48 protein-coding genes, 1 tRNA gene and 1 pseudogene are annotated in these 57,671 nt (G+C 55.1%); 23 read left to right on the top strand and 27 right to left on the bottom strand.

Annotated features, from left to right (window positions below):
* Positions 1-133: 133 nt before the first annotated feature.
* From Q0955_RS19885 to Q0955_RS19875, 3 genes are read right to left on the bottom strand one after another with little or no spacing between them, the layout of a single operon-like run.
* On the bottom strand, positions 134-1,378 hold the full coding sequence (locus Q0955_RS19885) for a sigma-54 dependent transcriptional regulator (RefSeq protein WP_299428343.1): 1,245 nt from the start codon (positions 1,376-1,378) through the stop codon (positions 134-136).
* A complete protein-coding gene (locus tag Q0955_RS19880) occupies positions 1,350-3,473 on the bottom strand; it encodes an ATP-binding protein (RefSeq protein ID WP_299428340.1) in 2,124 nt (707 codons plus the stop codon). The genes Q0955_RS19885 and Q0955_RS19880 overlap by 29 nt, the downstream gene beginning before the upstream one ends.
* Positions 3,380-4,660: an ABC transporter substrate-binding protein gene (locus Q0955_RS19875; protein ID WP_299428337.1), complete on the bottom strand. Its 1,281-nt coding sequence runs from the start codon at positions 4,658-4,660 to the stop codon at positions 3,380-3,382. The genes Q0955_RS19880 and Q0955_RS19875 overlap by 94 nt, the downstream gene beginning before the upstream one ends.
* A gap of 214 nt (positions 4,661-4,874) precedes the next feature.
* Between Q0955_RS19875 and Q0955_RS19870 the strand changes: the two genes are divergently transcribed.
* Positions 4,875-5,381 (top strand): winged helix DNA-binding protein, encoded by a 507-nt coding sequence (locus Q0955_RS19870; protein WP_299428334.1) that lies wholly within the window; start codon positions 4,875-4,877, stop codon positions 5,379-5,381.
* Here Q0955_RS19870 and Q0955_RS19865 read toward each other — a convergent pair.
* From Q0955_RS19865 to Q0955_RS19855, 3 genes are all read right to left on the bottom strand, one after another.
* A complete protein-coding gene (locus Q0955_RS19865) occupies positions 5,378-6,679 on the bottom strand; it encodes a TRAP transporter large permease subunit (protein WP_299428331.1) in 1,302 nt (433 codons plus the stop codon). The two genes, Q0955_RS19870 and Q0955_RS19865, sit on opposite strands and share 4 nt — an antisense overlap.
* 3 nt (positions 6,680-6,682) lie before the next feature.
* Positions 6,683-7,207, bottom strand: a complete 525-nt coding sequence (locus Q0955_RS19860; protein ID WP_299428328.1) for a TRAP transporter small permease — start codon at positions 7,205-7,207, stop codon at positions 6,683-6,685.
* 77 nt (positions 7,208-7,284) lie between these two features.
* Positions 7,285-8,244, bottom strand: a complete 960-nt coding sequence (locus Q0955_RS19855; protein WP_299428325.1) for a TRAP transporter substrate-binding protein — start codon at positions 8,242-8,244, stop codon at positions 7,285-7,287.
* A gap of 106 nt (positions 8,245-8,350) precedes the next feature.
* Here Q0955_RS19855 and Q0955_RS19850 point away from each other — a divergent pair, with 106 nt between their 5' ends.
* The gene (locus Q0955_RS19850; RefSeq protein ID WP_299428322.1) at positions 8,351-11,944 is read left to right on the top strand and encodes a hydantoinase B/oxoprolinase family protein; all 3,594 of its coding nucleotides are present in this window, start codon (positions 8,351-8,353) and stop codon (positions 11,942-11,944) included.
* 93 nt (positions 11,945-12,037) lie between these two features.
* Positions 12,038-12,676: a hypothetical protein gene (locus Q0955_RS19845; RefSeq protein ID WP_299428319.1), complete on the top strand. Its 639-nt coding sequence runs from the start codon at positions 12,038-12,040 to the stop codon at positions 12,674-12,676.
* 10 nt (positions 12,677-12,686) lie between these two features.
* On the opposite strand, the gene Q0955_RS19840 is transcribed toward Q0955_RS19845, so the two are convergent.
* Positions 12,687-14,264 (bottom strand): DUF5928 domain-containing protein, encoded by a 1,578-nt coding sequence (locus Q0955_RS19840; protein ID WP_299428316.1) that lies wholly within the window; start codon positions 14,262-14,264, stop codon positions 12,687-12,689.
* Positions 14,265-14,412: 148 nt separating this feature from the next.
* On the opposite strand from Q0955_RS19840, the gene Q0955_RS19835 reads away from it, so the two are divergent.
* The 4 genes from Q0955_RS19835 (at position 14,413) to hisG (ending at position 18,679) form a co-directional block, all read left to right on the top strand.
* Positions 14,413-15,231 (top strand): sulfotransferase family protein, encoded by an 819-nt coding sequence (locus tag Q0955_RS19835; RefSeq protein WP_299428313.1) that lies wholly within the window; start codon positions 14,413-14,415, stop codon positions 15,229-15,231.
* 165 nt (positions 15,232-15,396) lie between these two features.
* On the top strand, positions 15,397-16,899 hold the full coding sequence (gene hisS, locus Q0955_RS19830; protein WP_299428310.1) for a histidine--tRNA ligase: 1,503 nt from the start codon (positions 15,397-15,399) through the stop codon (positions 16,897-16,899).
* Complete coding sequence (locus tag Q0955_RS19825; protein WP_299428308.1) at positions 16,899-17,984, top strand: ATP phosphoribosyltransferase regulatory subunit; 1,086 nt, start codon at positions 16,899-16,901, stop codon at positions 17,982-17,984. The genes hisS and Q0955_RS19825 overlap by 1 nt, the downstream gene beginning before the upstream one ends.
* The gene (hisG, locus tag Q0955_RS19820; protein WP_299428305.1) at positions 17,981-18,679 is read left to right on the top strand and encodes an ATP phosphoribosyltransferase; all 699 of its coding nucleotides are present in this window, start codon (positions 17,981-17,983) and stop codon (positions 18,677-18,679) included. Before Q0955_RS19825 ends, hisG begins: the two co-directional genes overlap by 4 nt.
* Positions 18,680-18,736: 57 nt before the next feature.
* On the opposite strand, the gene Q0955_RS19815 is transcribed toward hisG, so the two are convergent.
* On the bottom strand, positions 18,737-19,192 hold the full coding sequence (locus tag Q0955_RS19815) for a cupin domain-containing protein (RefSeq protein WP_299428302.1): 456 nt from the start codon (positions 19,190-19,192) through the stop codon (positions 18,737-18,739).
* Positions 19,193-19,393: 201 nt separating this feature from the next.
* Between Q0955_RS19815 and Q0955_RS19810 the strand changes: the two genes are divergently transcribed.
* The gene (locus Q0955_RS19810; RefSeq protein ID WP_299428299.1) at positions 19,394-21,733 is read left to right on the top strand and encodes a Tex family protein; all 2,340 of its coding nucleotides are present in this window, start codon (positions 19,394-19,396) and stop codon (positions 21,731-21,733) included.
* A gap of 49 nt (positions 21,734-21,782) precedes the next feature.
* On the opposite strand, the gene aroQ is transcribed toward Q0955_RS19810, so the two are convergent.
* Positions 21,783-22,220: a type II 3-dehydroquinate dehydratase gene (gene aroQ, locus Q0955_RS19805; protein ID WP_299428296.1), complete on the bottom strand. Its 438-nt coding sequence runs from the start codon at positions 22,218-22,220 to the stop codon at positions 21,783-21,785.
* Between the two features lie 61 nt (positions 22,221-22,281).
* Positions 22,282-22,722 (bottom strand): Lrp/AsnC family transcriptional regulator, encoded by a 441-nt coding sequence (locus tag Q0955_RS19800; RefSeq protein ID WP_299428281.1) that lies wholly within the window; start codon positions 22,720-22,722, stop codon positions 22,282-22,284.
* A gap of 131 nt (positions 22,723-22,853) precedes the next feature.
* On the opposite strand from Q0955_RS19800, the gene Q0955_RS19795 reads away from it, so the two are divergent.
* The 3 genes from Q0955_RS19795 (at position 22,854) to Q0955_RS19785 (ending at position 28,726) form a co-directional block, all read left to right on the top strand.
* A complete protein-coding gene (locus Q0955_RS19795; protein ID WP_299428278.1) occupies positions 22,854-26,267 on the top strand; it encodes an indolepyruvate ferredoxin oxidoreductase family protein in 3,414 nt (1,137 codons plus the stop codon).
* Positions 26,268-27,450: 1,183 nt separating this feature from the next.
* Positions 27,451-27,912 carry a hypothetical protein gene (locus Q0955_RS19790; protein ID WP_299428275.1) on the top strand — a complete coding sequence of 154 codons (462 nt, stop codon included), beginning with the start codon at positions 27,451-27,453 and terminating at the stop codon, positions 27,910-27,912.
* A gap of 202 nt (positions 27,913-28,114) precedes the next feature.
* Positions 28,115-28,726: a site-specific integrase gene (locus Q0955_RS19785; RefSeq protein WP_299428272.1), complete on the top strand. Its 612-nt coding sequence runs from the start codon at positions 28,115-28,117 to the stop codon at positions 28,724-28,726.
* A 47-nt stretch (positions 28,727-28,773) separates the two neighbouring features.
* On the opposite strand, the gene Q0955_RS19780 is transcribed toward Q0955_RS19785, so the two are convergent.
* The 8 genes from Q0955_RS19780 to Q0955_RS19745 all read right to left on the bottom strand — a co-directional run bounded on the left by Q0955_RS19780 (position 28,774) and on the right by Q0955_RS19745 (position 39,277).
* Entirely contained in the window at positions 28,774-29,079 is a 306-nt protein-coding gene (locus Q0955_RS19780) for a hypothetical protein (RefSeq protein ID WP_299428269.1), read from the bottom strand.
* Positions 29,080-29,093: 14 nt separating this feature from the next.
* Entirely contained in the window at positions 29,094-29,300 is a 207-nt protein-coding gene (locus Q0955_RS19775) for a hypothetical protein (protein WP_299428266.1), read from the bottom strand.
* A 1,084-nt stretch (positions 29,301-30,384) separates the two neighbouring features.
* Positions 30,385-32,184: a P-loop NTPase fold protein gene (locus Q0955_RS19770; protein ID WP_299428263.1), complete on the bottom strand. Its 1,800-nt coding sequence runs from the start codon at positions 32,182-32,184 to the stop codon at positions 30,385-30,387.
* Positions 32,185-32,374: 190 nt separating this feature from the next.
* Positions 32,375-32,590, bottom strand: a complete 216-nt coding sequence (locus Q0955_RS19765; protein ID WP_299428260.1) for a hypothetical protein — start codon at positions 32,588-32,590, stop codon at positions 32,375-32,377.
* Between the two features lie 722 nt (positions 32,591-33,312).
* Entirely contained in the window at positions 33,313-35,604 is a 2,292-nt protein-coding gene (locus Q0955_RS19760; RefSeq protein ID WP_299428258.1) for a BspA family leucine-rich repeat surface protein, read from the bottom strand.
* A gap of 455 nt (positions 35,605-36,059) precedes the next feature.
* Complete coding sequence (locus Q0955_RS19755; RefSeq protein WP_299428255.1) at positions 36,060-37,286, bottom strand: phage integrase SAM-like domain-containing protein; 1,227 nt, start codon at positions 37,284-37,286, stop codon at positions 36,060-36,062.
* A gap of 97 nt (positions 37,287-37,383) precedes the next feature.
* Positions 37,384-37,460: transfer RNA gene (locus Q0955_RS19750), tRNA-Met, on the bottom strand.
* A gap of 218 nt (positions 37,461-37,678) precedes the next feature.
* Positions 37,679-39,277, bottom strand: coding sequence for a phosphoenolpyruvate carboxykinase (locus Q0955_RS19745; protein WP_299428252.1), 1,599 nt, complete (start codon positions 39,275-39,277; stop codon positions 37,679-37,681).
* Positions 39,278-39,650: 373 nt separating this feature from the next.
* Between Q0955_RS19745 and Q0955_RS19740 the strand changes: the two genes are divergently transcribed.
* Genes Q0955_RS19740 through Q0955_RS19710 form a run of 7 tightly spaced genes read left to right on the top strand, consistent with a single transcriptional unit; the run spans position 39,651 to position 45,056 of the window.
* On the top strand, positions 39,651-40,352 hold the full coding sequence (locus Q0955_RS19740; protein ID WP_299428249.1) for a response regulator transcription factor: 702 nt from the start codon (positions 39,651-39,653) through the stop codon (positions 40,350-40,352).
* Positions 40,353-40,385: 33 nt separating this feature from the next.
* Positions 40,386-42,071 carry a sensor N-terminal transmembrane domain-containing protein gene (locus Q0955_RS19735; RefSeq protein WP_299428415.1) on the top strand — a complete coding sequence of 562 codons (1,686 nt, stop codon included), beginning with the start codon at positions 40,386-40,388 and terminating at the stop codon, positions 42,069-42,071.
* Positions 42,072-42,074: 3 nt separating this feature from the next.
* Entirely contained in the window at positions 42,075-42,539 is a 465-nt protein-coding gene (locus Q0955_RS19730) for an HPr kinase/phosphatase C-terminal domain-containing protein (RefSeq protein WP_299428247.1), read from the top strand.
* The gene (gene rapZ, locus Q0955_RS19725; protein WP_299428244.1) at positions 42,540-43,469 is read left to right on the top strand and encodes an RNase adapter RapZ; all 930 of its coding nucleotides are present in this window, start codon (positions 42,540-42,542) and stop codon (positions 43,467-43,469) included.
* Positions 43,466-43,858, top strand: a complete 393-nt coding sequence (locus tag Q0955_RS19720) for a PTS fructose transporter subunit IIA (RefSeq protein ID WP_299428241.1) — start codon at positions 43,466-43,468, stop codon at positions 43,856-43,858. The genes rapZ and Q0955_RS19720 overlap by 4 nt, the downstream gene beginning before the upstream one ends.
* A 4-nt stretch (positions 43,859-43,862) precedes the next feature.
* Positions 43,863-44,141, top strand: coding sequence for an HPr family phosphocarrier protein (locus Q0955_RS19715; protein WP_299428238.1), 279 nt, complete (start codon positions 43,863-43,865; stop codon positions 44,139-44,141).
* Positions 44,142-44,168: 27 nt separating this feature from the next.
* Positions 44,169-45,056 carry a lysophospholipid acyltransferase family protein gene (locus Q0955_RS19710; protein WP_299428235.1) on the top strand — a complete coding sequence of 296 codons (888 nt, stop codon included), beginning with the start codon at positions 44,169-44,171 and terminating at the stop codon, positions 45,054-45,056.
* A 50-nt stretch (positions 45,057-45,106) separates the two neighbouring features.
* Here Q0955_RS19710 and Q0955_RS19705 read toward each other — a convergent pair whose 3' ends face one another.
* Positions 45,107-45,982, bottom strand: coding sequence for a 3-hydroxybutyryl-CoA dehydrogenase (locus Q0955_RS19705; protein ID WP_299428232.1), 876 nt, complete (start codon positions 45,980-45,982; stop codon positions 45,107-45,109).
* A 161-nt stretch (positions 45,983-46,143) separates the two neighbouring features.
* Between Q0955_RS19705 and Q0955_RS19700 the strand changes: the two genes are divergently transcribed.
* On the top strand, positions 46,144-46,971 hold the full coding sequence (locus tag Q0955_RS19700; protein ID WP_299428229.1) for a DUF6473 family protein: 828 nt from the start codon (positions 46,144-46,146) through the stop codon (positions 46,969-46,971).
* 72 nt (positions 46,972-47,043) lie between these two features.
* Here Q0955_RS19700 and Q0955_RS19695 read toward each other — a convergent pair whose 3' ends face one another.
* The 6 genes from Q0955_RS19695 to Q0955_RS19670 all read right to left on the bottom strand — a co-directional run bounded on the left by Q0955_RS19695 (position 47,044) and on the right by Q0955_RS19670 (position 51,330).
* Entirely contained in the window at positions 47,044-47,973 is a 930-nt protein-coding gene (locus Q0955_RS19695; protein WP_299428226.1) for an FAD-binding protein, read from the bottom strand.
* Positions 47,973-48,731: an electron transfer flavoprotein subunit beta/FixA family protein gene (locus Q0955_RS19690; protein WP_299428223.1), complete on the bottom strand. Its 759-nt coding sequence runs from the start codon at positions 48,729-48,731 to the stop codon at positions 47,973-47,975. Before Q0955_RS19690 ends, Q0955_RS19695 begins: the two co-directional genes overlap by 1 nt.
* A gap of 246 nt (positions 48,732-48,977) precedes the next feature.
* On the bottom strand, positions 48,978-49,550 hold the full coding sequence (locus Q0955_RS19685; protein ID WP_299428220.1) for a cob(I)yrinic acid a,c-diamide adenosyltransferase: 573 nt from the start codon (positions 49,548-49,550) through the stop codon (positions 48,978-48,980).
* Positions 49,551-49,554: 4 nt separating this feature from the next.
* Positions 49,555-49,758 (bottom strand): twin transmembrane helix small protein, encoded by a 204-nt coding sequence (locus tag Q0955_RS19680; protein ID WP_299428217.1) that lies wholly within the window; start codon positions 49,756-49,758, stop codon positions 49,555-49,557.
* A 79-nt stretch (positions 49,759-49,837) separates the two neighbouring features.
* Positions 49,838-50,671: an SDR family NAD(P)-dependent oxidoreductase gene (locus Q0955_RS19675; RefSeq protein ID WP_299428214.1), complete on the bottom strand. Its 834-nt coding sequence runs from the start codon at positions 50,669-50,671 to the stop codon at positions 49,838-49,840.
* A 41-nt stretch (positions 50,672-50,712) separates the two neighbouring features.
* Positions 50,713-51,330: an SH3 domain-containing protein gene (locus Q0955_RS19670; RefSeq protein WP_299428211.1), complete on the bottom strand. Its 618-nt coding sequence runs from the start codon at positions 51,328-51,330 to the stop codon at positions 50,713-50,715.
* A 160-nt stretch (positions 51,331-51,490) separates the two neighbouring features.
* Between Q0955_RS19670 and parC the strand changes: the two genes are divergently transcribed.
* Together parC and Q0955_RS19660 are read left to right on the top strand one after the other, a co-directional pair.
* The gene (gene parC / locus Q0955_RS19665) at positions 51,491-53,836 is read left to right on the top strand and encodes a DNA topoisomerase IV subunit A (RefSeq protein ID WP_299428208.1); all 2,346 of its coding nucleotides are present in this window, start codon (positions 51,491-51,493) and stop codon (positions 53,834-53,836) included.
* 315 nt (positions 53,837-54,151) lie between these two features.
* A complete protein-coding gene (locus Q0955_RS19660; protein ID WP_299428205.1) occupies positions 54,152-54,451 on the top strand; it encodes a hypothetical protein in 300 nt (99 codons plus the stop codon).
* Positions 54,452-54,472: 21 nt separating this feature from the next.
* On the opposite strand, the gene Q0955_RS19655 is transcribed toward Q0955_RS19660, so the two are convergent.
* Both Q0955_RS19655 and Q0955_RS19650 read right to left on the bottom strand, forming a co-directional pair.
* On the bottom strand, positions 54,473-55,291 hold the full coding sequence (locus Q0955_RS19655; RefSeq protein WP_299428202.1) for a DUF2189 domain-containing protein: 819 nt from the start codon (positions 55,289-55,291) through the stop codon (positions 54,473-54,475).
* Positions 55,292-55,355: 64 nt separating this feature from the next.
* Complete coding sequence (locus Q0955_RS19650; protein ID WP_299428200.1) at positions 55,356-56,738, bottom strand: cytochrome P450; 1,383 nt, start codon at positions 56,736-56,738, stop codon at positions 55,356-55,358.
* Positions 56,739-56,864: 126 nt separating this feature from the next.
* On the opposite strand from Q0955_RS19650, the gene Q0955_RS19645 reads away from it, so the two are divergent.
* Both Q0955_RS19645 and Q0955_RS19640 read left to right on the top strand, forming a co-directional pair.
* A complete protein-coding gene (locus tag Q0955_RS19645; protein WP_299428198.1) occupies positions 56,865-57,500 on the top strand; it encodes a hypothetical protein in 636 nt (211 codons plus the stop codon).
* Between the two features lie 94 nt (positions 57,501-57,594).
* Positions 57,595-57,671 (top strand): annotated as a pseudogene (locus tag Q0955_RS19640) (elongation factor Tu); the annotation flags it as partial.

Here is a 57,671-nt window from a genome sequence, read left to right as displayed (position 1 = left end):
ACAAGTATAGCCCAACAATGGCCAAACCCTAGCGAGCCAATCTCAAAAGGCTCAACGGATGATTTCGAAACCGTTTTGATTGTGGGTTTGGGTCAAATTTGACACGTGAAATTGTGTCAAATTCGACCGATTTTCAATCAATGCCGCAGTGCTTCAGGCGCAGGTACAGCCGTTTGCGCGGGATACCGAGCAACTCTGCCGCCGCCGCCTTGCGTCCACCGCTTTGAATCAGCGCGTTGCTGAGCAGGTCGCGCTCGTGCCGCAGCATGGCCTCGTCATAGGTTTCCGTGACCGCCGCCGAGGCCCGTTCGTCCAGACGCACGGTCAGACCCACCACCAGCTTTTCAGCCACATTGCGCAATTCCCGCACATTGCCGGGCCAGGTGTATTTGCCAAGTGCATCCAGATCCGGCACCGGCAGCGCCTTTTGGGATTTACCATGGCGGGCGGCGGCGCGCTGAATGAAATGGTCAAGCAGGACAAACACATCCCGCCCCCGCTCTTTGAGCGGCGGCATCTCAATCTGGGCCACATTGATCCGGTACAGAAGGTCGCTGCGCAGTTTACTCGCTGCCAGAAGGTCCTCTGGTTTCTGACTGACAGAGGCCACCACGCGCGGCGCATCGGCGCTGTCAAAAATCCGCAGCAGCTGCGCCTGCAATTGATCGGACAGGGCTTCGATGTCTTGCAAATGCAAGGTGCCGCCCGATGCCCGCGCCACCGCGCCGCCGTCCTCAAACAACGTGCGCTCAATGGTGTCTTGCGACACGGCGGAACAGTTCACCACGACAAAGTTGCCACCGGCATTTGGGGACAGATCATGGATTGCCCGCGCGGCGGCGGTCTTGCCGGTGCCGTCCTGCCCCCACAACAACACATCCACCTGCAATGGCGCCACCGCTTGCAGGTCGCGTCGCACAAACCGCATGACTTTAGAACGCCCAACAAGCCGTTCTTCCAACGGCAATGTCTCGCGTGTCTTGTGTTGCAGGTTGGTCAGCTCCACCTGCAGGCTGCGCATTTTCAAGGCCCGCAATACCACCTGATGCAGGTGATCCGGGTGCACCGGTTTTTCGAGGAACTCAAAGGCCCCGTTGCGCATGGCCTGTACCGCAACCGGCACATCTCCGTGGCCGGTGAACAGGATCACCGGCACATCCGGCGCAAGCCGTTTGACCTCTTCCTGGAAGGCCAACCCGTCCATGCCGGGCATGCGAATATCGCTGAGCACCACACCGGGCCACTCGGGATCAAGCGCCTCCAACGCATCCGCTGCGCGAGCGAACCCTTTGGCCGGCAGCTTGTGTTTTTCAAAGGTGTCCAGAACCGCGTCGCGCAGATCGTCGTCGTCATCCACTAAGATTATTTGCGCCTGCATCTGTTCCCCCTTTGCGTAGAACAAGCGTTGCCGTTGCGCCCGGCCCATCCGTGTTGGGGCTCAGTTGCAAGTCGCCGTTCAGGTCTTTCATGATGTTGTAGGAAATCGACAAGCCCAGTCCCAGCCCCTTTCCAACCTCCTTAGTGGTCACAAATGGGTCGAGAGCCTCTGTCGCGGGGATCAGGTCAAACCCCGCACCATTGTCGCGCACCGAGAGATGCACCAAATTGTCGATCAATTGGGCACTGATGGTGATCTGGCCCGGTCGATCTGCTTGCTGGGTGGCGTCCAGCGCGTTGGACAGGATGTTGACCAGCACCTGTTCGATCAGGATTTTATCCCCGATCACAGTCAACTGGGGCAGGTCGTCCGCCACCGTGATCTCGGTGGCCTCCTGCGCAACGCGTGCTTTCAAGAGTGCCAGAGAGTCGCTCACCAGTTCATCCAGAGGGAGTCTGTCCTCGCTGAATTCCGAGCGCCGCGCAAAGTTGCGCAGATAGGCGATCGTGCGGGTCATGCGCTCAATTAGACCGTCCAGACGGGACAATTGCCGCGCAGTCATCTCCGCATCGCCTTCCGCCACATAGCCGTCCAGCAATTGCAACCGGTGCTGCATCGCGGCCAAAGGCTGATTCAACTCATGTGCAATGCCAGCCGACATCTGGCCCAACGCGGCCATTTTCCCGGCTTGAATCAGCTCCATCTGCGTTTGTTTGAGGGTCTCCACTGCGCGACGGCGCTCCTGCACCTCGCTTTCAAGCGAAGCCAGAGCGGCGTCACGTGTTTCAATGGAGCGTTCAAACTCGGAAATGGCCACCGAGAGCTGCACGATCTCGTCGTCTTCTTTGTTTGGTGGCAGTTTTAGGTTCTGACCTTGTGCAATGTCACTGAGGTTTTTGGTCATTTGCCGCAGCGGGCGCACAATGCCACTGCGCACATAGCCAAACAAAACCGCCACCCCAACAAAGGCCGCCAACAGGGTCAAACCTACCAGCCAACGGATAGCGACAGCAGACGCCCGTCGGGCTTTATCGGTGTCTTCCAGAATGCGTGCCCGTTGCTCTGCGCCTGCCGTGGACAGGGTGGTTTGCAGTTTGCTCAGATCGGCCTGTAACGTGGAGAGGCTGGTCAGAATTTGCGCCTGCCCGTCCAACCAGGTGCGGCGCAGGCTGAACACCCCAGTCTTGCTGGTGGCCACCGGCACCAACGCATCGACCGATTGGCGCAATGTGGCCAGTTCCGGTTTGTGGGGCAATTGTTGTTGCAACAGCGACATGCGCACCAGCGCGTCATCTGTCAAACCACGCAGTTGCTGTAGCCGGGGTATGCTTTCCGCAACCGCTGCCTGAAACACTAGGGTGGCGACATTGGCGGTGCCGTCTCCCAAACGCCGGACTGTGTCCCTTTGGCGGGCTTCCCCTTCGATCAAAATCGCCTGACGCGCGCGGAAATTGGCGTCGGCGCTGTTGACGATGCTGCTCATGGCCAGCGCGATGTTGAAGGAAAAGTCACTCAGAAGCGGGTCCACCTCATCCTGTACATCTGCATTGAGCCACCGCAACGCATTAAGCTGTGTGCCCATCTGGCGCTCCGCTTGCGAAATGGCCGTTTGCAGCGCCTGAATGTGGCCCAACTCGTCCGTGACATGGGCCACCACCTCAGCAGCAGCATTGGTTTCGTTGGTCTTGGTGATGGCATCCAGGCTGCCCAACAGCGCATTTTTGATGTCCAAAAAGTCGCCACTGGTGTTTGCATTTGTGCTCTGCCCCACAATCTGTGTGGCCATGGTGGAGAGCTGTGCCGAATGTTCGGCCAAGGCGCTCACCGCCGCCAGCGCCGGGATTTGTTCTGAGGCGATGGCGGCATAGTCGCGCTGGGCTTTTAGGAAAAACCCAATTGAGACCGCCAGCACCAACCACACAATCAGGATGATGCCGGAAATGCTGAGCAACAATCGGTTCCAGACGGACGCGCGTGGGCGTTTGGGAAATGCCGCCCGCATCAGTCGCGCACCACGTCTTGTGCTGCCCGCTTCTCCAAGGCGCGCAACAAGCTGTCCGCTTCCTGCAGACTGCGCCGTGACGCCGCGCGCCATGCTTGCACGCTGTCTTTCTGTTGGTCCGACAGGGTGGCAAAAGCATTGCCACTGGTGGTCTGCCCTTCGTTGCCAACATCGGCCTCACCAATCGGAATGGATGTCAAAAGGCGTCGGATTCTGTGCATCTCCACAGTGGGCGCTTCGCGTAGACCTTCCAGGGCGCGCAGCCTGCGCCAAGCCTCGCGGCGCGTCTCAAACACCTCAAACACAAAGGCGTCAAACAACGCATTGACCGCCCAGTACCGTTCACTGGCCAGAGCCGCATCATATTCCAACCAATTCAACGTCAGCGCGTCCTCCAAGACTTGATGATACGGAGCGGTGGCTTCTGCCCGAATGCTGGCGGAATGCGGCGTGCGCGCAATGCCCGGCGCAGTCAGCAGCCTTTGGCCGGCGTCGGAAATCACAAAGTCAACAAAGTGGCGCGCCGCGGCTGGTGCGTTCCCGCCCGCCAGAATGCCTATCCGAGCGGGGGTGACCATCACCGGTGTGCCATAGACAAATGCCAGGTTGTCCTCTGTCCGCGCATGGGCCAGGAAATCGATCGTCAGGCCAACGTCAAACCGTCCATTGGCGACGCCGTCCAACACGGTGAAACTGCGCGCCGTGATGGTGCTCAAATTCCCTGCCAGTTCCAGCAGGTAGGCCCACCCCTCCTGCCAGCCGCGCACCTGTAACGTGCGTTCCAGCATCATATGGGTCGAGCCGGAGCGCGAAGGCCGTGCCATCGCAATGGTGCCGGTTCTGTCGGATGACAAAAGTGCGTCCCAGCCTGCGGTTTTGGCCGCTGGGCCTGCACGTTTTTGGGTCCAGCCCAAGGCGGAGTAGGCAAAGGAATATACCTCCGGCGCTCCGGATGTTTCTGACACCGCCAAATGTCCATTTTGGAGCAACAGTTCAAACGCTTCCGGAGACGAGGACCAAAACACATCAAACTGCCGTTCATTGCCGCGCAGCAACTCATCCACAGAAGCATTGGTGTTTTTATTGAGCATGGCGACTTCGATATCCGGAAAACGCGCCCCGAACTCTGTCACAAACGGTTGGTAGAAACTGGGCGGCATGGAAGTCAGCACACGCAGTTGTTCGGCCTGTAAGGATGTGGCGAGTATGCCGAGGGAACAGGCCGCAAATGTCATAGAGCCCTTGAGCCACGTCACCGCTTCCCGCATTGATTTTGCCACTGCATGTCCCCCCAAACAGACGCGATCTTCCCGTTTAACCGATAGGCACGCATCGTGACTCGGCAGCATAGCGAGCAAGTCCAAGCTGGCAACCGATGACGTGACACATGTATTTTTCCGAAAAACGCGCAGGATTTACTGGGTTTGCATGTCCTTAATCATGGGGGTACGCTGAAAACACGCTGGCAATTTACCGATATGATGGGGTCATACCATGGAAAAACGACGCATTGTCTCTTCGCGCCACCTTGCCGAAGGCGACGGCTGGGAAGCCTCGGAAGTCGAATACGGCATGATCATTGCATACAACGCGTTTTCGCGTTGGATGACCCGTTGCATGGCCGCCGCTGGCAACGCCGATATGACGCCGCTTGAGATTTTGGTACTGCACAATCTCAATCACAGAGATCGGGATAAGCGCCTGACAGACATTGGGTTTTTGCTCAATATCGAGGACAGCCATACGGTCAACTACGCGCTCAAAAAGCTGTTGAAGATGGGGCTGATTGAATCCGAAAAGCGCGGCAAAGAGGTGTTTTATCGTCCCTCCGAAGCTGGCATCGCGCTGTGCGAAGACTATCGCACCGTGCGCGATCGCTGCTTTGTTGAAGGACTGTCGCGTCTGGATATGACCGGAGACGACATGCGTGACATCGCCTCCAGTCTGCGTCTTCTGTCCGGCCAGTATGATCAGGCCAGCCGGGCCGCCGCCTCGCTTTAGCGGCTCATCAGTTCGGGCAGGTAGGTCACGATCTGCGGGAACACCGCGATCAGACCCACGCCCACCAGCAACAACAAGAAGAAGGGGAAGGCCGCTTTGGCCACCTCCAAAATGTTGATGCCGGTCATGCCTTGGATGACAAACAGGTTGAAGCCCACAGGCGGGGTGATCTGGCTCATCTCCACCACGATCACCAGATAGATACCAAACCACAGTGGGTCGATGCCCACGGCGGCAATCATCGGCATGATGATCGAGGTGGTCAGCACCACCACAGAAATGCCATCCAGGAAGCAGCCTAGGATGATGAAGAAGATGGTCAGCGCAAACAGCAGCATGGGGGCCGACAGGTTCATCTCGGCGATCCAGGTCGCGAGGTTGCGCGGCAGACCAGTGAAGCCCATCGCCACAGACAGGTAAGCCGCACCCAGCAGGATAAAGGCGATCATGCAGGAGGTGCGCGTGGCAGAAAGCAGCGCATCCATAAATAGCTTCCAGCTAAACCCGCCAGAGAGCCATGCCAACAGCGTCGCAAGAACCACGCCCAAGGCGGCAGCGTCTGTAGGGGACGCCAGTCCGGTGTAGATCGAGCCAATCACGCCTACGATCAGTAGGGCCACGGGGATCAGGTTGCGGGAGGCTTTGATGCGCTCTGCAAAGCTGAACTGTTTGGCTTCTTGCGGGATCAATTCCGGGTTCAACCATGCGCGCACCGCCACGTAGCCGGCAAACAGGGTGATCAGCATGACACCTGGCAACACACCTGCAATGAATAGCCGCGCAATGGATTGCTCAGTCGCCACGCCATAAACAATCAGGATGATTGATGGTGGGATCAACAAGCCCAGCGTAGCCGAGCCCGCCAATGTGCCGAGGATCAGGCTTTGCGGATAGCCCCGCTCGGTCAGCTCCGGCACAGACATCCGGCCAATCGTGGCGGCGGTGGCGGCAGAGGAGCCGGACACGGCAGCAAAGATGGCGCAGCCAAAGACGTTCACATGCAAAAGCCGTCCCGGCGCGCGGCCAAGCCATGGCGCGAGGCCAGAGAACATGTCGTTGCTCAGGCGCGAGCGTAAGAGGATTTCCCCCATTAAGATAAACAAAGGCAGGGCGGTCAACGCCCAGCTGTGGGAGTGGCCCCAGAATGTGGTGGCCAATACCAGTCCAGCTGGCGCGTTGGAGAAGGCCAACAGCGCTACAAGCGCCACAACACCAAGTGACAAAGCCACCCAAAGACCTGCCGCCAAGCAAAGAAGCAGCAGGCCCAGCAGGACCAAAGCAATTAACGGATCAGCCATGACTTACACCTCGTCTGGAGTGCTGAGGACGGGGGAGCCGGTTGTCACCAGCTCCACAAGCGTGTGCAGCAGCGCGACAAGCAACAAACCCATGCCGAAGGTCATGGCGGATTGCGGCAGCCAAAGTGGCACTGGGATGATGCCATTGGACACATCGCCGTAGTGTAGGCTTTCCAGTACCAGTGCGCCGCTGAAGTAGAGCGCGTAGCCAACAAAGACGCTGGCAACGGTGAGGGCGAGGAATTCAGCGATAAGCACAACGCGGGGAGACAGGCGCTGCACCACGAGGTTCACACGGATGTGCCCGCCGGAGCGCAATGTGTAAGCCATGGCCAGGAAAGTGGCTCCTGCCAGCATGAAACCGGCGAAATCTGCGTATGATGGGATGGTCGAGGGCAGTACGCCGGGCATCAAACGGCCCACGCCATTGAGCACGATCTGCGCGCTGATCAACAGGCAAATTGCCAGGATCAGAAAGGCGCTGAACATCCCTGCGGCCTTATAAGTTGCGTTTAGAAAACGGTGCATACAAACCTCTCCCCATCGGTTTGGTGATACAAAAAGACCGGCGGCACGGGGTGTCGCCGGTCTTTCGTGAGTGGTGGTTATTGCTGATACGTGGTCAGGATCGACAGGGCCGCGTCAGAGGCATTGCCTTTCCAGTTGTCCAGCATTTTGGTGCCGATGCCCTGCAGGCCTTCGACCAGTGCCGCGCTTGGCTCGTAAACGGTAATGCCGTTTGCCGCGAGCTCCGCGGTTTTTGCCTCAGCTTCCGCTGCAGACATCTCCCAACCGCGGGTTTCCGCGGTGGCTGCGGCTGCCAGAACGGCCGCTTTGGTGTCGTCGCTCAGCTTGTCAAACACGCGCTGGTTCACGACAACGATGTTCTTTGGCACCCAGGCGTTGATCGGGCTGTAGTGGGTTACAAAGTCCCAAGCGGTGGAGTTCACGCCGGTGGAGGGCGAGGTGATCATCGCCTGCACCTGACCGGTGGAGAAGGCCTGAGGAATGTTGGAGGCCTCAACCTGCACCGGCGCAGCACCTGCCAGTGTGGCAAATTCTTCCAGCGCGGCGTTATAAGCACGGAAACGCAGGCCGTTCAGATCATCCACAGTGGCAATCTCGCCGTTGGTATACAGGCCTTGGGCTGGCCATGGCACGGAGAATAGTGGGATCAGACCTTGTTCGGCCAACAACTCAGTCACAACCGGCTTTTGCGCATCCCACAGTTTCTTGGCTTCGTCGTAAGACGTCGCCACCAGCGGTTGGCTGTCGATGCCATAGGCCAGATCTTCATTGGACAGGCGGGACAGGAAGAATTCACCAGCAGGCACCTGACGCGAGCGCACGGCGTTTTTGATCTCCGCGTGTGGGATCAAAGAGCCTGCAGTGTGCAGGGTGATGTCCAGATCGCCATTGGTGGCTTCACGCACATCATCGGCAAACTGCGCGATGTTCTGGGTGTGGAAGGTGCTGTCGCCATAAGGCGTTGGCATGTCCCAGGCGTCTGCATAAGCAGGGGCGGCGCAGGTCAGCGCCGCCGTGAAGGCGATTACATGTTTCATAGGTTGCTCCCTGTTCGTTTTTACGATTCTGATAATTACATTACGTTGACAAATTGTCAGCGTTATAAACATAAAGCAACAATAAAGTTGATTCGAGGAGAACGGCATGTCCACGCAACCAGCAGAGAAGTGGCAGTTTTGGGTCGACCGTGGCGGCACGTTCACGGACATTGTGGCCAAGGCCCCGGACGGCGCGCTGCACAGCCATAAGCTCTTGTCAGAAAACCCGGAAATCTATCGGGACGCGGCGGTGCATGGCATCCGCACTTTGCTGAAACTGGACGCCGACACAGCGATTCCCGAGGGCAAGATCGCTGCCGTGAAAATGGGCACAACGGTGGCCACCAACGCGCTTTTGGAACGCAAAGGCGAGCCTGTGGTGCTGTTGATCACCAAAGGTCTGCGCGATTTGCTGCGGATTGGCTATCAGAATCGCCCGAAACTTTTTGACCTCGACATCCAATTGCCGGAACTCCTCTATGATGAGGTCATCGAAATCGACGAGCGTCTGGATGCGGACGGAAACATCATCACCGAACTGGATGAAAGCGCCGCCCGTGTCGCGCTGGCCGAGGCGCACGCCAAAGGCTTCCGCTCTGTTGCTATCGCGCTGATGCACGCCTACCGCTTCCCGGATCACGAGCAGCGTCTAGGCAAACTGGCCGAGGAGATCGGCTTCTCGCAAATTTCACTCAGCCATGAGGCCAGCCCGCTGATCAAACTGGTTGGGCGCGGCGACACCGCTGTGGTGGACGCTTACCTCTCGCCAATCCTGCGTCGCTATGTCGATCAAGTCGCCGATGCGCTGGGCACGGATCAGGGGGGCTGTGACCGCCTGATGTTCATGCAATCCAACGGTGGCCTGACTGATGCCAGCCTGTTTCAGGGCCGCGACGCGATCCTGTCCGGTCCCGCTGGCGGTGTGGTGGGCATGGTGCGTTCTGCCGCTGAACTCGGCTTTGACAAGCTCATCGGCTTTGACATGGGCGGCACCTCGACCGACGTCTGCCACTACGCCGGTGAGTACGAACGCTCCTTTGAAACTGAGGTCGCAGGTGTGCGCATGCGCGCCCCGATGATGTCGATCCACACCGTGGCGGCGGGCGGCGGCTCGATCCTGTCGTATCGCGATGGCCGCATGCAGGTTGGCCCGGAAAGCGCGGGTGCCAACCCGGGACCATGCGCCTATCGCCGCGGCGGGCCGCTCACGGTCACTGATTGCAACGTACTGCTGGGCAAGCTGCACCCCGACCATTTCCCTCATGTCTTTGGCCCCAATGGCGACCTGCCGCTGGATGCGGACGCCGTGCGCGCAAAATTCGAAACGCTGAAAGCAGACATTGGCACCGACAAATCGGTGGAAGACTTAGCCGAGGGATTCCTGCGCATTGCGGTGGAAAATATGGCCAACGCAATCAAGAAAATCTCTGTGCAACGCGGCTATGACGTGACCAAATACACCATGAACTGCTTTGGCGGTGCGGGTGGTCAACACGCTTGTCTGGTGGCCGACGCGCTGGGCATGGAAAGCATCTTTATCCACCCGTTTGCTGGCGTGCTCTCTGCCTTTGGCATGGGGTTGGCCGACGTCCGCGCCATGCGGGAGGCCCAACTTGGGTGTGCGCTGGAAGACAGCAACGCCGCATCGCAGCTGGCCGAAATCGCCGCAGCCGCCCGTGCCGAGGTCGCCAGCCAAGGCGTCGCCGAGGTTGACATCATCGTAGAGCAACGCGCCCATATCCGTCCGCAAGGTGCCCAGCAAAGTCTGCCGGTGGAGTTTGGCAACGCTGACAAAATGCGTGTGGACTTTGTCACGGCCCACAAACAACGCTTTGGTTTTGCGCCTGACACCGATGATTTGATCATCGACGTCTTGGAGGCAGAGGCCGTTGGCCAGACGGGCGAGCCGGTCACTATGCCCAACCCAACCGGTGCCGCACGGACCGACGCAACCGTGCCGTTCCACCTGAACGGCGCGTGGCAGGACATTCCTCTGGTTGATCGTACAACGCTCGCCATTGGTGACAGTGTCACCGGTCCAGCCATCCTGACCGAACCCACCGGCACCAATATGATCGAAGACGGCTGGCAGGCCACCTGTGCTGCGGGCGGCAATCTGGTACTCAAACGCATTGTGCCGCTGGCCCGCAAAGAGGCGATTGGCACCTCTGTTGATCCGGTCATGCTGGAGGTCTTCAACAACCTCTTTATGTCGATTGCCGAACAGATGGGCGCCACGCTGGCCAACACCGCCTATTCGGTGAACATTAAAGAACGCTATGATTTCTCCTGCGCGATGTTTGACCAAAACGGAGATCTGGTGGCCAACGCCCCGCACGTGCCGGTGCATCTGGGCTCCATGTCAGAAAGCGTGCGCACCGTATTGCACACCAACGCGGGCAAAATCCGCCCCGGCGATGTGTTTATGATGAACAACCCGTTCAACGGCGGCACTCACTTGCCGGACGTAACCGTGATCACGCCGGTGTTTGACAAAGCGGGCGAGGAGATACTCTACACCGTGGCGTCACGTGGCCACCACGCCGACATTGGCGGCAAGACCCCGGGCTCCGCGCCGCCCGACAGCCGCACCATCGACGAAGAAGGCATCGTGATCGACAACTTTCTGTTGGTGGATCGTGGCACCCTGCGAGAAGAGGCCGCGCGTGAGCTGCTTGCGTCCGGCCCATATCCATGCCGCAACGTGGATCAAAACATGGCCGATCTCGCGGCACAGATTGCCGCCAATGAGACCGGCGCAACCGAGCTGCGCAAGATCACAACGCAGTTTGGCCACGGCACGGTGCAGGCCTATATGGGCCACGTGCAAGACAACGCCGAAGAAAGCGTGCGCCGCGTGCTCGACGTGCTGCACGATTGTAACTTCTCCTATCCGCTGGACGATGGCGCCAAAATCGAGGTGGCCATCTCCGTCGACAAGGCCGCGCGCAGCGCCACCATCGACTTCACCGGCACCTCGGATCAAAGCCCGCTGAACTACAACGCGCCTATGGCGATCTGTCGCGCGGTGGTGCTCTACGTCTTCCGCACCATGGTGGGCAGCGACATTCCAATGAACGAAGGCTGTCTGAAGCCGCTGAGCTTGATTGTACCCGAAGGCAGCATGATCAATCCGAAGTATCCGGCGGCGGTGATCTCTGGCAACACCGAGGTCAGCCAGGCGATCTGTGACACGCTTTATGGTGCGCTGGGCGTGATTGCCGGAAGCCAAGGCACAATGAACAACTTTGTTTATGGCAACGACACCCATCAGAACTATGAAACCATCTGCGGCGGCACCGGCGCCGGGAACGGCTTTGACGGGTCCAGCGCGGTGCACAGTCACATGACCAACACCCGCATGACCGATCCCGAGGTTCTGGAAACCCGCTTCCCGGTACGCGTGGATGAGTTCTCCATTCGTCAGGGTTCCGGCGGTCAGGGGCAGACCTCTGGCGGCAACGGCATTGTGCGCCGGCTTCGGTTTAACGAGCCGATGACGGTGACGGTTCTGTCATCACATCGTGTGGTGCCACCACACGGTGCGCAGGGCGGTGGTTCTGGCGCGATTGGTGAAAACAGCGTTGTGCGCGCGGATGGCGCGGTTGTAGCGCTTCAGGGTAATGACCAAGCGGACCTTGAAGTGGGGGATGTTTTTGTGATGAAAACACCGGGCGGCGGCGGATTTGGCGCGCTCTAAGCGCCAAAATACGCACCTCCGTGATACAGTCGCTATACAGACGTAATACCGACGTCCCAAATTCGTACATTTGGGGCGTTTATGAGAGGTAAAATGACACAAAAGCCAACCATCTTGGTGTCCGGTTACGGCTCTTGGGCCAAAGCCCGAAACAACCCTGCTGCTTTGGTTGCAGCGCGTCTTGGGCAAGAAGAGTTTGACTGCTGCAATCTGGTGGTTGTTGAACTGGATGTGGACACTAACGCCTTGCAGGATAACGTAAATCGCCTGCTTGATGTGCACCAACCCGACGGCTGGATCGGTCTCGGAGTGTCCGGTGCTGCGGTGGTGCAGCCGGAAATGGTCGGCATCAACTGGCGCCACTTCAGCGTGCCTGACGTCACTGGCGCACAGCTGCGCGCGACACCAATTGTCGAAGGTGGCCCCGCCGCCTACAACACCACCCTTCCATGCGTCGACATGGTCACCAAACTCCGCGCCCAAAGCATCCCCGCCGCCCTCTCTTATTCTGCTGGCACACACCTGTGTAATCAGTTGATTTACACACTGGCGCATACCGCCGAAACGCGCGGTATGAGTTTGCGCAGCGGATTTGTTCATATTCCTCAGTCCCCTGAAAACATTGCGGAAAAAAGCGGTCTTGAGGAGTATGGTGCGTCTATGGACTTGGCGACGTCCACGCGTGCGATCCGGCTTTGCGTGGAACTTTTGGCAGCAAAATTAGCCGCCTGATCCAACTCAATTAGTCGGCAAAAAGATACTCGGTTCGCGCAATTTCGCGCGCCTGATCTTCGGAGATATGCAGGAAGTCCATCACTGCTGCAACATGCTCCTCTTCGCTGCCGGACTGCACCATGCGACTGACATTTTCGAACTCAGCGTCCCGAATACGATCACTTTCACTCAGTATATCGCGCCGGATGGTGGGTAAAAGTCGTTCCAGCGTTTCTGGCGAGGTTTGCTCCCCTGCCAACCCAATGCGGATCGCGTGACCTGTCAGGTACTCGTCCGTGAAATCACACTGTATTTCCAACATCCTCGTGGTGGATCGGTCGCCAAAGAAGTCCTGCATCAGGTCCATGGCGCTGGGGTCCAGGCAGACGACAAGGCGATTGGTTTCATAATAGTCAAACAGCATCCGCATCAAGGCACGGCGGTGCCGCGTGCGTTTGCCCAACGTCGATTGAATGCCGCCCAGATCGGGCAGAGGCGTGCCCTCTTCATTGAACAGGTAGGCAATAGTCGGGCGGTCCGTGACCTGATCGACCTTTTCCAACAACCGTTTGGCAACGTGCCACTTTTTGCAAACGATGAGCATCAGTTCCCGGTCGCGGCCTAGCGAGCTTTCGGTTTCCCAGAAGCGGCTGGCAAAGCGTTTCCCTTGTCGCCCACGGCCGGTCAAGAACTTGAACAAGCTGGGGCCTTCCGCCGAGATTTGGAAGTTCACGTCTTCTTCGGCATACAGCTGGCCGAGCCGTTCCTTGAGGTCCAAAGCGTCCGGGCTGATTTTTCGGGCAAAGAGATAGTCTTGGCTGATCAGCAAATCGTAGTGGTCGTTGTAAAACGTCAACGGCATCCCGTAGTCCGTGAACATCAGGAATGTTAGCGTTCGTGTGCGGATTTCGTTGGATGGCACCAGATGGCGCACAATGGTCTGAAAAAACGTCTCGTCTGGAATCCAAGTTGTCTTGAAGAACCGCATTACATCGCGACGAGATTCTGTGAAATGTAAAACGGCTTCAATGGTTTGGCGCCGCAAGCACCACCATTGGCTGCCAATCATGACTTGAACATCAGCCGGGATTTCGCGGGTTAGGCCCAGCTTTTTTTGAACGTTGAATGTCGCGTAAAATCGGCGCTTTTGTGTGCGTTCATTAAACCAGTGGCGGTAGATAAGCCGCTCCGACTTCATGCCGGTTTTGATCCAGTCACTCTCAAAAAAGTCGAAGCTTTCAATGAAGTCGACGTCGTTGTCGTCCAGAAATTCGTGGATGTATTCGGATGACTTGATCACCATGCAATCGCCAGACAGCATGTAAAAATGGGAGGCTCGTGGGAATTTTTTGACCGCTGTTTGCACAGCATAAAGCGTGGCTTCAACGAGGCTCCATTCACCCCAGCCGCATTTAATCCGCTTCTCAGAAAACGCAACGTTTGGGTTTGGGCCAAGCACCTCTTGCAACATTGAAAAATGCTCAGGTTTTGCACGGGCGTCAAAGTGAATGGAGATGTAGTCCCCTGTGGCCGTAAGCCGCTCTGCCTGCTTAATGATCGCTTCAGGATCCTTGTGGCACAGAAGAATGTAAGCAATTCTCGCCATCTAGCTTCTTCGATCCCCACTTTGACGTCTTGTGTTTATCCATTTAAAGATGAATGCGCGTTGAATAAACAGGCTTTGTTCGGAATTTTTTGATACGCGCTAAGACCGTGACCAATGCAATAACCACGGCGGCGATGGAGGCAGAAACATGGGATTTCCCGGCACTTGGATGACCGAAAGCGAAAGTGTGGTGTATCGAGTTGTGCCAAAATGCGCATGCTCGACAATTGGACAAATCATGTTCTACTCGGACCATGGCGAGTTCTTTGACGGCGATATCCACGATGCCAAAGGCGGCATGCACAAGTGGGCCATCGAAGACAGCCACAAGCCGATCACAGACAACGTGCGTGAACACCGCTCCTATGCGTTCACATGCGTACGCAATCCCTATACGCGTATTTTGTCGTCCTTCTTTGACAAGATTTGTGGCATCCAGAGAAACGGCAAGCGCTATCGGGGCAACTTGGTGCCGATGCTGATCCAAAAATACGGCATCGAGGTTGGTGGGGATGATGGCAAACAGGAGTTTGATCAGATTCAAAGTTTCCGCCGCTTTTTGTTGTTTGCCCGTGATACCATCCGTTGGCGGCGACCAATGGATCCAGACATCCACTGGTCCGCCATGTCCGGCCACGTGTCGACCTTTATCGTGAACGGTGGCACTTACGACAATATCTTCTGGACCGAGCAGTTTAACGATGGAATGCAGGGCGTTTTGAACAATATTGAAACGCCACATGCTGTTGATTTGACGCAGATTCCTCGATTCAATGAATCCGAAGGGCACGGGCCAAAACGGGCTCACCCAGTGGAGGACTATTTCGACGATTTGTCGATGCATCTGGTCTTCGAGATCTACAAGCGTGATTTTCAGCTGTTCAAATATGACTTCGAAAATCCGGGAAACAAGTTGCCGATTGGCGAAATTGACTTGGATGAAGTGCACGCCAAGTTGGGTGACTAAATTCAGTCAGTTTTCCAGTTTGGGACTTCTTGGGCCGCACTTTTGATCGAGTGCGGCTTTTTCATGTTTGTGTGACGTTTTGGTTGCCAAGAGGAGCCTCTCCTTGCCCATTGGCACCCCATTCGCTAAAGGCACTGACGTAATTATTTCACAAGGACCATAGCGATGGCCAAGCAGAAGAAAGCCCCGCGCCCCAAGGCGATCACGCCAAAGGGCTTCCGCGACTATTTTGGTGTTGAGGTGACCGAGCGCACTGAGATGCTGCATCAAATCGCTGGGGTGTATCATCGCTATGGCTTTGAAGCGCTTGAAAGCAGCGCGGTGGAAACCGTGGAAGCGCTGGGTAAGTTTCTTCCAGATGTGGATCGCCCGAATGAAGGTGTGTTTGCCTGGCAGGAGTTCGACGAGAAAGACAACGGCGACTGGATGGCGTTGCGCTATGATTTGACAGCACCTTTAGCGCGGGTTTACGCGCAGCATCGCAACGATTTGCCAAATCCCTATCGTCGCTATGCAATGGGGCCAGTGTGGCGCAACGAAAAGCCAGGGCCAGGGCGCTATCGTCAGTTCTATCAGTGCGACGCAGACACAGTGGGCACCGCATCTATGGCGGCGGACGCTGAGATTTGCGCAATGTTGTCTGATACGTTGGAGACTGTCGGTATTCCGCGCGGCGACTATCTGGTGCGGGTGAACAATCGTAAGGTCATGAATGGCGTGCTTGAAGTTATGGGGCTTGGCGAAGATCAAGCTGCCAAGGACAATGTCCTGCGCACCATTGATAAGTTTGACAAAGTTGGTGAGAACGGTGTGCGTGAGCTGCTTGGCAAAGGACGTTTGGATGCGTCGGGCGCTTATATCGACGGGGTGGGACTGTCTGACGGTCAAATCGAGCCGGTGATCGCGTTTTTGACGTCCAAGTCGGATGATGTTGCCAAGACCTTTGAAAACCTGCGCGGGGCCGTTGGAGCTTCCGCGGTGGGGGGCGAAGGCATTGCAGAGCTGGAGCAGATTGGTGATCTGCTGGCTGCGGGTGGTTATGGAAGTGATCGGATTGAGATCGATCCAAGCATTGTGCGCGGCTTGGGCTATTACACGGGGCCAGTATTTGAAGCCGAGCTGACCTTTGAAATCTTTGATGACAAGGGCCGTAAGCGGCAGTTTGGCTCTGTGTCCGGCGGCGGGCGCTATGATGATTTGGTCAAGCGTTTTACCGGCCAGGCTGTGCCGGCGACAGGTCTATCGATTGGGGTGGATCGCCTTCTTGCAGCACTACGTGAGAAAGGTCGCATGGGTGGTGTCTCCGCAGGCCCTGTGGTGGTCACAGTGATGGATCGAGACCGCATGGCAGACTATCAGGCTATGGTTGCGGAACTCCGCAATGCAGGTATTCGCGCCGAGGTTTACCTTGGTAATCCGAAGAACTTCGGCAATCAGCTAAAATATGCGGACAAACGTAATTCGCCCGTGGCGATCATCGAAGGTGGTGATGAAAAAGCCAACGGTGTGGTGCAGATCAAGGATCTGATCCTTGGCGCCAAGATTGCTGAGACGGCTACCCACGAAGAGTGGAAAGAACGTCCAAGTCAATTTGAGGTGCCGCGCGGTGATTTGGTCGCGAAGGTGCGTGAAATTCTGGCCAGTCAAAGTGAAGGGCAGGCAGGCTGATGACCCAAAAGTCGAAAATCAGGGCGCGCGCTGCTGCGCTTGCTTCGGATTTTGAAGCTGCGGGCGCGCTGCCGGTCGAAACCCCGGTATTGCTCCCAGCCGAAGCGTTGCTCGATCTCTATGGAGAGGACATTCGTGGACGGGCTTATGTCACGTCGGATGCTTTGCGCGGTGAGCAGATGTTGCGCCCGGACTTCACTGTGCCGGTGGTGCAGATGCACATGGCGCATGGGGCGGAACCGGCGCGGTATACCTATGCGGGTGAAGTGTTTCGGAGGCAAGAAGACGATCCGGCTCGGGCCAACGAGTATATTCAGGTGGGCTACGAGGTTTTTGATCGTGAGAACCCCGCGGCCAGTGATGCCGAGGTGTTTGCCGTGATGCAAAACGCGCTGAAGGGTGTCGAGTTGCGCGCCGCAACAGGTGACATTGGCATCCTCGCGGCGGCCGTGGCGGGTTTGGAAACGACCGACCGTCGAAAGCGTGCGTTGGCGCGTCACATCTGGCGGCCGCGGAAATTCAAGGCGTTATTGGATCGGTATTCCGGCAGGGTTGAAATGCCTGCCAGCCGCGTCGCTCTTTTGGCTAAAGACGACCCAATGGCGCATGGCTTTGCCGACATTGGGTTGCGCTCTCAAGCGGAAGTGGCGGAGCGGATCGACGGCTTGCGTGACGAGGCTGCGGCAGATCCGATTTCGCCGTTGCAAGTGGAACTCATTGAAGCCTTGTTGAATGTGCGTGAAACTTTGCCAAATGCGCTTGAGCATATTCGTGATCTGGCTGTGGACATGCCGGCGATTACGGAAGCCACCTTCCGGTTAAGAGACCGGATGCATGCGCTTGAGGCGCGTGGGGTCGATGTTTCGAGCCTTGAATTTGAAGCGAGCTATGGCCGCACGTCGATGGAGTACTACGACGGTTTTGTCTTTGGGTTCTATGTCCCCGGGCGCGCAGACTTGCCACCAGTCGCCACTGGCGGGCGCTATGATGCGTTGACCCAAGTGCTTGGGCAGGGAAGAGAAATTCCAGCTGTTGGCGGCGTGATCCGTCCTGGCATTCTTGTTCAACTGGAGGACGCGCTATGACCATCAAGCTGGGAGTGCCTTCCAAAGGGCGTTTGATGGAGAAGACCTTTGACTGGTTTGGCGCCCGCGGTGTGGCCTTGAGCCGGACCGGATCGGACCGCGAGTATGCCGGGGCCGTTGATGGCGTAGACGGTGTCGAGCTTGTGTTGTTGTCAGCCGGAGAAATCCCTCGAGAGCTGGCGGCAGGTCGTATTCATTTGGGTGTGACCGGCACGGACTTGGTGCGCGAAAAGCTGGGGCAGTGGGAACAGCAGGTACAGGAGAAAGCAGAACTGGGTTTTGGCCATGCGGATCTGATCATTGCCGTGCCCGCCTGCTGGGTGGATGTGGATACGTTGGAAGATCTGGACGCGGCCGCCGCGGCTTTCAGGAAAAACCACGGGTTCCGTTTGAGGATTGCGACCAAGTATCACCGGCTGGTGCGTGAGTTTTTGCAGGACAACGGTGTTGCGGACTATCAACTGGTGGACAGCCAGGGCGCGACCGAAGGAACTATCAAGAACTTGACTGCTGAAGGCGTGGCGGACATCACATCAACCGGGGATACCTTGCGAGCCAATCACCTGAAAATCTTGAGTGATGCCCTCGTGTTGAAGTCTCAGGCGACGCTTTTCAAAAGCCGTAAATCGAGCATGGATGATGCGGAACGCGCGGCCATGACCACCCTGTTGTCAAAACTCGGTCTTGAGGGTTAGGCACATTGCATCGGTGTCTGGAGCGAGCCTGCTTTTAGGCCTGCTCCGACCGCTCGTTTAAAGAGGTGGACCAACAACAGTTTGCCCATGGGATTGTGCGATTTCTGCCATGTCGGTCTCGCTGATTTCGCCACCTGCCGCAGCTTTGTGAAATGCGCGAAACATTGCTTCCATTTTTAGCGCTGGCGAGAATATGTACCGTAGCCGGCCGACGGTCGTACCGACGTTCTTGAAGGCGTGGACAGCACCTCTCGGTACAAAGGCTACGTCGCCGGGCGCCATTTCGTATACCGTACCGTCAATTTCTACGATGAAGTCACCTTCGAGAAAGAAAAAGGTTTCATCCTGGTCGTGATGAATATGACGTCCGGGGCCAATACCGGGTTGCACGACGTCTTCAAAAACTTCTTGGGCGCCGCCTGTCTCTTCTCCGCTGAGGAGGATGCGCAGAGTAATGGCTTCGGGAAAATCTAGGATTTCGCTATTGGTGTATCTGGTGTGAGTGATGGGCATTGATGCGTCTCCTTGGCGTTTCGTACATCCTAAATCGCGTTTTCCTTTGAACAATTGGGTATTTGGGGGGGGTGTATTGTGCGCATTTGCACAGGCAGGCAAAGCCTTTCGGCTGGTTTTTTCTGGCTGGCAAAATCGGTGCTTGGCGCGGTGGATGGCAATGCTAATAAGAACGCTCCATCGCAGATCAGGAGAGCCCCTTTGGACACGAACACGCGTATTTTCCGGACCATTGCGGGGGAGATTTCCGCACAATCACAGCAAGTGGCCGCGGCAGTGAATTTGTTGGATGAGGGCGCGACGGTTCCGTTTGTGGCGCGCTATCGGAAAGAGGTGACTGGCGGGCTGGATGACACGCAGTTGCGCACCTTGGCGGAGCGTTTAGCCTATTTGCGAGAGTTGGAGGCCCGTCGGGAAACTGTGGCGGCATCCATTTCTGAGCAAGGCAAGATGACGGATGATCTGGCAAAAGCCATTGTTGGCGCGGAAACCAAGGCGGCCTTGGAAGACATTTACCTGCCCTACAAGCCGAAACGCCGTACCAAAGCGATGATCGCGCGGGAAAATGGGCTGGAACCATTGGCACAAGCCATTCTGGCGGATCGCTCTGCCGCGCCTGAAACTCTGGCATCGGCTTACCTTTCAGAAAATGTGGCCGACACCAAAGCTGCTTTGGATGGTGCGCGTGACATTGTTGCGGAAGGTTTGACTGAGAACGCCAAGCTGTTGGGGGAGTTGCGGGGCTTCCTTCAAAAAGAGGCGATTGTGGCGGCCAAAGTCATTGCCGGACAGGAACAATCGGGCGCCAAGTTTTCTGATTATTTTGAGCATTCTGAACTGTGGTCCAAGGTGCCAAGCCACCGTGCATTGGCGATGATGCGCGCTTCAAAGGAAGGCGTGATCACGCTGGATATCGGGCCAGACCCCGAGGGCGGTAAGGAACGTGCGGAGACAATGGTTGCGAGCTATCTTGAAACACGCAGCGACGCACCTGGTGATATTTGGTTGCGAAAGGTAGCGGGCTGGACGTGGCGCGTGAAGTTGAGCTTGACGATGACCGTGGATTTAATGGGCGAGCTGCGTGCACGGGCACAGGAAGAGGCCATTCAAGTTTTTACCCGCAACCTCAAAGATTTGCTTTTGGCCGCTCCTGCGGGTGCAAAGGCGACCTTGGGTTTGGACCCGGGCATTCGTACTGGGGTGAAGGCGGCCGTGGTCGACAGTACTGGGAAGCTATTGGAGACGGCGACGCTCTACCCGTTTCAGCCCAAAAATGATATCCGGGGGGCTGAGGCAGCCATTTTGGCGCTGATTGCGAAGCACAACGTAGAACTTGTGGCGATTGGCAATGGCACCGCGAGTCGGGAGACCGAGAAACTCGTAGGAGAAACCCTCAAGCTCCTGCCGAAAGGCGTGAAGGCACCAACCAAGGTTGTTGTGAGTGAGGCGGGGGCTTCGGTGTATTCCGCATCTGAGATGGCGGCGCGCGAGTTCCCGAATTTGGATGTGTCGTTGCGCGGGGCTGTGTCTATTGCGCGGCGCTTGCAGGACCCGTTGGCGGAGCTGGTGAAAATCGAGCCAAAATCAATTGGCGTGGGGCAATACCAACACGATGTGGATCAGCATCGACTGGGGAAATCGCTTGAAGCCGTTGTTGAAGACGCAGTGAACGCCGTGGGGGTGGACCTAAATATGGCGTCGGCACCTTTGTTGGCACATGTGTCAGGGCTGGGGCCTGGGTTGGCCGAAGCCGTTGTTGCGCATCGCGACGCCAATGGTGCGTTTGGTACGCGCAAAGATCTTCTGAAGGTTGCCCGCCTGGGGCCTGTGGCGTTTGAGCAATGTGCTGGGTTCTTGCGCATTGCAGATGGGGAAGAACCGTTGGATGCAAGCTCGGTTCACCCAGAAGCCTATGATGTTGCTCGCAAGATCGTCTTGGCCTGCGGACGGGATGTGCGCAGTCTGATGGGGGATGATACGGCGCTAAAGCGAATGCGGGCGGAAGATTTTGTTGATGACAGGTTTGGCTTGCCAACTGTTCGCGACATTCTAACTGAACTTGAAAAACCTGGTCGTGATCCGCGGCCAACTTTTAAAACCGCTACGTTTACAGACGGGGTTGAAGAAATTTCGGACCTCAAGCCGGGTATGTCTCTAGAAGGCACTGTGACCAATGTTGCGGCCTTTGGTGCGTTTGTCGATGTGGGTGTGCATCAGGATGGTTTGGTGCATGTGAGCCAGTTGGCTGACCGCTTTGTGAAAGACCCACATGAGGTGGTGAAAGCCGGGGATGTGGTGCAGGTGACCGTTGTTGAGGTTGATGTGCCGCGAAAGCGGATTGGCCTGTCAATGCGCAAGGATGGTGGAGCAAGTGCGAAAGAAGATCGCAACGCGCGCGCGGGCTTTGGCAGCAAAGGGCCGAGGGGTAAGTCTCCACTCGGCGGCGGGCACTCTTCCGCCAAGCCCAAGCAGGGTGGTAAAACCGACGCAGGCAATGGCGCACTGGGTGCAGCGCTGCTGGACGCGATGCGAAAGAAGTAAATCGACGTGTCTTGATTACGCCTCCGAGGTTGGTTGCCTCGGGGGTGAATTACGCCAACAAAGTGCCCATGTGTTGCATCGCCAAGGCATATCCGTTGACGCCAAATCCGGCTATCACGCCGTCCGCACGGGCGGAGACATAACTATGATGGCGGAAGGCTTCGCGTTTGTGGATGTTGGAGATATGCACCTCTAGTACTGGTCCCTCAAAGGTGTTGAGAGCGTCAAGGATTGCCACGGATGTGTGACTGTAGGCGGCCGGATTGATGATAATGCCGGCAGCATTTTCTCGAGCGTCGTGGATCATCTCCACCAGTTCGCCTTCGTGGTTGGATTGCAAGAGTTTGACCGAAAGCCCTGGGCGTTTGCCGGCCTCGGCGCAATTCGTCTCCACATCGGCCAAGGTGTCATGGCCATAGATTTCGGGCTCACGCTTGCCCAAAAGATTCAGGTTGGGGCCATTCAGGATGTAAATCATTTTGCTCATTGCAGAAGCTCGCTTTGCCTTTGGTTCAGGAGTAGCCGGGAAATTGGCGCAAGAGCAAGGCTTAGGACTTTAGGTCTCTCAGGATGACGTTTGTCTGTGCCGAACTTACCGCAGGCAGGGTAAAGAGGAAGTCCTCGAGGAACCGGTTGTAAGCCTCAATATCGGTGCAGCGCACGCGCATGTGGTAGTCTGCTGCGCCAGTTGTCGCGAAACACATTCGAATTTCTTCGCGGGCGGTGACCGCTTCGATGAACCGTTTCAGATTGGCCGGGTCATGGCGTGTGAGTTGAACATGAACTATCGCGTGGAACGCGAGGCCGAGCTTTTCTGGCCGTAAGCGCGCGCCATAGCCTGCGATGAGCCCCGCATCCTCAAAGGCACGGATCCGGCGCCAACAGGCGGAGGTCGACATGCCCACTTCGCTGGCCAATTCCGCGTTGGACATGCGGCAATCTTTTTCCAGTAAGGCGAGCAACTTTCGATCTCTTGAATCGAGGTTCATGGCATGGTGATCCAATTTCGTACGGGTTTATGGTTTTGTGAACCATTACTACCTCGGAACCATGGTGATTTGGAACGGCAAACCAGCAACTTCGTGAGATCATTTCAGAATCTAGGAGGAGCGCGCGAACAATGACCAAAGCCAGCCACAATTTTGAAAGTTATGCCCTGTCAGATCGCTATGATCGTACGGAAGGCAGGGTGTTCCTGACCGGTACGCAGGCGCTGGTACGGATCATGTTTGATCAAGCGCGACGCGACCGAAACGCTGGGCTGAACACAGGGGGCTTTGTGTCCGGCTATCGAGGGTCTCCTCTTGGGGCGTTGGACTTGGAGTTCTGGCGCGAGCGGGATCGGGTGAAAGATCAGAACATCACCTTTATGCCCGCAGTGAATGAAGACCTTGGCGCTACAGCGGTATTGGGGGCACAGCAAGCAACGCTGGACCCTGATTGCGACGTCGAGGGACTGTTTTCCATGTGGTATGGCAAAGGGCCGGGCGTGGACCGGTCCGGAGATGCCTTAAAACACGGCAACGCATATGGTTCCTCCCCCAAAGGCGGTGTGCTGGTAGTGGCGGGCGATGACCACGGATGTGTCAGTTCCTCGATGCCGCACCAATCGGATGTGGCGTTTATGTCCTGGTTCATGCCGACGCTAAATCCGGCAAGTGTTGATGAGTATCAGGCTTTTGGTGAATACGGCATTGCGCTATCGCGTTTCTCGGGCACTTGGGTTGGGTTCAAGGCGATTTCTGAAACGGTGGAATCCGGGCGGTCTGTGGAATTGGTCCCGGACCGAGCGTTTGTGACGCCAGAATTTGACATGCCCGCGGGCGGTCTTCATGTGCGCCCCAGCGATCTGCCCAGCCCGGAAATCGAAACCCGCATTGAACATAAATTGAATGCCGTGGAGGCTTTTGTTGAAGCCAATCCAATTGATCAGCGCGTCTATGACATTCCGGAGGCTACATTTGGTTTTGTGACCACCGGTAAGGGGCATCTGGACCTCATGGAGGCCCTGCGCCTTTTGGGGCTCGATGAGGCGACGTGTCGGCGACTGGGCATTGACGTCTACAAGGTGGGTATGGTGTGGCCATTGGCGCGCCGAGACGCGTTGGCCTTTGTGCGCGGCAAAACAGAAGTGCTGGTCGTAGAAGAGAAGCGTGGCATTATTGAGAGCCAGTTCAAAGAGTACTTCTATGACTGGCCGGGTGATAAGCCGGAGAAGATGGTTGGCAAACACCGGGCCGCAGGCGATCCGCTGTTGCCTTGGACTGGGGAATTGTCTCCAAAAGTTCTGGTTCCGGTGGTTGCAGAACGGTTGGCACGTTTGTTCCCCGAGGAAGGTCTGCTTGAGAAGGCAAAGGCGCTTACCGAAGAGCAGCCGCCTGTGCTAAATGTTTCCGGAGCGAACCGAACACCGTATTTCTGTTCCGGTTGTCCGCATAATACTTCCACCAAATTGCCTGATGGGTCTAAAGCAATGAGTGGCATTGGCTGTCACGTGATGGCCAGCTGGATGAACCGGGATACCGGGGGGTACGCCCAGATGGGTGGAGAAGGCGTGCCTGTGGCTGTTGCGCAAAAGTACAATGGTAACAAGCATATCTTCCAAAACCTGGGTGAAGGGACTTGGTATCACTCCGGTTCGCTTGCAATCCGCCAAGCGGTGGCCGCAAAGGCCAATATCACCTACAAAGTTCTGTTCAATGACGCGGTGGCAATGACCGGTGGGCAGCCTGTAGACGGTCCTGTTTCGGTGCACGGCATCGCTTGGAATGCGCGCGCCGAGGGTGTGGCGCGGATCGCCTTGGTCAGTGACGACATTTCCAAATTTTCCAAAGGAGATTTCCCGCCGGACACATCTTTCCATGACCGCAAAGACATGGATCCGGTGCAGCGCGAACTGCGAGACGTCGAAGGTGTGACGCTGCTGATTTACGAGCAGACCTGTGCGACGGAAAAACGTCGCCGTCGCAAGCGTGGCACCATGGAAGATCCGGATACTTTTGCCTTTATCAACGATTTGGTTTGTGAAGGTTGTGGGGACTGCTCAAAAGCGTCCAATTGCCTGAGCGTGGAGCCGGTGGAGACCGAATTTGGCCGGAAGCGCAAGATCAACCTCTCGACATGTAACAAAGATTTCTCTTGTGTTGATGGATTTTGTCCAAGCTTCGTGACGGTGACCGGGGCCAAGCGACGTCGGAAGGATGGTGCAGAGGTTGACGTGACTGCGTTGTTGACCAAGGTGCCGACACCTGCGGTGCCGGCGTTGGACAAGCCTTTTGATTTGCTGGTGACTGGCGTGGGAGGCACTGGGGTTGTGACCGTTGGGGCCTTGATCACAATGGCTGCGCATTTGGAGGGGTTGGGGAGTTCGGTGCTGGACTTCACCGGTTTCGCGCAGAAATTTGGCACGGTGCTGAGCTACATCCGTCTAGGGACCAGCCCGGCAGCTGTGAACCAGGTGCGCATTGAAAGCGGCGCCGCGGATGCGGTGATTGGTTGTGACGTGGTGGTAAGTTCTGCGCCCAAGGCCAGCGTGCACTATCGCAAGGGTGCACAGGTTGTGCTGAATACGGCGGAAATGCCAACGGGTGATCTGGTGCTCAATCGCGATGCAGACCTAAAGGTTGGCTTGCGCGAGCAGGTTATTCGCAAGGCGGTTGGCGCAGATAATGTACGCGCTCTCAACGCGAACAAGATGGCAGAAAAGCTCATGGGGGATAGCGTGTTTGCCAATGTGATGATGCTTGGATTTGCCTACCAGCGTGGGCTGGTGCCAGTGAGTGAAGTCGCTCTAAAACAGGCGATCCTTCTTAACGGCGTTGCTGTGGAGAAAAACGCCAAAGCGTTTGATATCGGGCGGGTGCTTGCGCATGATCCGGAGGCGATATCGCTGGCGACGCCCTATGCTACGGAAGCCTCAGAATCTGTGATCGCAAAGCGGTCCGCTTTCCTGACTGACTATCAAAGCGCGTCTTATGCGGCACGGTTTGAGGATCGCATGACGGCGCTGGCACAGGTGTTGCCAGAAGAGCTGCTGGTCGAGGCTGCAAAGTCTCTGTTCAAACTCATGGCCTATAAAGATGAGTATGAGGTTGCACGTCTTCAATTGGATGCTGGTTTTGCCGCGCGTTTGAAGGCGGAGTTCGAGGGCGACTTTAAGGTGAATTACCACATGGCGCCGCCAATTTTGCCCCTTGGGCGTGATTCACAAGGCCGCCCAAAGAAGATCAAGCTGGGGCCATGGATGCGCCCGGTGCTCGGGGTGCTGGCGAAGGCGCGTGTTTTGCGTGGCTCGGTCGCGGACCCGTTTAGGTTTAGTGCGGATCGTAAATTGGATCGTGACCTGCTGGAGTGGTTTGAAAGTGTTCTTGATTTGGTTGAGAGGGGTTACTGCAAAAAGGACCATGAGACCTGTTGGGCGCTTTTGACTGCACCAAAAGACATCCGTGGATATGGCGTGGTTCGTGAGGAGGCCGCAGATATAGCGCGCAAGAGTGCAATGATGTTGGAAGCGATGTTGTCGGCAAAACACTAACGCTCGCCCTGTTCGAAGGCGGTTTTAGGCAAAAAGAGTGCGGCGGGCCCAAAGGGCCCGCCGCACTCTTTTGTAACGAGGCATTTGAGGCAAAAGAAAAGCCCGGATGGCGATCCATCCGGGCTTTGGAATTCTTGGTGGCGGTACAGGGACTTGAACCCCGGACACGCGGATTATGATAGCGAGGACAAATAATGATATCAGATAGTTATTCGATTGTGTGTAGTTGAGTGTGTAACTATCGAGTGCTCTGTAAGGTATTGTAATTGTTGGGTAATATCTTGTCAGCTTTCGCCAGAAACATCAAAATCAGACGACTTTACCAATTCAGAAGCGAAGAGCAGGCGGTGAGCCAGGAAATGGCACTTTATCGTTCATTTTCAATGCGATACCCTCGAATTTGCTTGACATTGTCGCTGGCTTTGGTATAATAGCGATGTCGCTTAAAAATGAATATTATTGTTTCTAAGTGACAGGCAGCAGAGCTGTAAGTGTCAGTACATCTAAGAGATCTAAGAGTATGTGACAGTGCGCAGCACTGTGCATCGAAGGTGCACTGAGAGATCTTCTAAACCCCTTGTTCAGGTTTGAGCGGAGCGTGCCTTGTTTTGGCGTTGGCGCATGAAGTCTTGGGGTTTGTTAAGTCGGTCGCGTATTCTCAATCATGCTCGAAATCTAGGGGCGCTGCCTGTATCCGGAATGGCAAAATATCGGCCAGCCCCAAATCGGTTTGTGGAATGGTAGCTGGTGAGGCTCAAGAATGCGTCAGTTTCCTTGCCGCTATTTCTGGTACCGTGGGTTCGATTTGAGCAAAATGTAGATCATTATAAAATAAAACTTGACAATCGAGGAGGATTACCTCTAAAAAGAGGGCGCTTCCTGTATTAAGAAGGAAGCGCTCAGACATGTAGCGCATGTCTGTATACAGCATTTTGCAAGACATCGTTGAAAGCGCACGCATGTAGTACGTGTGTGATTGTTCGCTAGCAAGCAGCAGATTGTAGTGCTGTGTTTTCGCTGTGTCTGAAAATCTAATCCCCAAATTAAATCAGCTCGAGTTGCAGAGTTTTTCTGCGCTTGCGAAATCAAAAAGGTCAAAACAATGAGCACAATTTCAAAACTTTTTAATGGATCTTCTGTCAGCAATTTTGCGAACAAGTACTCGGTCATGCATGGTCCGAAGATGAGTAATTTTGTTCCGAAATTCAATGTCTTAGACGGTCGAAAGCATCTCGTCGCGCACTATGCGTCAGAAACAAGCACGCTCACGATCAATATTGTCGATGCCGATCTGACAGATTGTTTGAAAGCAAATGATGAAATGATGTCCAACCACATTTGGACTAACTTGACTCATATCGGGTCGTTCGAAGCAGACGAAGAAGCTGCGAGCATGATAACAGATTTTCTGCATGCTTACGAAGAAGAGTTCTACACTTGTGAATTTTCAGAGGACTTTGAGCATTTAACTTTTTGCTATGACGGAGTTCGACGCTCGATTGCAAGAAAAGTGTCTTCAAGAGTCAAGTTTGAAGAGTGGTCAGAAATCGGGTCTGTTCTCGCTAACGTCATAGAAGATAATCATAAATTCTATGAATCTGCTGGGTGCACGTCATTTAGACATGAAGATATTACCGTTCACTAAGTGTGCTTTGCGCACCTCAAGTATTGAGGTGCGCAAGTCGAGCGCTCTCGGAGCACTGGATGAACCTGATTATGGAAACTAAGTTCCATAATCAAATCGAGCAACCCACTGCATTTATTGAGTAGTTTTCAGAGACCACTATGCAGCCCGGAGGCACCTGTTAGAATCTTGCATGTAATCGCAATTTCATAATGGGTCCGACATGGCACAAGGCAAACAAGCGAAAGTTCTCACGAACGCTCAAGTTCAGGCGGTGCTTCGGCACCTTGAGACGCGGCGCAATGCAGATCGAAACAAAGTCATTTTTCTGCTGACCGTCAAAGCCGGGCTAAGAGCGAAAGAAGTCGCGGGCTTACGCTGGTCGTCTGTCATGAACGCAGACGGCGACATTGCAGGTCATATCGAGCTGACCGATCGAACAAGCAAAGGTCGCAGTGGTCGCATCATTCCAATGAACCGGGATCTGAGAAAGGCGCTTGAAGCGTGGATGACTGTCTGTGCATCAAAGCGTGTCAGACGTGACGCACCACCGCTGCCTGAGCGCTCTATCATCAGCACCGAGCGGAGCGACAGTACTCCCGCACAGGTCATCGTGAACATGTTTCAGCACTGGTATCGAGATCTAGGCTTTATCGGTGCTAGCAGCCACAGTGGGCGACGGACGTTCATCACCAATGCCGCGAAGAAAGTCGTTCAAGCGGGCGGGTCACTACGAGATGTTCAAGAGCTGGCAGGGCATTCAAGCTTGTCCATGACTCAGCGCTACATCGAAGGTGACACGGACGCGAAGAAGCGGCTAGTGCAGATGATTTGATGGCATAGCCGGAAATGACGTTTCTGCCGTTTGCAGTGCTTCTGGCGTTATCGCTTTGTCTTCTTCGACAAATGTCCGGCAGCATCCATTGCCATGTGGTGCCGGATCTGCCGCGTCTGGTGCCTGTGAGCGTCGATCAAAGCTCTGAGAGCAGCGTTGATCGCGTCTAGCTGCGTGTGGACATCGTCTCTGCGTTGGTTGTCATCTAGCGCTGCCTGAGCTTGCTTGAACGACTTTTCGGCTTTGGTGCCTGCCGCAGCTGACTTCGCCGCAAGAGCGGCAATGGTACCACTTCTCAAGACGCGTTCGTCGAGCTGTTCAGGCTCGGCCATCAGTTCTTTGAATGTCTTCATGCTGGCACTCCTCGTTAAATGTCGGTGATGTAAAATGAAATCGGGCCGTCGTAGTCATCTGACTTTTGCCGGGACTTGAGCGCTTCGCGGTCTACGAACTCGCGGATCATGAATATGAGCTGCGCGCTCATCGGCAGATTCAGTGACCGACAGGTGTGCTCAAAGTCCTGCTTGAGATCAGGTGGGACGCGGAAGTTCATTGGTGTGGTCTTTGATGTCATGTGTAACTCTCTGTGTTCATTGTATTTATAAGAGCGTTACAGCGCGTCAGACTTGGGTCAGGCGGGGCGCAATTTTGTTGCGTGGATCGCTGGATAAAGCAAGAATATTCGAAAGAAAAATTCGGTTTTCCGGCGTTTTGACGGTGCCGAGTGTATAAATAGCAGTGAGTTGAGAGTTTGGTTCTCAACGACATTTGATAATCAGCGCAGATAAGCCAGATCGTGGAAGAGTCAGAGGTGCTCGACCTGCCAACCTAAACGAATTCAGACGTGGGTGATCGGGGTTTTCAAAACAACAAGCGTTGGCCGACACGGCGAAGTGAGCGGATTACCCTCGACCCGGCAAGACAGAAGACCGGGGAGTCAAAGCGATAGTCAAGCGTCTACTGGAATGGTTTTCACACGAAGCTTTGAAGAATAGAAATGATCTGTCACGATGCAGGAGATGACACTTAATCGACCTGCCTAGTCGCCGCGAGACTGCTTTTGGATCGTACTCGCCGCTGTGTTTGATCACAGACTAGCCGCCAGTTTGAAGGCATGACGTAAGTTGAGACAGGCTGACCGCCAACTGAGCTGCTGAGCAGCAATCGTCAGATCCGAAATGTTAGTTGAGCCAGACCTGCTCAATTTGCGCTTCTCCTCCTCGGAAGGAGAAGTGTGTCTAGAGACCACTTAAAAGAAATATGATTTAATCAACATTATTAGTATCTTATCTTATCCGATAGATCAAAAAAACTGAGATCAACAGCGACAACGGAGCTGTTGGTCGCTTCGCGGCACTATGACCAATGAGATCATCTAAGCGCCTAATCACTCGCTGCGCTCGTGACGGCAAGCCGAGACCAGATTGAATAACAGTAGATGCCCAATCTGACATTCTAGATCTTCAATTCTTATCCAGTCCAATCAATCTGGTCTCCAGATAGAGCATCATGGTTCTTTGCCGCCATTACTATGTTTAGATGCCTGATTTTCTCACATCCAATCCAGCTTGCTGGCCGTGTGTGAGATTGCAATTGAAAGTGCCTCGCCGTGCTTGAAGCCATGCCGCCTTTCGGAACGGAAGAGACTCCTCGGAAATTTACGGGAAACGCCAATGATGACGTAAGAACCAATCCATTCGCGCTGTTTCTGTGGCACTGGTTTCTTTTGCCAGACACTCAAGTTCTTCTTTCACGGTGCTTGCCCAATCGACTTCTTTTGCGAAATCCTTTCCGCGGTGCCTGTCAGAGAGTGCGCTGAGACACTCGCCTGCACTATTGAACTTACCGGCGGTCAGTTGTTTGAATATTGCTTCGCTGAATTTTTTGGCGTCAAGTTCATGAAGTATTTCAACGGAATAGTAGTCAGCACGCCCACTTTGGCCCGAAAACTCGCGGCCAAAGGCCTCAATATCCGATTGAACCAGTTTTAGAAGGCGCTCCGCTTCCATCGATACCGTATCGTCGTAGGCCTTCTTCTGATGTTGTCTCATGCGTTCTACAATTTGCGCTGCTACATTTGACTCGATGTCGAACGCATAGCCTCCATAGGAGAATGTTCCATTATCAGAGCTCCATCCAAAGCCCTTCCCGTATGCAGCCGCTGGAATTCTCTTGTTGGCAGCGAGAGCGTCGATCTGGCCTTCGATCTCTTTCAATAGCTTATCAATGTCACCGCCAGACGCTTCTTCTATTGAAAGAAGATCATGTGCAACATGGATGTATGGTCCGGGCTCAATTTCATCGGCCTTCAGAACGAACGTGTGAGCCTCGTTGTAGGTATTTTCAAGGTCGGCCTTAGACATCCGCCGCCATTTAACGAAGCGGTGCCATAGGGCTTTTTGCTTTTCCCCTGAAAATTGTCCTGTGCTGCGAAGGGCTTGATTTATTTCATCTGGCGCTTCGTAGCCTACTCCAATCAGGGAACGTCCCAATTCAATTGGGAAGACACTTCCGCTGCCCGCCCAGATTTCGGCGTGGGGGTGGTTTTCGGCGCAAAGGTAAAGTGGGTGGCACTCGCCCTCGTCTTTCGGTTTCAATACCTTGCGATGGTTGCCTCGTTCTGCCAAGTCGCTGATTTGCAGCTCACCGACCGTGACAGCCATGGATAAAGCCAAGTAGGTCCTGACAAGTATGAGCATAGCCGTAGTGGAGTTCCGTATGTCTTCATCAAGAACGTCTATAACCCGCCCGCAGTCGTGCACACATTGACGTAAGACCCGTAAGTTGCTGTGCTTGGCGTCTTCGAACACTTCGAGCACGAGGCCTGAATTAGCTGTAAGCCACACACGACCGTGGCCATCTGGCATTGCCTCGACTAACGCTGGTAGAGCCGACGCTGCCTCTGCAACCAGATGTACGGTTCGACCGATAACTTTTTCTTTTCGGTTCAAGAATTTTTGCAGTTTTTGATTTTCGTCGTCTCCACCAATCCGTTCTTGGCAAGCGCACAGGACAACATTCTTTTTCTTATGCTCGACGAATTCGTTAATTGCTCCTAAGATCTCGCCCGGTTCTAGCTCACACCGTTCAACGTCATCAAAAATCAAAAGCCTTGGCAGATTGTTAACCATCTGGTTTTCAACGGAATCTTGGATTAGTGATCCGACGTTTCCAACTTTCGCCAACTTGCCGAAGGTGTTTCCGATAGATCCGGCAGCCTCGATCAGCTTTGTAGCATCAGACTCCGCGAGAAGTGCCCGCCGAAAATCTTTGAGGTTGGACACTCCATTCAGTGTCACGTATCTGGCTCCACCTGACTTCAGTTCGGCAGCAAATTGCTCTCGAATGAGATGGGTTTTGCCGGCTCCCCAAGGCGCTTCTATCATGAACGCGTAGCCCGGATTTTGCAGTTTCGCGAACTCTTTCAGTGCTTTGATCGCTGCTGAGTTTTGATCCATCTTCGACTCAACTCCATCTATGCGTGCGAAGGATATTGGCGGGGATGCGTCAAGGCAAGGAAGCTGCCTGAGAATTGCAAAAGAGTGGTAATCTTAGAGGCAGGAAAAGTGCCGTGTACGGAAGTGGTCCTGGCGTGGGCTTCGCATTGATGTGAGTTAGATATAGTCTGAAGTTTCGTGGCGCTTGGTGCTAGCGTCCCAGAGGCGCTGTGCCGCTCTCTGAGCGCGCCTTAGCGTCCAGCGCGTCGTTCTCGCTCAGATACACGTTGTCGCTCTCCAGCAGCGGTCCACGCAGTGCCGCGTGCATGCTGCCTACTGTCGCTTCGATCTGTCCCAAGCTGTTGATCGATTTCGCGACAACAAAGACTTCAGTCAGTTCGGCATTTTGATCGGGAAATTGTGACATGGCATCTTGCTAGCAGGAGGTCGAGGCCAGTCAACGGTCGGGGTTGAGGCGATGATTTCTGTCGGTGCGCAGTGCAATGAGTGACTGCTCCCAGCCCAAACCAGACATTGGTTGAGGCGTCCGATTAGACAGTTCAGCTGCGTCGCAGGCCTTGCCGTCTTTGGTGTCGGCATATTTGCGGAAATAGGTTGGGTGCTAACCTCGCCCCAACAGGTTAGGCTATCCAGAGCAACAGTTGGATTGGAGTTTCGCCCCATTTTTCGTAAGTGACCTGGATATCTATTATTACGCCGCGTGAGGTCCGCCGGTGGCCAACCTCATAGGCTCTAAAGAGGGCTGGGACATTTTTTGTAACTTTTACAACGGGCATTAGCTCCACTCCAATATTTCATGGCCAAAAGCAGCCACGAATTGGACCATACGCAGTTGAAAGCGTTTGTGCGGCAAATCAGGATGGGACGGCTGGTTTGCGAAAATTGTTAGGCTGCCTCTTGGCGGCCCAATTACCACCCTTGCCTGCAGCCAGCCCTGATCGGAGATTGCAGCCCTACACCTTGTAACGGATGCAACATTTTTGCAGAACCCGCACGAAGCAGGCTCAAAATCGAGAAAGCAGCCATTGGTGCGCAGAAAAATGATCCAAACCGGAAAAGGAACTGAACCAATATCGCGGTTATTGGATTTGGGACAGTTTCGTTCGCAATCGGTGTATCTCGTCTAGGCTACACAAGCACCAAGTCGTTTCCAAGTTGAGCTATGGTCACTCCTTCCACGGTAAGCATGTCGCCTCCGCCAAAATCGAACACCACATCTGATCCGGATTGCGTTGCGAAATCAAAGGCATCCTGCCCCTTGCTGAACCTGAAGTTATCCAGTTGTATTTCATCAACGTTGTTCTCAAAATCCTTGATTGTATCGTGATCTTCACCTCTGTCGAAATGGAACACATCCGCTCCGTCGCCGCCATAAAGACGGTCATCCCCTTTGCCGCCGTCAAACCGGTCGTTTCCGTCGCCGCCGAACAACTTGTCATCGCCTGAACGACCATACAACTTGTCGTTTCCGCCATAGGCTTTCAAAGTGTTGGCACCGGATGTCCCAAGCATTTTGTCGGCACCGGTTTTGGACCCGGATGCGCTTTCGAAGTTCTTGATCGTGTCGTTTTCCGCCCAAGAACCGGATACCTTGTCAACTTCCAAGTCAATGGTGATGCCACCAGTGCTGGCATAATAGCTGATGTAGTCTTTCCCGGCTCCACCGTCGAAATACTCCTTGCCGCCGCCTGCTTGAACGTAATCATTGCCGTCGCCGAGATAGACTTTGTCGGCTCCCTTCCCAGCGTAAACCTTGTCGTCGCCGCCATAGGTTCTGACCGTATTTGCACCTGATGTGCCATAGATTTTGTCGCCGCCGGTTTTCGAACCGGAGATGCTTTCAAACCCTTTGATGGTGTCGTTTGACGCCCAAGACCCCGAGGCGGTGTTCTTCTCCAAATTCACGGTCACACCGTATGAGCTTTTGTAGTAGGAAATGTAGTCTTTCCCGGCTCCACCGTCGAAAGACTCCTTGCCACCGCCCGCTTGAACGTAATCATTGCCGTCGCCGAGATAGACTTTGTCGGCTCCCTTCCCAGCGTAAACCTTGTCGTCGCCGCCATAGGTTCTGACCGTATTTGCACCTGATGTGCCATAGATTTTGTCGCCGCCGGTTTTCGAACCGGAGATGCTTTCAAACCCTTTGATGGTGTCGTTTGACGCCCAAGACCCCGAGGCGGTGTTTTTCTCCAAGTTCACGGTCACACCATTTGAGCTTTTGTAGTAGGAAATGTAGTCTTTCCCGGCTCCACCGTCGAAAGACTCCTTGCCACCGCCCGCTTGAACGTAATCATTGCCGTCGCCGAGAGAAACTATGTCAGCACCTTTGCCGGCATAAACCTTGTCATTACCTGCAAGAGCTTGGATCAAGTCATCGCCCGATGTTCCCCGGAGTGTGTCATTTCCTATTGAACCGAAGATGCGATTGTGGAGAGATGACAGCTCATCGCCGAAAATACGCCAGCCAAAATCGAGTGTCAACGCCAAGCGGGCGTCTGCGGACGCTGCGGAAAAGGTCAGGCCTTTTGCACCAAGCCTAATATTTTGCTGTACGCCGGCACCATTAACAGCTTGATCATACCACCCATTTAAGGTTGCGTCATAATTCGCTGTGGAAAGGCCAGATCCATCGAGCATATATTTCATGCTTACTACATTTTGAATTTCGAACCCAGCGAGGCTTTGATCAAACGAGCTTGCCTGTTCAAACATTCTATCCATAATGGTAACAGAGGATGTATCCCACCCACCAACGTCTTGGTTAAAGGCCACTGCGTCACCAAACATGACCCCCATATTGGTTACCGACGACGTGTCCCACCCACCAATGTCTTGATTAAAGGCCACGGCGCCGTAAAACATGCCGTCCATATAGGTTACCGACGACGTGTCCCACCCACCAATATCCTGATTAAAGGCCACCGCGTCGCTGAACATCCCGGAGAAATTGGTTGCCGACGACGTGTCCCACCCACCAATGTCTTGGTTAAAGGCCTCTGCATGGGCAAACATACCCCACATATCGGTAACCGACGACGTGTCCCACCCACCAATGTCTTGGTTAAAGGCCCATGCGCCGGCAAACATGTTCTCCATATTGGATACCGACGATGTGTCCCACCCACCAATGTCTTGATCAAAGACAATGGCGTAGTAAAATATGTACCCCATATTGATGACCGACGAAGTGTCCCACCCACCAATGTTTTGATTAAAAGAAGTCGCGTTAAAGAACATTTCGTACATGTTGGTCACGGACGAAGTGTTCCAGCTCCCAATGTCCTGATTAAAGTTCTCTGCGACTGCAAATGTACCGCTCATAGTCGTCACCAAAGAGGTGTCCCAAGTGGTCAGGTCTTCGGTAATGTTGTTGTTGTTACTAAAATAATTTGTCAGATTTGTAGGGGGAGCTAAGGGCATTTCAAAGACCTACTAAGAATACATTTCGTTTGTGCAGAATGGTTAAGGTGACATTAAACCTTTGCGCAAAAATGCCAACCCGTTTGCTCTCTAGGCGGGAGTGGTTGTAGTCAGGATCAGGGTTGCTCATGTTCCAAATGTTAGTGGTTTGATGCTCGAACGTCTGGTCGCAGCTACGGTTTACGAGGCAGACCCAATGCCTGATTGGCCAACAGAGAAATGTGGCATTGCGCAGCACATGCGGGCAATTGAGAAGCTTGGACGCTGGGGTAGCTATTGGGGTTGTTTAATTGGTGTGAGGTAAGCCCGACGTCAGCTTCGGGGCACGGTAATGTAGCACCTATGAAGGTAGCGATTGGCTGATCTGATCCAAGAGCGTAACTTTGCAAAGGTCGCAACCTGCGCTTCGCTGCCACTAAACGCGCCGCAGAGTGTAACCTCAGTCGCGCTGAGCGCTATGCCCCATCCCCCATAGTCTGCAGGTTCTCCACCTGCTCAGCACTCAGTTCCATGTTCTTGAGGTAGAAGCGCTCAAGCTGCTCAACGCTCGTGCCCGCATTCTTCGCCAGCCAGTAGATGTTTACTTTACCCCCAGAGTTCCGGAGCCGAGATTGCAGTGCAAAGTGTCGAAGCGAATATGGTGCACGCGGGTTTCCGTTTGAATCGTATTTCAGCCCAGCTTCATTCAGGACGTAATTGAAAATCCGTCGCGCTGTGCTGACTGCTGTGCCTCGGTTCTCGTACTCGGGCATAAAAACATACGCGTCGGGATCAGGCGTCGTAAGACCTACGTCTGGTGAGCCTGGATCAGGTTTCCCGAGAATCATGCATGTGCTGTTGTACAGCAGCAAAGCAAACGACAGTGTGGCTGCCCTGCGATAGCCAGTCTTGCCGCCGTGAACCTCTATCACGAGGTGCCGGGGATCGGTTCTAACCTCGACATCACAATGCCGCAGACCGAACAGCTCTTTTTCTGTCGGTCGTAGAAAGCTGTGCACGACAAACGTAAACAAGTGGGCGTGGTGGTGCGTCATCTTAACGCCGCGTACAATGTCACCACGCGTCGCGCATTCGCGGGCAACGGTCATGAGCTTGCGGTACTCTTTCTCTGAGAACGTCACACGCGGCTTGTCGACAGTCTTGAGCTTCGGCGCTTCTGGTATCTTGTCGATCATGCCGTCTTCAAATGCCAGCCGAAGCACCTGACGCACCATCATGCATTGCTTGGCCTTAGTAGAGTTCGCAAGCGGGGCAGGGCGTCGAGAATCTAGATGCACAAGAAAGTCACGCATGGTGCCTGATGTGATTTTGGAAACATCCATCTTGCCGAAGTAAGAAATCAGCCCGTCACCTTCGCGATACAAGATCTTGCGCCCGTCTGCATAAGACCGAGCACTACCGTTTTTGCTTTTGTTAATTGCATCAAGCTTGAGCGCGAACGCTTCAAAGCTTCGGTCTTTTATCGGTGCCAGCGTCGGATCAATGTTCTTGCGGTGCGAATCAGCGAACTCGATTGCAGCTTCGATAGCCTCGATCCGACTGGTCTCTTTTGTCGATCGACGTACGTACTTCTTAGAAATCGAGTCCCACAGGCGCACATGCCAGTATGGGCTGCGGCCAGTTTGATAGATCGCGAGGCCTTGTTTGATCTGCTTGAGCTTGGAAACTTGATTCTTAGACACGCGTCTTCGCCTTTTCGGTGCGTAACGGTGTGTAACTTATCTGGCGAGAATCAGGCTGGCAAATCGCCATGCTAACTCTTTGAATTTTAAGGGGTAATGGTGGCGGTACAGGGACTTGAACCCCGGACACGCGGATTATGATTCCGCTGCTCTAACCAACTGAGCTATACCGCCGTAAGTGAAGTGCGATTTAGGCCGTTCCTTGGGTGGGGTCAAGAGAGAAATCGCATCGAATGTGCAGGTTTTTTGTTTCTTGGGACCCCTGTCCAAAATGGGAAAGCTGCGACGGCTGGTTCCAGTCTTTGCTGGTGCAAATGCAACCCTATCAGCGCTTCCAAAAAAGTAAGGCCCCGACAATTGTCGAGGCCTTTCAAAACGAGATCTTAGGGCGTTTAGCCGATGGCGGCTGCTTTCACATCTGCGTCGATGTAGGGCAGGTATTGCTCGAAGTTATCTGCGAACATGCCGACCAGCTTAGCTGCCTGCGCATCATAAGCTTCTTTGTCTGCCCAGGTGCCGCGTGGGTCGAGCAGCGCATCGTCCACGCCTGGTACAGAGACAGGAACCTCAAAGCCAAAGTTGGCATCTTTGCGGAACTCAACGTGGTTCAGGGATCCATCCAGAGCCGCAGTCAGTAGTGCGCGGGTGGCTTTGATTGGCATGCGGGAGCCAGTGCCGTAGGCGCCGCCGGTCCAGCCGGTGTTTACAAGCCAGCAGGTGGTGCCAAACTCAGCGATCTTTTGGCGCAGGAGGGCGCCATAGACTTCCGGGCGACGTGGCATAAATGGCGCGCCAAAGCAGGTGGAGAAGGCTGGTGTCGGCTCGGTCAGGCCGCGCTCAGTACCTGCCATTTTGGCGGTGAAGCCAGACAGGAAATGGTACTCAGCTTGGGCTGGTGTCAAGCGGGCGACGGGAGGCAATACACCAAACGCATCACAGGTGAGCATTATCACATTTTTTGGGTGACCACCAAGGCCGTTGTCCGACGCGTTCGGGATCGAGTCCAGCGGGTACGCGCAGCGCATATTTTCGGTGAGGCTCTTGTCCTCAAAATCGAGTTCTTTGGTTTCTTCATCAAAAACCATGTTCTCGATCACGGTGCCAAACATCTTGGTGGTAGCGTAGATTTCCGGCTCTGCTTCTGGGTTGAGGCCAATCGTCTTGGCATAGCAGCCGCCTTCGAAGTTGAAGGTGCCACGATCGGACCAACCGTGCTCATCGTCACCAATCAGGGTGCGGTTTGGATCAGCGGACAGTGTGGTTTTGCCGGTACCGGACAGGCCAAAGAACACAGCGCTGTCGACGGGGTTGTCTTTGGCATGGTTGGCCGAGCAGTGCATTGGCATGATGCCTTTTTCTGGCAGCAGGTAGTTCAGCAGGCCAAAGACGGACTTTTTATTTTCACCGGCGTACTCTGTGTTGCCGATTAGGATCATCTTTTTTTCGATGTTCACAGCAATCACGGTCTCGGTACGGCATCCGTGCTTGGCGGGATCGGCCTTAAAGCTCGGGCAGTTGATAATGGTGTAGTCCGCCACAAAGCCATCCAGTGCCGCCTGATCCGGGCGGCGCAGAAGGTGCCGGATAAACAGGTTGTGCCATGCCAGTTCGTTTACGACGCGCACGTTGATGGCGTGAGACGGGTCAGCACCTGCGGTCAGGTCCTGAACGAAGTAGTCACGGCCTTTCATGTGCTCCAGCATATCAGCATGCAGGCGATCAAAGGCGTCAGATTCCATCGGGGCATTGTTTTCCCACCAGATGGTGTCTTCGGTCATTGAGGTCCGGACAGTGAACTTGTCTTTTGGAGAGCGACCGGTGAATTCGCCGGTGCTGACCAAAAAGGCGCCGCCGTTGCCCAGAGTACCCTCGCCACGCTTCAGCGCGGACTCAATGAGGGCAGGCTCCATAAAGTTGTAATAGACATTTCCCAGACCTTCGATCCCTTGATCTTGCAGGCGGAATTGCGGGTTTACCCGTCCAAATGTCATTATCTTACTCCTGTAGCCGCGTGTCCTGTTGCGGCGGTCCTTGAAAGTCCTCAGGGCGAAATATTCTTGCGCGTCAAAGCACCCCGAAGTGCGACAAGGGCCTCATAACATGCCAAATATTGATAAGAACAGGACGCTTTGGCGCAGTTAGCGCAACCAAATGCAGGTTAGCGCAATCAAGCGTTCCGATCGGAAAGTGCGCGTCGTGATTGTCGCCAAAAGTGAGACAATTTAGCCATTGCTCAAGGAATTTCGAGCTAAATAGGTCGAGTTGGTTACCCGAATCGCACTTTAGCGTTGATTGCCACAGCCTGAATTGCGCATAATGCCGCAAAAAATAGACATAATAAGAGCAGCAATAAGGACCGATCCCATGTCGAAAATTGCCCTTGTGGATGACGACAGGAATATCCTGACGTCGGTTTCTATCACCCTTGAGGCAGAGGGGTTTGAAGTCGAGACTTACAATGACGGTCAGCAGGCGCTGGACGCATTTAATAAAAAGCTTCCTGACATGGCTGTCTTGGATATCAAAATGCCACGGATGGACGGCATGGATCTACTTCAGCGTTTGCGGCAGAAGACCAGTATGCCTGTGATTTTCCTAACTTCCAAAGACGACGAAATCGACGAAGTGCTTGGGTTGCGTATGGGGGCAGACGACTACGTCAAAAAGCCGTTCAGCCAACGCTTACTTGTCGAGCGTATTCGCGCATTGCTGCGCCGCCAAGAAGCCGTCGATGGTGAGATCGTCGGGGATACCGAAGATACAAAGATTATGGAACGCGGTGATCTGACCATGGATCCGCTGCGCCACTCTGTGAGTTGGAGGGGGCAGGATGTGACCTTGACGGTCACCGAGTTCCTCTTGCTTCAAGCGCTTGCCCAGCGTCCAGGTTTTGTAAAAAGCCGGGACCAGCTGATGGACGTGGCTTATGATGATCAGGTTTACGTGGATGACCGGACAATCGACAGCCACATCAAACGTCTTCGTAAAAAGATGCGGACTGTGGATCGGGACTTCTCTGCAATTGAGACGCTCTACGGCATCGGTTATAGATACAACGAAGAGTAACGACGCAAGGCCGGAAGGACCAACGTGCAAGACATGGCCCAAGGGCGGGACGGAGACGTTGTTTTGGGCGATGATTGGGTCGCTCCTGCAGGCAATGTCGAGGAAGAGTTGCAGGGCCGGCGCGAACGTCGCCGGCTTTTGCCTCTTGGTAAGTCCCCATTAACACGTAAAATCATTACCTTTAACATGATCGCGCTGCTGGTGTTGGTCGCAGGTATCCTATTTCTCAACAGTGCGCGGGACAGCTTTGCTGTGCAACGTGCAACGGGCCTTGTCACAGAGGCGCGGCTCATTGCTGGCGCTTTTGAGGCGCAGCTGCCGTCCGGCGCGCCGGCAAATCTGGCGACCAATGATGGCGTGGACGTTGCAGCGACGCTCGAAAAACTACCTTTGCAGGTCGGCACAACGGTGCATGTTTTTGATGCGGCTGCTCAAGCCGCCGGGAAAAAGGAAGGCAAAGCCTCCGCAGAGGCTGCAGAGGTGCTGGCGGAACGTCCAGACGGCGCACCGTTGACATCTGCACTCAATAAGATTTGGAGTTCGATTTCCCGCAAGAGCGGTGGTCAGGACACCGGTGTGGGGCAGTTAAACAACCAGCTGGAAGTCATGGCGCAATCCGCCGTGAATGGCACCGAGGCTTTGGAAACGCTTGTGGCCGCAGATGGCGGTCACGTCTTTGCCATGGCAGTGCCTATCCGGCAGAATGACCGGGTTGTAGGGGCGGTTGTTCTGTCCAGCGCTTCCGGTGAGTTGGACCGGATGGTGAGTTCGGAGCGTGAACGTGTCTTACAGATGTTCCTGATCGCGACTGTGGTATCCGTTGGCCTGTCCATGGTGCTGGCCTCCACCATTTCCAATCCACTTTCAGATCTGGCCGCGGCAGCGGAGCTTGGTCGCGACAGCGACAGCCGCAAAGTGAATCCAGGTCGGGTGCGTATCCCGGATCTGACGGCAAGGCCGGATGAGATTGGACGTTTGTCGGGCGCATTGCGGGGCATGGTGTCGGCTCTTTACGAGCGGATCGACAGCAATGAACAGTTTGCCGCTGACGTCGCACATGAGATTAAGAACCCACTGGCTTCGTTGCGCTCTGCCGTGGGCTCATTGCGCATGGTGAAAAAAGAAGAGCACCGTGAAAAGTTGCTCAATGTTATTGAGCATGACGTTCGTCGATTGGACCGACTTGTCAGCGATATATCCAACGCCTCTCGCTTGGACAGTGAGCTGGTAAAGGAAGAAGAGGAAACCTTTAATCTGCTCGGCATGGTTGGAAATTTGACCCAATACCTAGGGGAAGATGCCAAAGGCAAGGGCATCGATTTTATCACCGATCTGCCTGATGCCGCCATAGATATCACTGGGTTGGAAGCGCGATTGGCACAGGTCTTTGTGAACCTTATCACCAATGCCATTAGCTTTTGCGAAGATGGGGATGCCATTCGGGTTTGGGCGCGCAAGCGTGAGAACCGTGTGCTGGTTGTGGTCGAGGATACCGGGCCAGGCATTCCAGAGCAGGCACTCAACAAGATTTTTAATCGCTTTTACTCCCATCGACCTGAAGCGCAGTTTGGTAACAATTCTGGTTTGGGCTTGGCAATTTCAAAGCAGATTGTTGAAGCTCATGGTGGCGTAATTTGGGCGGAAAACATTCGTCCGACCGACGCTGACGTCACGTCTGAGCCTCTTGGCGCGCGGTTTGTGGTGGGGCTACCGGTGTAACGCATGGGGCAGGCGGATGACTTGTTTTCTGTGGCGCCAACACCAGCTGATGAGGAAAGCCTTCTGCATGCGTCTTGCGTGGCAGATGGCGGGCGTGCTGTTCTCATTTGTGGGGCTTCTGGGCGCGGAAAGTCCGGGCTTGCGCTTCAATTGATGGCCTATGGGGCGCAACTGATTGCGGATGATCAAACCATTGTCTGTCAAACGGGGGCACAACTGTTGGCCTCGGCACCTGACACAACAAGCGGCCTGATAGAGGCGCGTGGCGTGGGGATATTGCGTGCGGTTCCCATGAAGAGAGTGCCACTACGCTTGGTGGTGGACCTGGACCAAGTTGAAGATCAAAGGCTGCCTCACCCAAGGGACGTTCACATAATGGGCCATGTGCTTCCGGTGATTTATAAAGTGGATGCGCCGTATTTTGCCGCGGCAGTGCTTCAGTTTTTACGCCATGGAAGGAACGCATAAATGACCAGTGCGAAAGGCCCGCAGGGCAAGGTCCCTTTGGTATTGCTGACCGGCCCTTCAGGTGCGGGGCGCTCCACGGCCATCAAGGCTCTGGAGGACGCGGGGTTTGAAACCATTGATAATTTGCCGCTTGGTCTGCTGCCGCGTTTGTTGTCGGGGCAGCCTCCAAAGCGGCCTATGGCGCTGAGTTTGGATGTCCGCAATCGAGACTTTTCGCCAGCCGCGATAATTGAGGCATTGGAGTTGGTTGATGAGTTTCCCAATGTCGCCCCAGAGTTGCTGTATTTGGATTGTCGTGCTGAGGTTTTGCGGCGGCGCTACAATGAAACCAGACGCAATCACCCACTTGATCGCAAGGAAGATCCGAATGCAGGTATCCAAAGAGAGCTCACTCTCTTAGAGGATGTGCAAGCTCGAGCAACTGTGTTGATGGACACGTCAGAAATGACGCCACATGAGTTGCGTCACGCAGTACAAAGTCGGTTTGCCCCGCACACTGATCAGGCGATTGGCATTACCGTTCAATCGTTTAGCTACAAGCGCGGGCTGCCACAGGGCGCAGATCTCGTGCTCGATTGTCGTTTTCTACATAATCCCCATTGGCGGGACGAATTACGTGACATGGACGGCGGAGATGCGCCGGTGGGGGCCTACATCGCGACAGATCCTGGGTTCGATCCATTTGTGCACTCCATTGAGATGGCGCTGGAACACGCACTACCCGGTTATGTCCGTGAAGGCCGCAATCATCTCCAGGTGGCTTTTGGTTGCACTGGAGGGAAACACCGGTCCGTTTTCCTAACCGAGACCATTGCCGAATCCCTTGCAAATAGGGGCTGGCGGGTGTCTATAAGGCATCGCGAACTCAATCGGTACGCTGTGCTTAGCGCGGCGCCGCCGGTCGCAGAAGATGGGGAACAGATAGCTTGATCGGTATCGTGATCGTGGCACATGGTGGGCTGGCCAATGAATACTTGGCGGCCATGGAACATGTCGTTGGCGCGCAAAATGGCGTCAGCGCGATTACCATTGAACCAGATCATGATCGCGCCCAAAAACAGCGTGAAATATGTTCGGCCGCAGATGTCGTGGATCAAGGCGACGGGGTCGTTGTGGTCACTGATATGTTTGGCGGCTCTCCGTCAAATTTGAGCTTGCGCGCCTGTGCCCCTGCCAATCGGCGCATTCTTTACGGTGCAAATTTGCCGATGTTAATTAAGCTGGCCAAGAGCCGTCATCTTGACGTTGCAGATGCAGTCAGAGCGGCACTGGAAGCTGGTCGCAAATATATCGATAGTCAAAACATTCAAACAGGGTAAGCAGATGAGCAACGTCATCCAACGCACGATGCAAATCGTGAATGAAAAAGGCCTGCACGCGCGGGCATCTGCAAAGCTGGTTGAGGTTGTTGAAGGCTTTGACGCGACGGCAGAAGTATCAAAGGATGGCTTGAGTGCAGGGGGCGACAGTATTATGGGGTTGCTGATGCTGGCAGCTTCCAAGGGTACCAGCATTGAGGTGGAAACCAGCGGGCCTGATTCGCTGGCCTTGGCCGATGCCATTGAGGCACTTGTTGTAGACAAGTTCGGCGAAGGGTTCTGAGTTAAGTGACAGCATAGGAAGACGAACTTGGTAGATACGGTGCCAGAGGCGCAGGTTGGCAAACCTGCAACCGAAACGGAAGGTCAAATCTATGACCGCCGGACGCTGACCTACGCCAATTCGTTTGATGACCGCTGGACGTCGTTTGCGATTCGTACAATTGAGTGGATGACCGGCAAGTTGAAGATCTTGCGCATGGTCAACAAGTTTGAGCGCGACAACGAACAATATCGTGGGCAGAAGTTTTGGCGCGGCGCGCTCAATGTCATGGGCATCGAGCTAAAAACCCCACTTGAGCAGTTGCAGAATATCCCGAAAGATGGGCCTGTTGTGGTTGTTGCCAATCATCCCCACGGGATGGTTGATGGCATGATTTTTGCTGATTTGATTGGGCGCGTGCGGCAGGATTACCGAATTCTGACGCGCTCCGTTTTGACTGGCTTGGATGAGGCGGCGTCCAGTTTTATGATTCCAGTGCCGTTCCCGCATGACCCTGACGCGCAACGCAAAATGGTCGAGATGCGCGGCAAGACAATGTCTCATCTTAAAGATGGGGGCGTTGTTGCTCTGTTTCCTTCCGGTGTCGTGATGAGCTCTGACACTTGGTTTGGTCCGGCTGTAGAGCAGGAGTGGAACGTGTTCACAGCCCAGTTGATCCGCCGTTCTGGCGCACGGGTTGTGCCGATTTTTTATCCAGGGCAAAACAGCCGCGCGTATCAAATTGCCAACAAAGTGTCCCCAATTTTCCGACAGGGTCTGTTGCTGCATGAAATTGTGCGCTCTTGTAACAAGCCTCAGGCCCCCGTTGTTGGGGCTCCGTTGACAGACGAGCAGATGGCTCAATTGCACACCGATCCGCGTGGATTCATGGCGTGGCTGCGGCAGCATACGCTTGATTTGGGCAAAGAGGCCTGATGGACAGATCCAAGTAAAAAGCGAGGCCAGGGTCTCGCTTTTTTGTTAAGTCACCGGGTGGGGAGTGGCGTGTCGCCGCGGTAGTCGTAGAAACCGCGTTTGGTTTTGCGACCAAGCCACCCAGCTTCAACATATTTGGTCAACAGCGGGCAAGGGCGATACTTGGTGTCGGCCAGGCCGTCATGCAGTACGTTCATGATGGCGAGGCAGGTGTCCAAGCCAATAAAATCAGCCAGTTCAAGTGGCCCCATTGGGTGGTTTGCGCCAAGCTTTAGGGCGTTGTCGATAGACGCAACATTTCCCACCCCTTCGTACAACGTGTAGCAGGCCTCATTGATCATTGGGATCAAGATACGGTTCACGATAAATGCAGGGAAGTCTTCGGAGCTGGCCGCTGTTTTGCCAAGCTTCTCTACAATGTCATGGCAGGTTTTATAGGTCTCTTCGTCGGTGGCGATGCCACGGATCAGCTCGACCAGTTTCATCATCGGAACCGGATTCATGAAGTGGAACCCCATAAACCGTTCGGGACGGTCGGTGCGCGAGGCCAATCGGGTAATAGAGATCGAAGATGTATTGGATGTGAGGAGCGTGTCTGGGCCTAGATGGGGCTTCAAAGTATCAAAAATTTGATGCTTGATTTCTTCTCTTTCGGTTGCTGCTTCGATTACCAGATCAGTACCGCCAAGGGCCGGTAGCTCCAGAGTGGTCTGAATGCGGCCCATCGCGGTGGCTTTTTCAAGTTCTGAAATCAACTCTTTGCTGACCTGGCGTTCCAGGTTTTTCTCGATCCGCGCGACGGCTGCATCAAGCGCGTTCTGGTTGATATCATTCAATAGTACATCATATCCGGCAAGCGCCATGACATGCGCGATACCGTTGCCCATTTGGCCTGCTCCAACGACGCCAATCGACTTGATGTCCATAGTTGATATCCTCTCAAAATGCTTGGCTGACCATAGGCCTGCGGGCGCAGAACCTGCAAGAGGGCAGGGCCTCTAAAACTTGCCTCAAAGTGACCCATTAGCTTTTTCGCAAGGGCTTTCGGCGATTCTCTACCTTGGGTGAGAAAAGTAGTGGTGAGAAAATGTCTTACGAGAAGATGTCGGGCACCGAGCTCAATTACGAGCCGTGCCAGTATGGGGAATCACGTTTATTGTTTCGTGGTCCCAAAAAGGAGCTGGATGCTCCCTTTATTGCGTTTCTTGGGGGAACGGAAACCTATGGTAAATTTGTTCCCCAGCCGTTTGTGAGCCTTTTGGATGAGGTGCTGCCAATAAGCTGTGTGAATTTTGGATATGTGAATGCCGGTATTGATGCCTTTTTGGCTGAGCCGTCGGTATTGCACACCGCGCAACAATCGGATGTGACCGTGATACAGGTTATGGGGGCACAGAATATGTCCAACCGGTATTACAAGGTGCATCCACGCCGGAATGATCGCTTCATTGGCGCGTCAAACATGATGCAAATGGTGTTTAACGAAATCGACTTCAGCGAGTTTCACTTCACGCGACATATGCTGGGTACGCTGTGCGCCCGTGCGCCGGATCGCTACGCGATGGTGCGGGATGAGTTACGCATGGCGTGGAGCGCGCGCATGAAGCTACTTCTGAACACGATCGGCGGCAAAATTGTGCTGTTGTGGGTGGCGGATCATGCGCCAGAAACCGCCATGGGTACCAGTGGATTGGGGCCCGATCCATTGTTCGTGGATCGGTTGATGATCGAAGAGCTGCGCCCGATGGTCGATGACATCGTCGAAGTGGTGGTGAGCGAATACGCGCAAGCCAAAGGGATCGAAGGCATGCAATGCACCGACATGGAGCGGGTTGCCGCGCAACGCATGTTGGGTGTCGCGGCCCATCAAGAAACGGCCGAAGCGCTCCAGAAGGCGCTCTCAGAACTGACCTAGCACCAACGCACCGTGCCAGCAAAAAAGGCCCGCCTAAGTGGCGGGCCTTTGGTGTTTTGGAACTGTAGTGGTTTATCCGAGCTTCTCGGTCAGCGCTGGCACTGCGTCAAACAGATCGGCAACCAGACCAAAGTCAGCAACCTGGAAGATTGGCGCTTCTTCGTCTTTGTTGATGGCAACGATGATCTTGGAGTCTTTCATGCCAGCCAGGTGCTGAATTGCGCCGGAGATACCCGCAGCAATGTACAGCTCAGGGGCAACAACCTTACCGGTTTGACCCACTTGCCAGTCGTTTGGCGCGTAGCCGGAGTCAACTGCCGCACGGGATGCACCAACTGCGGCCCCCAGCTTGTCAGCCAGAGCTTCGATGATTTTGAAGTCTTCTTCAGAACCAACGCCTCGGCCACCGGAGACAACCACACCTGCAGAAGTCAGTTCTGGTCGGTCGCTTTCGGCAACTTTGTCTTCAACCCATTCGGACAGACCAGGGTTGTCGGCTGCGCCAGTGGTTTCCACGGCAGCGGAGCCACTTTCACCAGCGGCATCGAAAGTCGATGTGCGGAAGGTAATGACTTTGGTCGCATCGGAGGATTTCACAGTCTGGATTGCGTTACCGGCGTAGATCGGACGCTCAAAAGTGTCGGCGTCAACCACTGCGGTCACATCTGACAGCACCATCACGTCCAGAAGCGCGGCCACGCGTGGCATCACGTTCTTGGCGTCGGTGGTCGCCGGTGCAACGATGTGGCTGTAGTCGCCTGCGAGCGAAACGATCAGCGCAGCTGTTGGTTCCGCCAGGCGGTGGCCCAGAGATGCGTCTTCGGCAACCAGAACTTTGGCAACACCGTCGATCTTGGCAGCGGCTTCGCCAGCTGCAGCAGCGGAGGCGCCTGCGGCCAGAACGGTCACGTCACCGAGCGCTTTGGAAGCGGTGACAGCTTTGGCGGTGGCGTCCAGCGCCAGCTCGCCGTTGTTGACTTCTGCGAGAAGAAGAACAGCCATTACACAGCCCCCGCTTCTTTGAGTTTCTCAACCAGCTCGTCCACGGAGCCCACGATGATGCCTGCGGCACGCTCAGACGGCTCAGAAGTCTTCACAACTTCCAGGCGCGGGGTGACATCCACGCCGTAGTCGGCAGCGGTTTTCTCATCCAGCGGCTTTTTCTTCGCCTTCATGATGTTTGGCAGGGACGCATAACGCGGCTCGTTCAAGCGCAGGTCCACGGTGATGATGGTTGGCGTGTTGACCTTGATGGTCTGCAGACCACCATCCACTTCACGGGTCACAACAGCTTTGTCGCCATCGATGTCCACTTCGGAAGCGAACGTCGCCTGGGACCATCCCAACAGGGCAGACAGCATCTGGCCGGTGGCGTTCATGTCATTGTCAATTGCTTGCTTGCCGCAGAGAACAACGCCTGGCTGCTCTTCTTCAACAATTTTGGCAAGGATCTTGGCAACGGCCAGCGGCTCGATGTCCTGATCAACGCTGTCCGCAGCTACAACCAGAATGGCGCGGTCCGCGCCCATGGCCAGAGCGGTGCGCAGGGTTTCCTGTGCTTGCTTCACACCGATGGAAACGGCGACGATTTCGTCCGCTTTGCCTGCTTCCTTCAGACGGATGGCCTCTTCAACGGCAATCTCATCAAATGGGTTCATGGACATTTTGACGTTGGCGAGATCGACACCTGTGCCATCCGCTTTCACGCGGACCTTCACGTTGTAGTCAATCACGCGCTTGACAGGTACTAGTACCTTCATGGGCGTAGGACTCCTCAAAGTTTGTCAAAGCCGCCAAAGGCAGCTCATCGGAATGCTCTCACCGCGTTGATATAGTGTGCGGCGCGGCTGAAACAGAGCAAAATCGTCACGTTTTAGGGCAACGACGTCGCGTACCAGCGTTTTCACGCCACGTTTCTTGCAAGAATGTTTCCGCAGTGCAGAAAAGTTACGTAAGGGGATTTTGCGTCAAGGGATTTGATGGCGCTAACGGCTTGATTCAACCTTTCAGCGATTCGCTCCAGGCACCCAAAGCACGTCTGCGCGGCCTTCATCATTGGCAATGCGCGCGGCAACAAAGAACCAGTCGCTGAGGCGGTTGAGGTAGGTCACTGCGTCTGCATTGATGTCCTCTGATTGGGATAATTCGACTGACAGTCGCTCTGCGCGGCGCGCTACGGTGCGGCAAACATGCAGCTGTGCGGCCAATGCGGATCCACCTGGTAGGATAAAGCTGCGCAGCGGCTCGAGCTGTGCGTTCATCGCGTCAATCTCTGCTTCGAGGCGTTCGACCTGTGACGCTACGATGCGCAGCGGCGGATATTCTGCCTCACTGTCTTTCGCCATGTCTGGTCGACAAAGATCTGCGCCCAAATCAAAAAGGTCGTTCTGGATGCGGGCTAAAGCGGCATCTGTGTCCGCTTCCGCATGCAGACGCGCAACGCCCAAAAATGCGTTTAGTTCATCCGTGGTGCCATAAGCGGCAACCCGTGCTTCGTGTTTGGCAACGCGGTCTCCATTGCCCAAGGCGGTGGTGCCTTTGTCGCCGGTCCGGGTGTAGATTTTGTTGAGAACAACCATGAGATCAACCTCCGCTGCGCAGCCAGACAAAGCCGACGATTAAAACGACAGCCACAAATTGCGCCAATAGGCGGAGACGCATGATTTTGTTGGCATGCTTTTTGTTGAACTCACCACCTTTGGCAAAGCCGCCAATACCAACCAGCAAAATAAACAGCACGGCAAGGCATGCGACAGCGGCAAACCAGAACAAGGGATCATTGGCCATTGGGAACTCCATCTTCAGCGGTGGCACTGGTGTAACTTGTCATGGCGCGGAACTGAACCACCTTTGACATGACGTCGCATCAGGCCTTGGAGACCACCCAATCGAGCAGTGATGTTGGGAGCACTCGACGACAGACATTCATGACATGTGCGGGCGTCGTGACCCGATAGCGTGCACGGGGGCGCTTGGCCTCCAGGGCATGGACCAGCTTTTTGCAAACGGCCTCCGCTGGGAGTTCAAACGGGTCGAGGCCTTCCTGTTTTTCGGTGAACCGTTTGACCAGTCCTTGCCTGTAATCTTCCGAGAAGGCCGAGTTTTCCCAATCAATCCATTCAAAGAATTGCGCCGCGTTGTTTTTCCGCATATCTGACGTGATTGGGCCTGGCTCAATGAGGCTGACATGGATTGGCGTGTCCCGAAGTTCAATCCTCATGCTGTCAGTTAAACCTTCGAGCGCGTGTTTGCTGGCGACATAAGCGCCGCGATAGCGCATGGAAACATAGCCGAGAACGGAGGAGTTTTGCACGATCCGGCCGTGGCCCTGCGCCCGCATCACCGGAATCACTTGCCGTGTTAGGTCATGCCAGCCAATGACATTGCTTTCCATGAGGTCGCGCAATCCATCGGCCGGCAGATCCTCTATGGCGCCGGGCATGCCGCGGGCCCCATTATTGAAGAGCGCATCCAAAGTGCCGTTGGTTGCCGCTAGCACCTCGTGCAATCCGGAGCGGATACTTGCGCTGTCCCGCAACTCAATTTGGGGGCTGTCAAAGCCGGCATTTTGCAGACGTGCGCAGTCTTTTGGATTGCGACAAGACGCAAAAACGCGCCAACCTCGGGCACGTAGGCCATGTGCCGCGGCCAATCCAATGCCAGACGAACAGCCAGTAATTAGGATGGATTTTTGCGTCATCTGCGCCCCAATTTATGCAATTCGGGCGCAGACTACGTGGCTTACCGGTTTGAGGCCACCAGCATTTTGGACGACATCCAGCCAATTCGGCCGCTTTCAGGATCACGCAGTTTCACCCAGCCAGAGCCATTTTCACGCAGGACTTCTACCTCACTGTCGCGCGCCAAGACCATCAGCACGCTGTAGGACGTGCCGGGCCCGCCGCGCATGTTCACACGGGAACCGCGGACGCGACGGAAGTCATTCGGTTGCGGGCTGTTCAAGGCAAGTGAGACAGAATCTCCAATGGCCGCGTCCGTTGCATCCGATTTTATCAGCACCGGTGCCCCGGGCGTTGCGAAAGCATCTAAACCGGTGGCCAATGAGGCGACGACAACTGGCGCTGTTTCTGGCTGAGTGTCATCTCCAATATTCACAGCGGTTGATGCCGGTAGAAGTTCAGCTGGTGTGCCGCCTTGAGAGGCGACTGGCGTTGCCCTGACTTTGATTATTGGCACAGACAGCGCAGCCCGTGCCACAACCGGGGCGTCTTCGGTTTGCTGAGGCGTGTCGCTCTTGGTCGCATGGGTGCGCGATTTGGGTTCAAATTCAGACCCGCCACTTAGCTCCCAAAAAATCCAACCTAACAATGCAAGACTTAGAAATACAAACTTATTCACAATTCAACCCCCAGGAGAATCACCTGTTCACACACCAGTGTCGGCTAACAGGTTCTACGAAAGGTTTACACTGCGGATATCTTATCATGTCGGGGAAAAAATCGCGAGTGTTCCCTCGCATCTGCTTTACCGGCGCACCGTCAAAAGCTATCAGCAGAGTATGACTGATCTGATCGATGATGACCTCCCTTCACAGAATGTGACCGAGCCGCTGCGACGCGCCATTGGTGACCGCTACCTGACCTATGCGCTGAGCACGATTATGCACCGGGCGCTGCCAGACGCGCGAGACGGGTTGAAGCCAGTTCACCGGCGTATTCTCTATGCCATGCGTGAACTAAAGCTTAGCGCGACGGGCGGCTTCCGGAAGTCGGCGAAGATTTCTGGTGACGTGATGGGCAACTATCACCCGCACGGTGACGCCGCGATTTATGATGCGATGGCGCGTTTGGCGCAGGACTTTAACGTGCGGTATCCGCTGGTTGATGGTCAGGGGAACTTCGGCAATATCGACGGCGATAACCCGGCGGCGAGCCGATACACAGAAGCCCGGATGACTTCTGTTGCCGAGGCTCTGCTGGATGGGCTTAACGAAGATGCCGTTGATTTTAGGGAGAATTACGACGGCACTCTGCGTGAGCCGGTGGTTTTGCCAGCAACATTCCCCAATCTTTTGGCCAATGGCTCAAGCGGTATTGCTGTGGGCATGGCCACCAATATTCCGCCGCATAATATCAGCGAGCTGTGTGACGCCTGTTTGCACATGATCAAAACGCCGGACGTGCGGGAAGATACGCTGCTCAACTATGTGCCGGGGCCGGACTTTCCGACCGGTGGCGTGATTGTTGAACCACCCGAAAGCATTGCGCAGGCCTATCGCACCGGGCGCGGCTCTTTCCGTTTGCGCTGTAAGTGGGAGAAGGAGGACCTTGGACGCGGGCAGTGGCAGATTGTTGTCACCGAGATTCCGTATCAGGTTCAGAAGTCCAAGCTGATCGAGAAACTGGCAGAGCTGATCCAGACCAAGAAGGTGCCTATTCTCGCCGATGTGCGCGATGAATCAGCAGATGACATTCGCGTGATCTTGGAGCCGAAAAGCAAGAACGTTGAGCCTGAAGTGCTCATGAACATGCTTTATCGCAGCAGTGATTTGGAGATTCGGTTCTCTTTGAATATGAACGTCTTGATTGATGGGGTGACGCCAAAAGTCTGCTCCATGAAAGAGGTTCTGCGGGCGTTTCTGGATTTCCGCCGTGAGGTTTTGATCCGCCGGTCCAAACACCGGATGGAGAAGATTGACCACCGTCTGGAGGTCTTGGAAGGCTTCATCATCGCCTTCCTGAACCTGGACCGCGTGATTGATATCATCCGTTATGACGATGCGCCGAAGCAGGCGTTGATGGCGGAGGATTGGGATCTGGATCATCCGCGTGCGCGCGATGAGAAAGATTACAAATCGCCGCTTCCAGGCTCTGGTTCGCCCCAGCTGACCGAGGTGCAATCCGAGGCTATTCTCAACATGCGTCTGCGCAGCCTGCGCCGTCTGGAAGAGTTGGAGCTGGTGCGCGAACGGGATGCTCTTCGAGAAGAACGTGCTGGAATCGTTGCGCTTTTGGGCAATGATGAGTTGCAATGGCAACGTATTTCCGAACAGCTCAAAGAGGCCAAAAAGACCTTTGGGAAAGACTACGAAGGTGGCGCGCGGCGCACGGTGTTCTCTGAGGCGGCTGAGGTTGAAGAGGTGCCAATTGAGGCAATGATTGATCGGGAACCGATCACGATTGTTTGCTCTCAGATGGGCTGGATTCGCGCCATGTCAGGCCACATTGATCTGATGCGGGAGCTGAAGTTCAAAGATGGCGACGGGCCGCGATTCATCTTCCATGCCGAAACCACGGACCGGCTTTTGATGTTTGGTTCCAACGGGCGGTTCTACACGCTGAGCGCGGCAAATTTACCGGGCGGACGGGGTATGGGTGAACCAGTTCGGTTGATGGTGGATTTGCCAAATGAGGCTGAAATTATTGACATTTTTGTGCATAAGCCAGATCGCAAGCTGTTGGTGGCCAGCAGTGCGGGTGACGGGTTTGTGGTGCCAGAGAAAGACGTGATTGCACAGACCCGGACCGGCAAACAGGTGCTGAATGTCAAAGACGACAACCGCGCGATGATCTGCCATCCGGTGGCGGGCGATCATGTAGCGGTGGTGTCCAAAAACGGCCGTTTCCTGGTCTTCCCGATTTCCGAGATGCCAGAACTTGGGCGCGGAAAAGGTGTGCGAATTCAGAAGTATAACATGGCGCGCGGGCGTCAGGGGACGCTGGAATTGGACGGCGGGCTGTCCGACATCACCACGTTTGAATGGGAAAATGGTTTGACCTGGTCGATGGGTGGCAGTGGCAAAACGCGGCATGAGCCGGACCTGTCAGATTGGCTTGGGAAACGGGCCGGGGTGGGCAAGAAAGCGCCCTACGGGTTCCCTAAAGACTACAAGTTTGACACATAAATTTCGGGGGCCGTTGCGCCCCCGTTTTTGTTTGATATGGCACGTCGGTACTGCGTCGGTATCACGACTGTTTTGCGGAGGTGCGCGGTTTTGACAAAAAAACGACACGCGAAACGGTCGGTGTGGCTACGAATCGTATTGATTCTGCGCGTTTGGGTTGAGTGCCGGAAAGGGCGTGGGGGACACATTTTGGAATGTGTCTGGCACAAAGTCCGAAACGATTGGCGCCTTGTCTCAAGGTAAGATTTCTTTGCATCGCCATCTCTCTCTTTGGGAGGGAACGAAGCCCTCTTCAGAATTGCAGAGGGAGATGACATGTCAGATTGGATCGCAAAAGGAGCAGAGCGCGCCTATTGGGACGCCTGCCAGACCTTTGCCGAAGGAACCTATTTTGTCGAGGGGTGCTGGGCCTGGATGGCTGATGATGAACCGTCTGAAAATGTTTCTTTCGAGTTGACCTGTTTTGAAGGTCAGAAAGAGGTCGAGGTAATTCAGGCGCTGAACACGCAATACATTGACTGGTGTGCGGCGAGCGGTTTCAGGCCTCGCAAGACATATGCGTTTGAGGGCCTCACAGATACGCTGGATGGGCGCGCGATAGATTTGCGGGCCTGACCACCGCTTGGTTGCCTTGACCTAATCTATCGTAGGCGGCACCGCCCGTTGATACAGATGCCACGTGGTGTGTCCCAGAATCGGCAATGTGAAGATCAGCCCTAGGAATGCAGGCACCAGCGACAGCAGCATGGTGGCCGAGATGATTGCGGCCCATGTCAGCATGACAACCGGGTTCTCTTTGACCACATGCACAGAGGTCAGCATGGCGGTCACAAAGTCGGTTTCGCGGTCCAGCAGCATCGGCATGGCGATCACGGTCACCGAAAACAGCGCGGCGGAGAGCAGGGCGCCGGCGCAGGTGCCGATGGCGAGGAAGGTCCAGCCTTCAGGCGTGAGGAAGACCACATTCAGGAAGCCGGCGAAGTCCGAAAAGGACGCGTCTTGCAGAATGATCGCCAGCCACAGACGGATTTGGTAGACCCAGACCCAGAAGATGAAGAGCGTGACAAAGGCCATCCAGCCCATCTCGCGTTTATGTTGGCGCGCCATGACGGTGAGGATGTCGGACCAGGTGAAACTTTGCCCCGTTTGGCGGCGGCGGGACATTTCATAGAGGCCTGCGGCGGCAAAGGGCGCGACAAGTGGGAAGCCAACGGAGGCCGGGATGATCATCCAGATTTTGCCAAGCCACGCGAGACACCAGACAAAGAGGATACCGAAGGCGGCATAAAACAGGCCGAAGAAGCCGCTCATAACCGGGTGGGCGAGGAAGTCGTCAAACCCGGCTTTGAGCGCGACGTTGATGTCTTGTGACGTCATTTTGTTGGTCTCGGGAGTGAGCTGCGGCCGTGGCGGCAGCTTTTCCTGGGCGTCGGGCTTGGTGGTCTCGGATGTCATGACGTGGGCCTCCCTTACCAACAAGTGTGCGGCACGGGGCGGTAATCCGGCAAGGGGTGTATGTTTAATCGAGAGGTGTCGCCTGCAGCCAGACGCCACCCTCAGGGCGCAAGGTGAGGATCATCACTGGTTTGGGCGGCTTGCCCTCGACCAGATCAAAGCGGAAGCGTTTGAGGAGAGTGGCGAGCACAATCACCGCTTCCTGAATGGCAAAGCTGGCGCCGATGCAGATGCGGGGGCCATCACCGAATGGCAGGTAGGCGTAGCGGTCGATGGCTTTGCGGTCGGCAAAACGTTCCGGCTTGAAGGCGTCGGGGTCGTCCCAAAGCAGGCGATTGCGCTGCAAGGTATAGATAGGGATCATGACGGTGTCGCCGGGGCGGATTTCCCGGGCGCAGAGCATGTCGTTGGTCTGCGCGGTGCGGGAGATGATGCCTGCCGGTGGGTAGAGGCGCAGGGTTTCGTCGATGATCTGGCGCACATAGGTCAGCTCCAGCGCTTGCTCGCCGGTGATCGGGCCATCGTCACAGATGTCGGCAATCTCGGCGCGGGCTTTGCTTTGCACCTCTGGGTCAAAGGCACAGAGATACAACGCCCAAGCGAGGGTGAGCGCGGTGGTCTCGTGGCCTGCCACAATGAAGGTCAGCAGATTGTCGCGCAGCTCTGCGGTGTTCATGGTTTTTTTTGTTTCAGGGTCGACACCGGCGAGCAGCAGATCAAGCAAGTCGGGCGTGTCTTTGGCGCCGCGCGCTTTGCGGGCTTCGATGGCTGTGTCGGCGACCTGCTTCATGTCTCCCAGAGCGTTGCCGGACATTATGCGGCCGGGACGCGGCACCCAGTCGGGCAGGCCCAGCATATCCAAGAGCGAGATTTTGCCCGCTTCGGCGATGTAATCATCGATGGCCTGATGCACTTTGGAGCTGTCAAAGCTGCCGTCTCCGGAGAACGTCACCTCGCTGATCACGTCAAATGTGGTCTGCACCATTTCGCTCATCATATCGACGGCGTGGGGGGCTTGGTCCGCGATGCGGGTGGCGGCGCGCTCGGCAGCCTGGGACATGACCGGGGCGAGGTTGGCGATGTTGCGATGGGTGAACACCGGGGCAGCGGCGCGGCGTTGCCAGCGCCAGTGGGCGCCCTCGGCGATAAACAGGCTGTCGCCAATCGCCGGGCGCAGGATGTTTTTGGTGGCTTTGGACTTTGGGTAGTCATCTACCTTGTCAAGCAGGATGCGCCGGATCGCGCCCGGGTCCATGACCATGTGCCAGCGAATGCCGGTGCGGCCGGAGACCATGGGCTGGCGCACCGCGAGTTCCGGCAGGATTGAAAGCAGATTGCTGCGGGCGGCTTTCAGCGAACCAAACAGGCCAAGCGGCTCGGTCGCGAGCTTGGCGTGCACAGGCAGCCGGGGCGTTGTGTCGTCGGGGGCGGGTGCGGGATGAGACATCATGGTTCTCCTTACGCATCAGAATAGGCGAGGGATCAGAGCGCACAAAGCCTTTGATTGCGCGGACACAGGCAATCCGATATGTCAGCCGCTAATATTGAGGAAGAGCGGCGGAGAATAATGCCCATGATCAGACTGGTAGCATGCATCGCGGCATTGGCTGCGCTGGTGTCTTGTACGGCGCCCACAATTGAGGTCACGGATGAGACGCTGGATTTGGGCGATTTTGTGCTGGGCCACAACATCGTGGTTGCGCCGGATATTCAAAAAGGCCCGCTGTCGCGTGAGGCGGACACCGAGGCGTTTATTGCCAGCATGAAAAACGCGATTGACGCGCGCATGGGGGCAGCGCGCTATGACGGTACGCGGCTGGTGCATTTTGGTGTGAACATCAACGGCTATGCGCTGGCCCAAAAAGGCGTGCCGCTGATCCTGCAACCAAAGTCGGCGATCATCCTCACTGTGACCGCATGGGATGACCGGGCGGGAGGCAAGTTCAATGAAGAAGCCAAAGAGATCTTTGTGTTGGAAAGCTTCACCGGATCATCGCTGATTGCCTCCAGCGGATTCTCGATGACTGCGGAAGAACAGATGGCCAATTTGACCTACAACGCGGCCCGTCAGATCGAAAAATGGATGCACGAAAACCGCGCCTGTTTGGTGGACGATGTGTCGGCCGCAGATCTCGCTAACTGTTGGACAGACAACAAAGACGAGGAAATGCGCAACCGGTTGCGCGAGCATAAAGAACGCCAGGGTTAAAGCAGGCTTGATTTTTTTCGCGTTAGGCCATATGTCGCGCGCGGTAGAGGAAAACGGGTCAATGTGACCCAACCACAATGAGAAGGCGCCCGAGATGGCTAAGGAAAAGTTTGAGCGCAGTAAACCGCACTGCAACATCGGCACCATTGGTCACGTTGACCACGGTAAAAC

It is taken from the genome of uncultured Shimia sp. (assembly GCF_947493595.1).
Classification (GTDB): Bacteria; Pseudomonadota; Alphaproteobacteria; order Rhodobacterales; family Rhodobacteraceae; genus Shimia.
This window is presented reverse-complemented; position numbering and strand designations above follow the sequence as displayed.

Coding starts and splice junctions, on each gene's coding strand:
- Q0955_RS19715 (WP_299428238.1), top strand. CDS start 43,863: ATGAGCAACGTCATCCAACGCACGATGCAAATCGTGAATGAAAAAGGC.
- Q0955_RS19650 (WP_299428200.1), bottom strand. CDS start 56,738: ATGTCTCATCCCGCACCCGCCCCCGACGACACAACGCCCCGGCTGCCT.
- Q0955_RS19775 (WP_299428266.1), bottom strand. CDS start 29,300: ATGACATCAAAGACCACACCAATGAACTTCCGCGTCCCACCTGATCTC.
- Q0955_RS19680 (WP_299428217.1), bottom strand. CDS start 49,758: ATGGCCAATGATCCCTTGTTCTGGTTTGCCGCTGTCGCATGCCTTGCC.
- Q0955_RS19690 (WP_299428223.1), bottom strand. CDS start 48,731: ATGAAGGTACTAGTACCTGTCAAGCGCGTGATTGACTACAACGTGAAG.
- Q0955_RS19880 (WP_299428340.1), bottom strand. CDS start 3,473: ATGGCGCGCGGCGTCACGGCGCAGTCTGCAGGAAGCGGACAGCTTGTT.
- Q0955_RS19685 (WP_299428220.1), bottom strand. CDS start 49,550: ATGGTTGTTCTCAACAAAATCTACACCCGGACCGGCGACAAAGGCACC.
- Q0955_RS19885 (WP_299428343.1), bottom strand. CDS start 1,378: ATGCAGGCGCAAATAATCTTAGTGGATGACGACGACGATCTGCGCGAC.
- Q0955_RS19795 (WP_299428278.1), top strand. CDS start 22,854: ATGACCAAAGCCAGCCACAATTTTGAAAGTTATGCCCTGTCAGATCGC.
- Q0955_RS19770 (WP_299428263.1), bottom strand. CDS start 32,184: ATGGATCAAAACTCAGCAGCGATCAAAGCACTGAAAGAGTTCGCGAAA.
- Q0955_RS19735 (WP_299428415.1), top strand. CDS start 40,386: ATGGCCCAAGGGCGGGACGGAGACGTTGTTTTGGGCGATGATTGGGTC.
- parC (WP_299428208.1), top strand. CDS start 51,491: ATGACTGATCTGATCGATGATGACCTCCCTTCACAGAATGTGACCGAG.
- Q0955_RS19740 (WP_299428249.1), top strand. CDS start 39,651: ATGTCGAAAATTGCCCTTGTGGATGACGACAGGAATATCCTGACGTCG.
- Q0955_RS19825 (WP_299428308.1), top strand. CDS start 16,899: ATGACCCAAAAGTCGAAAATCAGGGCGCGCGCTGCTGCGCTTGCTTCG.
- hisS (WP_299428310.1), top strand. CDS start 15,397: ATGGCCAAGCAGAAGAAAGCCCCGCGCCCCAAGGCGATCACGCCAAAG.
- Q0955_RS19815 (WP_299428302.1), bottom strand. CDS start 19,192: ATGCCCATCACTCACACCAGATACACCAATAGCGAAATCCTAGATTTT.
- Q0955_RS19705 (WP_299428232.1), bottom strand. CDS start 45,982: ATGGACATCAAGTCGATTGGCGTCGTTGGAGCAGGCCAAATGGGCAAC.
- Q0955_RS19745 (WP_299428252.1), bottom strand. CDS start 39,277: ATGACATTTGGACGGGTAAACCCGCAATTCCGCCTGCAAGATCAAGGG.
- Q0955_RS19800 (WP_299428281.1), bottom strand. CDS start 22,722: ATGAACCTCGATTCAAGAGATCGAAAGTTGCTCGCCTTACTGGAAAAA.
- Q0955_RS19785 (WP_299428272.1), top strand. CDS start 28,115: ATGGCACAAGGCAAACAAGCGAAAGTTCTCACGAACGCTCAAGTTCAG.
- Q0955_RS19765 (WP_299428260.1), bottom strand. CDS start 32,590: ATGTCACAATTTCCCGATCAAAATGCCGAACTGACTGAAGTCTTTGTT.
- Q0955_RS19730 (WP_299428247.1), top strand. CDS start 42,075: ATGGGGCAGGCGGATGACTTGTTTTCTGTGGCGCCAACACCAGCTGAT.
- Q0955_RS19645 (WP_299428198.1), top strand. CDS start 56,865: ATGATCAGACTGGTAGCATGCATCGCGGCATTGGCTGCGCTGGTGTCT.
- rapZ (WP_299428244.1), top strand. CDS start 42,540: ATGACCAGTGCGAAAGGCCCGCAGGGCAAGGTCCCTTTGGTATTGCTG.
- Q0955_RS19860 (WP_299428328.1), bottom strand. CDS start 7,207: ATGCACCGTTTTCTAAACGCAACTTATAAGGCCGCAGGGATGTTCAGC.
- Q0955_RS19790 (WP_299428275.1), top strand. CDS start 27,451: ATGAGTAATTTTGTTCCGAAATTCAATGTCTTAGACGGTCGAAAGCAT.
- Q0955_RS19760 (WP_299428258.1), bottom strand. CDS start 35,604: ATGCCCTTAGCTCCCCCTACAAATCTGACAAATTATTTTAGTAACAAC.
- Q0955_RS19865 (WP_299428331.1), bottom strand. CDS start 6,679: ATGGCTGATCCGTTAATTGCTTTGGTCCTGCTGGGCCTGCTGCTTCTT.
- aroQ (WP_299428296.1), bottom strand. CDS start 22,220: ATGAGCAAAATGATTTACATCCTGAATGGCCCCAACCTGAATCTTTTG.
- Q0955_RS19850 (WP_299428322.1), top strand. CDS start 8,351: ATGTCCACGCAACCAGCAGAGAAGTGGCAGTTTTGGGTCGACCGTGGC.
- Q0955_RS19855 (WP_299428325.1), bottom strand. CDS start 8,244: ATGAAACATGTAATCGCCTTCACGGCGGCGCTGACCTGCGCCGCCCCT.
- Q0955_RS19655 (WP_299428202.1), bottom strand. CDS start 55,291: ATGACATCCGAGACCACCAAGCCCGACGCCCAGGAAAAGCTGCCGCCA.
- hisG (WP_299428305.1), top strand. CDS start 17,981: ATGACCATCAAGCTGGGAGTGCCTTCCAAAGGGCGTTTGATGGAGAAG.
- Q0955_RS19870 (WP_299428334.1), top strand. CDS start 4,875: ATGGAAAAACGACGCATTGTCTCTTCGCGCCACCTTGCCGAAGGCGAC.
- Q0955_RS19845 (WP_299428319.1), top strand. CDS start 12,038: ATGACACAAAAGCCAACCATCTTGGTGTCCGGTTACGGCTCTTGGGCC.
- Q0955_RS19840 (WP_299428316.1), bottom strand. CDS start 14,264: ATGGCGAGAATTGCTTACATTCTTCTGTGCCACAAGGATCCTGAAGCG.
- Q0955_RS19695 (WP_299428226.1), bottom strand. CDS start 47,973: ATGGCTGTTCTTCTTCTCGCAGAAGTCAACAACGGCGAGCTGGCGCTG.
- Q0955_RS19835 (WP_299428313.1), top strand. CDS start 14,413: ATGGGATTTCCCGGCACTTGGATGACCGAAAGCGAAAGTGTGGTGTAT.
- Q0955_RS19700 (WP_299428229.1), top strand. CDS start 46,144: ATGTCTTACGAGAAGATGTCGGGCACCGAGCTCAATTACGAGCCGTGC.
- Q0955_RS19780 (WP_299428269.1), bottom strand. CDS start 29,079: ATGAAGACATTCAAAGAACTGATGGCCGAGCCTGAACAGCTCGACGAA.
- Q0955_RS19675 (WP_299428214.1), bottom strand. CDS start 50,671: ATGACGCAAAAATCCATCCTAATTACTGGCTGTTCGTCTGGCATTGGA.
- Q0955_RS19660 (WP_299428205.1), top strand. CDS start 54,152: ATGTCAGATTGGATCGCAAAAGGAGCAGAGCGCGCCTATTGGGACGCC.